The organism is Pseudomonas sp. MB-090624 (assembly GCF_003205245.1).
GTDB lineage: Bacteria > Pseudomonadota > Gammaproteobacteria > Pseudomonadales > Pseudomonadaceae > Aquipseudomonas > Aquipseudomonas juntendi.
This window is the reverse complement of sequence record NZ_QJRK01000053.1, coordinates 1-51,193: the sequence shown is the minus strand read 5'-3', so window position 1 is coordinate 51,193 and position 51,193 is coordinate 1. Positions and strand designations below refer to the sequence as shown.

Below are 51,193 nucleotides of genomic sequence, written 5' to 3'. Positions count from 1 at the left end.
GTTACTGGCCCGAAACAAACGTAGGAGCGAGCGCAGCTCGCGATTGCGCCGCGCGGGCGGCGCTCGATCTCACAGGCGCTGAAGATGCTGCGGCTACCCTTGCCAGAAACCATAGAATCTCCCACAGGTTCTGCCCATCTTGTGGCAAACACCCGTGAGCCCTGATGCGATCCCTGTGGGCGCTGGCTTGCCGGCGACAGGGTCAGCACAGGCAAACGAAAAAGGGGGCCGATGATGCGCATCGGCCCCCCCCCCCACCTCACCGCTCAGGCAACCCTCAATGCTCGGCCACCGCCGCAGGGCGTCTGACCGTTTCATTGCCATGCTCGTCCAGCTCCAGCATCGGCACCTCGTTACCCTCGGCATCGAACAACTTGCCATCCTTGAAGTAGTCGCCATCGCGCAGTGCGGAAATGTCCGAATACTGGATGGTGCGCTCGTAGGCCGCAGCGAACACCGACTGGTTTTCCGAGTTGCCGGTGGTGAAGTGGTTGAAGATCAGGTTCAGCAGGATGGCCATGATCGCCGCCGAGCTGATGCCCGAGTGGAAGATGGTCTCGAACCAGTTCGGGAAGTGGTGGTAGAAGGTCGGCGCGGCAATCGGGATCATGCCGAAGCCCAGCGAGGCCGCGACGATGATCAGGTTCACGTTGTTCTTGTAGCTGACCTTGGACAAGGTGCGGATACCACTGGCCGCCACGGTGCCGAACAGCACGATGCCTGCACCGCCCAGTACCGGGGTAGGGACGGCGGCAATGACCCGGCCCATGATCGGCAGCAGGCCGAGAACCACCAGGATCAGGCCACCGGTAGCCACCACATAACGGCTCTTCACGCCGGTAACGGCCACCAGGCCGACGTTCTGGGCGAATGCGCTTTGCGTGAACGAGCCGAAGATCGGCGCCAGAATGCTCGACGCCATGTCGGCACGCAGGCCGTTGCCCAGGCGCTTGGAGTCGACCTTGGTATCGATGATCTCGCCCACGGCAAGGATGTCGGCCGAGGTTTCCACCAGGGTCACCATGATGACGATGCACATCGACAGGATGGCCGCGATGTGAAACTCGGGCATGCCGAAATGGAACGGCGTGGGGAAGGCGAACATCGGGCCTTCGGTGACCTTGCTGAAGTCGGCCATGCCCAGCGCCCAGGCGATCAAAGTGCCGACCACCATGGCCAGCAGGATCGACAGCCGCGAGATGCTCGCGCTACCCAGTTTGCTCAGCAGCAGCACAATGGCAAAGGTCAGCGCCGCCAGGCCGATATTGGCCACGCTGCCGAACTCGGGCGAAGCGCTGTTGCCGCCCATTACCCAGCGCGCGGCGACCGGCATCAGGGTCAGGCCGATGGTGGTGATGACGATACCGGTCACCAAGGGCGGGAAGAACTTGGTAATGCGTGAGAACACCGGGGTGATCAGAAAGCCGATCAGTGATGCCGCCATGACCGCACCGAGCACCCCCGGCAAGCCACCGCCACCTTCGCTGCTGAGAATGGCGCCCATGGTCGCCACGCCGGCGAACGACACGCCCTGCACCAGCGGTAGCTGGCAGCCGAAGAACGGCAGACCCAACGTCTGCAGCAGGGTGGCCAGGCCACCGGCAAACAGCGAGGCGGCGATCAGCATGCCGATTTCGCCACCGTTCAGGCCAGCGGCCTGCCCCAGGATCAGGGGCACCGCGACGATCCCCCCGTACATGGTCAACACGTGTTGCAGACCATAGGCCAGGTTGGCGCCCAGCCCGAGGTTTTCGTCCTCGGGGCGTTGAGCGGGAGACGTGCTAGGGGACGTAGTCATGGAGCAGGCTCTCTGTTTATTGTTGTGGCGCTACTGTAGACACTTCCCGTGATTGATTGCCACAAGAATTGTATACAATATTTTGATCGGAGCGCGCACAAGTGCGGCATCAGGGTGTGTTAAAACCCAATGCATGAGCCGTACCAACTTGTCTAAAGCTGTACTAGAGGCGTGTGTACAAAGTCCTGCTACCCAGCCCTAAAGCTGTCTGAGTAGACAGGAAACACAAAGTGGGAAGGCCCTTAGCTAGCTAAGAGATTTCATTCTTCGATCAATTCGCGCAGCTCACGCATCATTCTGGTGCCGTCACCCAGGTTCAATTCCACAAGACGGTGCAGATGGGTCATCGATTCGACATCGATGTACAGGCAGATGAAACCAAGCCGGGCCGGTTCCTCGTGGCGCAGTTCGACCTGCATGGTCACCTGCGTTTGCTCGTCCAGCGTGATGATTGCGTCGAAGTTCTGGCTCAGGTCGGCATCCCATTGCTGCGGGCGTTCCACCAGCAGCCCCTTGAGCGAAATGTCCAGCAGCTTGGGCGACCAGCATCGGGAGCCTTGGTGAAGTTCGGTAGGGGCGTCGAAGCAGATTCGCTGGAAACGCCTACGTTCGTCGTGATCGCTCATGGGTAAGGCCCTCGGGTGGCATCCTGATCAGGGTGATGAAGGGTTTGTGCATCAGGTACTGCAATCTGGCCGCAGAGGCTCTAGACCAAAGCAAGTGTGGCAATGCCGCCTGACTCGCCCTAGACTCGGTGGGCGGTCTTTCCAATCCAACAGCTGGAAGCTAACCATGAACAACAATAATAGCCTGCTACGCCACATACCGTGGCTGGCGCTGGCAGTCATAGGGGCCTGCGCGCTGGGTGTCGTTGCCCTGCGTCGCGGTGAGGCGATCAATGCCTTGTGGATCGTGGTCGCGGCAGTGGCCATCTACCTGGTCGCCTATCGCTACTACAGCCTGTTCATCGCCACCAAAGTGATGCAACTCGACCCGCGCCGTGCCACCCCGGCGGTGCTCAACAACGACGGCCTGGACTACGTTCCGACCAACAAACACATTCTGTTCGGCCACCACTTCGCCGCCATCGCCGGCGCCGGCCCACTGGTGGGCCCGGTGCTCGCCGCGCAAATGGGCTACCTGCCCGGCACGCTGTGGCTGATTGCCGGTGTGGTGCTGGCCGGTGCAGTGCAGGACTTCATGGTCCTGTTCCTGTCTACCCGCCGCAATGGCCGCTCGCTGGGCGACATGGTGCGCGAGGAAATGGGCCGCATTCCGGGCACCATCGCCCTGTTCGGCTGCTTCCTGATCATGATCATCATCCTGGCGGTGCTGGCGCTGATCGTGGTCAAGGCCCTGGCCGAAAGCCCATGGGGCATGTTCACGGTAATGGCGACCATCCCGATCGCGATGTTCATGGGCATTTACATGCGCTACATCCGCCCGGGCCACATTGGTGAAATCTCGATCATCGGCGTGGTGCTGCTGTTGGCCTCGATCTGGCTGGGGGGCCAGATTGCGGCCGATCCGGTATGGGGCCCGGCGTTCACCTTCACCGGCGTGCAGATCACCTGGATGCTGGTCGGTTACGGTTTCGTGGCTGCGGTGCTGCCGGTGTGGCTGGTGCTGGCGCCGCGCGACTACCTGTCGACCTTCCTCAAGATCGGTACCATCATCGCCCTGGCCATCGGCATCCTGGTGACCATGCCCGAGCTGAAAATGCCGGCGCTGACACAGTTCACCGATGGCACGGGCCCTGTATGGAAGGGCACCCTGTTCCCGTTCCTGTTCATCACCATTGCCTGTGGTGCGGTGTCTGGCTTCCACGCGCTGATCTCCTCGGGCACTACGCCCAAGCTGCTGGATAACGAAACCAACGCCCGCTACATCGGCTATGGCGGCATGCTGATGGAGTCGTTCGTGGCCATCATGGCCATGGTGGCTGCGTCGGTGATCGAACCAGGTGTGTACTTCGCCATGAACAGCCCGGCAGCCGTGGTCGGCGCCGATGTGGCGTCGGTCGCGCAGACCGTGAGCAGCTGGGGCTTCCTGATTACGCCCGAACAACTGGAGGCGGTGGCCCGCGACATTGGCGAGCACACCATCCTGGCCCGTGCCGGGGGTGCACCCACGCTGGCGGTAGGTATCGCGCAAATCCTGCACCAGGTGCTGCCGGGTGAAAACACCATGGCGTTCTGGTACCACTTCGCGATCCTGTTCGAGGCGCTGTTCATCCTCACCGCGGTCGACGCCGGTACCCGTGCCGGGCGCTTCATGCTGCAAGACCTGCTGGGCAGCTTCGTACCAGCCCTGAAACGCACCGAGTCGTGGGGTGCCAACCTGCTGGCCACCGGCGGTTGTGTAGCGTTGTGGGGTTACCTGCTGTACCAGGGCGTGATCGACCCGCTGGGCGGCATCAACACCCTGTGGCCGCTGTTCGGTATCTCCAACCAGATGCTGGCGGGTATTGCCCTGATGCTGGGCACCGTGGTCCTGATCAAGATGAAGCGCGAGCGCTACATCTGGGTCACCCTGCTGCCGGCGGCCTGGCTGCTGATCTGCACCACGGCGGCGGGCCTGATCAAGCTGTTCGACCCGAACCCGGCTGTAGGTTTCCTGGCCCTGGCCAAGAAATACAGCACCGCCCTGGACGCCGGCCAGGTTCTGGCCCCGGCCAAGGACATCGGGCAGATGCAACACGTGATCTTCAACGCCTATACCAACGCCGGCCTGACCATTCTGTTCCTGCTGGTGGTGTTCAGTGTGCTGTTCTTTGCCATCAAGGTCGGCTACGCCGCCCTCGGCCGCAAAGAACGCAGCGACAAGGAAACCCCGTTCCAGGCACTGCCTGACGCTTGAGAGGACCGCTGTCATGTTCAACGACCTGGGTCGACTGGGTAAGTACCTGGGGCAGGCCGCCCGCCTGATGGTCGGCATGCCCGACTACGACAACTATGTCGAGCACATGCACAAGACACACCCGGACAAGCCGGTCATGACGTATGAGCAGTTCTTCCGCGAACGTCAGGAAGCACGTTATGGCGGCAAGTCCGGGCCCAAGTGCTGTTGAGCCTCAAGCGTTAACCTGTACCGGCCTCATCGCTGGCAAGCCAGCTCCCACAGGCACTCACAGACCTCCAGGTTTGTGCGGTGCCTTTGGGGCGCTCTTTCAGGTACTGCCCAGGCGTCAAGGTTTGCGCGGTACCTGTGGGAGCTGGCTTGCCGGCGATCGGGCCAGTGTTTTTTCCGCACAGGAGATGTTCTGCGTGCAGACGCCCATTCCCGTAACCATCCTCACCGGCTTCCTCGGTGCCGGTAAGACCACCTTGCTCAAACACATGCTCAAGGCCGAGCATGGTCTGAAGCTGGCGGTGATCGAAAACGAATTCAGTGACGCCGGCATCGACAGCCAGTTGCTGGGCGACCAGCCGGTGCAGGTGATGACCCTGGCCAACGGCTGTGTGTGCTGCAGCATTCACGGTGACCTGACCCGCGCCTTGTACCTGCTGCTCGAGCGCCTGGATGCCGGCGAAATCGCCTTCGACCGCCTGGTGATCGAATGCACCGGCCTGGCCGACCCGGCGCCGGTGGCGCAAACCTTCTTCATCGACGAGGAACTGCGCGAGCGCTACATCCTCGACGGCATCATCACCCTGGTCGATGCCAAGCATGCCGAGTTGCATTTGACCCAGACCATCGCCCAGGCCCAGGTTGGCTTTGCCGATCGCCTGTTGCTGAGCAAGACCGACCTCGTCGAGCCGGCTGCGGTCCAGGCCCTGCGCGAACGCCTGGCCCGTATCAACGGGCGGGCGGCGATCCGAGTGGTCGAGCACGGTTGCATCGACCTGGCAGAGTTGCTGGACGTGCGCGGCTTCAACCTCAACCCCGACCTGGGCGCAAACCTGAAACCCTCGCTGCGCCCGGTGCTCAAGCCAGCCACCCCCGACCGTATCGGCACCTTGGTGCTGCGTACCGAAGCCGAGCTGGATATCGACCGCCTCAGCGGCTTCATGAACGACCTGCTGGAAACCCATGGCAAGCAGCTGCTGCGTTACAAGGGCGTGCTGAACATTGCCGGCGAGGACCGCAAGCTGGTGTTTCAGGGTGTACTCAAGCTGTATGGCTTCGACTGGGACGCCGAGTGGGCCGAAGGCGAAACCCGCGAAAGCGTGATGGTCTTCATTGCCGATGACCTGCCCGAGGCTACGATTCGGGCTGGGTTCGAGGCGCTGGCTGAGGGCTGACCCGGCGTGGTGTGGGTGGCGCGAACCACTGCGGCCACGAGCTGAGGTGGCGCGTTTGCTCCTCGATGCAGGGGATCAGCCGCTCCCTCAGCACGGCGGTTTGCCCCACGGCCTTGGCCGTGCGGTACTTGATGCTGTGGATGCACTCGCGGTCGCCGAACTCGCAGCGGTTGAGCGCGGTGCCCCCACAGGGGCCATTGGCCAGGCCCTTGGGGCAGGTTTCCGGGCAGGTGTACAAGGTGTCTTCCAGGCGGCAGCGGCCGCAGGTATCACAGCCAACCAACGGGCGCTTAACACTGCGCTCCAGGGTGTGCAGCACCTGTGCGCCAAGGCGGGTGGTCCACAGTGGCTGGCGCACCGCCCAGCCAAACGCCTTGCTCAGGCTGTTGCGGCGGCTGAACAGCAGCCCATGCATGCCATGCATCAGGTGGTAGCGGGCTTTTTCCTTGAACGAGGCATCGACCCTTGATTCGCCCTGGCGCCAGTTGGCCTGGGGGGGATGGAAGGTGACTGCCGGCAGCCCCGGCATTTGCCAACTGGCTTGCCAGGCGGGCGCCCATTGCTCCAGGGTGTGGACGTGCGTTTGCCAGTACGCCAGTCGCGCTTCAAGGGCAAGCAGCTGCTTCAGGTCATGAATGCCCGACAGGTGCACGCCCGCGTAACCCATCAGCTTCGTTCCGATGATCTGCAAGGCAAGGCGGTCAACGCTGCGCGACTGGGCAAAAGCCTTGGACTGCGCCGTTTCCGCCTCGAGCATCTCGCGCATGGAGGGGGTAACGGTCACGCCGGCGACGTGGTCGAGCATCGCTGCACGGCCATGGGTGAGGCTCATCAGGCAGGCCAGCATGGGTTTGGGCGCGGCCTGGCGGCGCATCCAGTGCATGGCTTCCTGGTGTTTGGCTGCGTCGAAGCCCAGTTGCAAGGTGAGGAAGTCGGCCCCCGCAGCCAGTTTTTTCTCGGCCTTGAAGTACTGCGCGCCGCCTTCTTCCTCGTGGTACTTGAATGGGTTCAGCGCCGCGCCCAGCAACCAGTGCGGGCAGGCCTGGCGGGCAATCTGCAGCGCGGCCACCGACTCCAGGTAGCGCACCGGGCGCTGGCCGGGTTCATGCCCAGGCAAACGGTCACCGGTCAGCAGCAGCAACTGGTCGAGGCCGGCCGCCTCCATGCGCTGCAATTGTGCGAGCAAGTGGTGGCGTTCGCGGTCCTTGCCGGAGAAATGCGGCAGGGCCGGCACCGGGCGGTCGAACGAGGCCAGGGCGTCCAGCGGCGACATGTCCAGCGGGCTGCCGACGCGGTCGCCGATGGCCACGGTCATTGGCCAGCCGCACAGCTGCGCACGGTCCATGATCGCTTGCATCGCAGCGAAGCGTTCTGCAGAGGCTTTGGGCACAAACTCCATGACACAGACGAAATGGTGTTCACGCAGCGCGGTTTTCAGCAGGCTCATGAGGCCGGGCACCTGGTGTGGTCAGGGTGGCATTGTGCGGCAGAAGGCGCAGGAGGTCATGTCCGGATGCGCACGCTGGTGCTCTGAACAAGACATGGGGCGACTTCTGCGCATTCGGGATCATGAGAATTTCTTGGGTTCATCTCAAATTTTATGAGTTTGTCTCAACACCACGATCCACTGGAAAATCCCCTCATCAATTTGAGCATGCTGAGGGGCGACACATGGCACTGGCACACAACCTGGGCTTTCCACACATTGGCGGCGACCGCGAACTGCGGGCCCGCCACTGGCAAGTGCAGATAGACGCCGGTATCGAACTGCTGCCCGTCGGCGAAACCGGCCAATGTGGCCAGCTGCCGGGTACCGATGACCAGCCGTTTGCCCTCAACTGGGAACCCTTGTTCAAAGAGGTGGAGCATGCCAACGCGCTGGGCCATGCCATCAAGCCTGTCGTGATTGGCCCGTTGACCTACCTGTGGCAGGGCCAGGCCCGCAACGCCGACTTCGACAAGCTGGAACTGCTCGATCGCCTGCTGCCCTTGTATGATCAGGCCCTCAACCGCTTGGCTGCGCTGGGCGCCGAATGGGTCCAGATCGACGAACCGATCCTCGCCCACGACCTGCCACAGGACTGGAAAAACGCCTTCGAACGCGTCTACAACATCCTGCAGCGTGCACCATTGAAGAAGTTGATTGCCACGTACGCCGGTGGCCTGGATGGCAACCTTGGCCTGGCCGCCAACCTGCCAGTCGATGGCCTGCACATCGATCTGGTGCAGGCGCCCGCACAGTACCAGGCCATCCTTGACCGCCTGCCGGCCTATAAAGTGCTGTCGCTGGGCCTGGTTGATGGCCGCGATGGCGCGCCTTGCGAGTCGGACAATGCCCTGGGGCTGTTGCAAGACGCCCATGAGCGCCTGGGGGCGCGGCTGTGGCTGGCGCCGGCCTGTTCGTTGGCGCATGGCACCGTAGAGGTGGCTGTGAGGAAGTGCCGCGAAGTGGCTGCGCTGGCCGCCTCGCTGGAGCAGTACCGAGTCGCGGCTTGATCATCTGCTGCTTGTGCCGGCCTGTTCAACTCAAACGCCGCTCAACGTTCGATAGCCAGTGCAACACCTTGGCCACCGCCAATGCACAAGGTCGCCAGGCCTTTGTGGGCATCGCGCTTGATCATCTCGTGCAACAAGGTCACCAACACCCGGCAGCCGGACGCACCAATCGGGTGGCCCAGGGCAATCGCCCCACCGTTCACATTGACCCGTGCCGCATCCCACTCCAGCGCCTTGCCCACGGCCAGTGCCTGTGCAGCAAAGGCTTCGTTGGCTTCGATCAGGTCCAGTTCGCTCAGCTGCCAGCCGGCCTTGTCCAGGCAGCGCCGCGTCGCCGCAACCGGGCCGATGCCCATGATCGCCGGGTCTACCCCGGCACTGGCATAAGCGGCGATCTTCGCCAGCACCGGCAGGCCCAGGGCCTCGGCTTTGGTGGCGCTCATCAGCAGTACGGCGGCAGCGCCGTCGTTCAGGCTGGAGGCATTGCCAGCGGTGACGCTACCGTCTTTCTTGAACGCTGCGCGCAGCTTGCCCAGCGACTCGGCAGTGGTGTCCGGGCGCGGCTGCTCATCACGGGCGAACACTTTCGGCTCGCCCTTCTTCTGCGGCAGCACCACAGGGGTGATCTCCGCATCGAAGCGGCCGGCCTCGATGGCAGCGAGTGCCTTGCGTTGCGACTCGGCGGCAAAGGCATCCTGCTGTTCACGGCTGAGGCCGTACTCGTCCACCAGATTTTCGGCAGTGATGCCCATGTGGTAGTCGTTGAAGGCATCCCACAGGCCATCGGTGATCATGCTGTCGATCAGCTGGCCATGGCCCATGCGCTGGCCGGTGCGGGCCGAGGGCATCACATAGGGGGCCAGGCTCATGTTCTCCTGGCCACCGGCAATCACCACCTCGGCGTCACCGCAGCGGATGGCCTGGGCCGCCAGGTGCAGGGCTTTAAGGCCCGAGCCGCAGACCTTGTTCAGGGTCAGCGCCGGTACGCTGAAGGGCAGGCCGGCCTTGATCGCGGCCTGGCGCGCCGGGTTCTGCCCGGCGCCGGCGGTCAGCACCTGGCCGAGGATGACTTCGTCGACCTGCGCCGGGTCCAGCCCGGTCTGCTCCAGCAGGCGCTTGATCACGGCGGCGCCGAGGTCAACCGCAGGCACGCTGGCCAGGGCACCCTGGAAGCTGCCAATGGCGGTACGGGTTGCGGCGACGATGACCACGTCGTTCATATTGTTGTTCTCCGTGCGGTGGGCGTAAGGCTTCAAGCATCGGTGCCCTGGGCTCATTTGTTAAGTTTGTTTTTCTTTGAGATTGATGTGAAAAGCAAATGAATGGCCGCGCAGCGGTCCACCCCGGTTTTGCATCGCCCGGATCACCCCGTAATATGTGTCGGATAACCTGCGGGGGTAGTCTCACCCTCTGATCAACAGGAAACGCCCATGTGGCGCTTCCCCAGCATAAACCTGACGAGGTACAGACATTGGCCATCATTCATCCTAAGGTTCGCGGTTTCATCTGCACCACGACTCACCCGAAGGGCTGCGAGCTCAACGTCCGTGACCAGATCGAAGCCACCCGCAAGCTGGGCGTGCGCGAGGATGGTCCGAAGAAGGTCCTGGTCATCGGTGCTTCCAGTGGCTATGGCCTGGCAGCACGCATTACTGCAGCGTTCGGCTTCAAGGCTGACACCCTGGGCGTATTCTTCGAAAAGCCAGGCACCGAAACCAAGGCCGGCACCGCTGGCTGGTATAACGCTGCGGCTTTCGACAAGTTCGCCAAGGCCGAGGGCCTGTACAGCAAGTCGATCAACGGTGACGCCTTCTCCGACGAAGCCCGCGCCAAGGTCATCGAGCTGATCAAGAACGAAATGGGTGGCAAGGTCGACCTGGTCATTTACTCGCTGGCCTCGCCGGTGCGCAAGCTGCCGCAGACCGGTGAAGTGATCCGCTCGGCACTCAAGCCGATCGGCCAGCCGTACAAGTCGACTGCCATCGACACCAACAAGGACACCATCATCGAGGCCAGCATCGAGCCGGCCACCGAGCAGGAAATCGCCGACACCGTTACCGTCATGGGTGGCCAGGACTGGCAACTGTGGATCGACGCCCTGGCGGGCGCCGACGTACTGGCCGAGGGTGCGCGTACCGTGGCCTTCAGCTACATCGGCACCGAGATCACCTGGCCAATCTACTGGCACGGCGCCCTGGGCCAGGCCAAGCAGGACCTGGATGAAACCGCGCTGCGCCTGGACAAGAAGCTGGCCGCTGAAGTGAAAGGCGGCGCCAACGTGGCGGTGTTGAAGTCGGTGGTGACCCAGGCCAGCTCGGCCATTCCGGTGATGCCGCTGTACCTGTCGATGGTCTTCAAGATCATGCAGGAAAAGGGTGTGCACGAGGGTACCCAGGACCAACTGGACCGCATGTTCCGCGACCGCATGTACCGTGCCGATGGCGCCCCGGCCGAAGTGGACGAGAAGGCCCGCCTGCGCCTGGACGACTGGGAACTGCGCGACGATGTGCAGGATGCCTGCAAGGCCATGTGGCCACAGGTGACCACCGAGAACCTGTTCCAGCTGACCGACTACGCCGGTTACAAGAAGCAGTTCCTCAACCTGTTCGGCTTTGAGCGCGCTGACGTCAACTACGACGAAGACGTAGCCACCGATGTGAAGTTCGACTGCGTCGAGCTGTAATTTCACACCGTACTGGCCTCATCGCTGGCACGCCAGCTCCCATTTCGACAGCGGTGCCTTCAAGGCCTGTGTCGGGGCTGGCTTGCCGGCGATGGGCTGCAAAGCAGCCCCGGCAATCTCAAGCCTTGCGCGACAGTGGCGGCGCAGCGAACGTCACACCGGCCAGGCCGTGCTTGATCAGCGCCCGGATATTGCCATGGTCACTGCCCTCAGGCGTGGCCAGCACATCCCGGTAGTGCTCGCCGAAAGCCAGCAACGCTTCCTGATCGCTCAGCCCTTCAAGCACTGCCAGGCCCAAGGTTTTGCACGAACCTTCGTTCTGCCCGGCGGCATTCTCGACACCACCATTGTTGAACGCCTGCGGCTGATAGCTGTAGTGCTCGGCAATGAACGCCAGGGTGTCGGCAAAGGCATGTTGGCCGCTGGCCAGGCTGGCGCGCAGGGTATCTAGATCAGTCACGAGGTTTTCCTTTTTCGAACGCCGCTTGCTGCTCGGCGCTGGCTTCTTTCTGGTATTGGGCTTTCCACTGGGCATAAGGCATGCCGTACACCGCTTCGCGGGCGTCATCCAGGCTCAGGTCGAGCTCACGCTCGTCAGCCGCAGCCTTGTACCACTTGGACAGGCAGTTGCGGCAGAAGCCGGACAGGTTCATCAGGTCGATGTTCTGCACGTCGGTGCGTTTCTGCAAATGGTCGACCAGGCGCCGGAACGCGGCGGCTTCGAGTTCAAGCTGTTGCTGTGGGGTCATGTGGGCTCTCACGTCATGCGGTTCTTCAGGTGGCGGCCACCATTGATGACCACCTGGCTGCCGGTGCTGTACTGGCTGGCGAGCAGGTACTTGACCGTCTCGATCAGTGGCCCGGCGCCGGGTTCGAACTCCAGCAGGGCCTTTTTCAAGGTGTGCTGGCGGTAGGCTTCGTCACCCCCTTCCTTGAGGATCAGCAGCCCGGGAAGGATACCGTTCACATGCACCTTGGGCGCATATTTTTCAGCGAACGACAGCACCATGTTCTGCAGCGCGGCCTTGGTGGCGGCATAGCCAATGTGGCTCTTGCTGCCGCGCGAGGAGGTTTCGTCGCAGATGTGAATGATGTCGGCCTTGTCCTGCTTGGCCAGCATTTCGCCCAAGGCCAGGTTGAGGTGGTAGGGCGCCTCTACATGCAGGCGGAACATGGTCTCGAGGTTGTCCAGGCCATCGTCCAGCCACAACGACGCGTTATGGATGATGGCGCGCAGGCCGTCGTAATGCTCGACCAGGTAGTCGATCAGCGCCTGGCGGTCGTCTGCCCGGCACAGGTCTGCCTGGAACTGCACGATGTTCGGGTGGGCCGCCTGTGGCTGTACGGTACGGCTGGCACTGACCACCGTATGGCCGGCCTGTGCCAGTTCAAGGGCCAGGGCCAGCCCGACGCGCTGGCTGGCTCCGGTAACGAGAATTGGGCTGTTCATGTTCGGGGCGGTCAACTTGTCTGTCCTGTGGTTGCCGCCCAGCATACCCGAACTGTTTGCCCATTGTACGGCCTGGCCTCAGCGGCTGCGCAGGGCGCCCGCGGTGGCCGAAGAGGGCTGTAGCCAACCGGCCAGCAGACGGGTGGACAACGGGATGAACAGGTACACCATCAGTGGCGTGAGGGCCAGGGTGCTGAGCAGTACCCGTGGTACCAGGTCGAGTGCGGCCAGCCAATGGCCGAACGCCGTGTTGAACGCCAACGACACCGGGAAGAACGCCAGCCAGATGGCCACGGCCTGTTTCCAGCGCGGCGGTTTCTGCACCGCACTGGCGCCAAACCAGTCATCAATGCCACTGACGCGCGCCTCTTTGGGGCGCTCGAACAGGCCATTGCCGCGCTGCAACCAGGCCCGCCGCGAGGCGGAATGCTCCCAGGCATGCAGGGTGGGCTCATCGCTGAAGCGGAAAATGATCTGGAATTCGTCGCCATCGTGGGGTGGGGCGAGAATGCCCGAGCCCAGGTAGCCGGGGAAGTCAGTGGCCAGCTGTTCGCCCTCATGCAGCCAGGCCAACAGGTCCTGGTAGCGGCCATGTGCGGCGCGGCGCGACACCATCAGGGTAACGGGTGGGGTAGACATTGTGTATCTCCTGGCAACGGGGCTGGCGGGTAGCCGGCCCCTTGGCTGCGTGGCCCGGGGTGGTGGGCGACGCAGGCGAACATGCAAGAATCGGGCGCGGATTATCGCGCAGTTGTGCTGTGTGGCAACTGTCTGCCGGCAAATGGTCGCAACCTGTGCCCGGCGCTGTCGTAGTAGACTAGGCCCTCTATTCCAGCACACAGGATGCCGTGCAGATGAGCGAACTGGGACGCAAGCCGGGGGGGCGATGCGAGCTTCGAGCAGCAAGTGCTGTTTCCCATCCGTGAAGTCTCCCGCCTGACTGGCGTCAATGCGGTAACCCTGCGTGCCTGGGAGCGCCGTTACGGTCTGATCCAGCCCATCCGCACCGACAGCGGCCACCGCCTGTATTCCCAGGGGGACGTCGACGATATCCGCAATATCCTCGGCTGGCTGGAGCGCGGCGTGGCGGTCAGCAAGGTGGGCAGCATCCTTGCCCGCAGCCAGGCGCTTCCCGGGCAGGCCACGCGCGCAGTGGACAGCTCGCTAGGCTGGCAGCAGCAGGTGCGCGTGGCAGTGCAACGCTTTGACCTGCCAGGGCTGGGCCGCCTTTATGAGGAGGTGTTTGCCGCCAGCACGCTCGATCAGGTTTTCGCTGAGGTTTTCATGCCGGTGTGGCACGACTTGGCCGTGCGCCATGGCGGCTACGGCCAGACCAGCGAGTGGCTGTTTTTTGACCAGTTTTTGCGCGGGCGGGTGTTCATGCGTTTGCAGCTGGCGGCCGCGCCGCGTCGCCACAACGTGCTGCTGGTGCCCTTGCCGGGGCAATGCCATGAGCTTGAACTGCTGGTCACCAGCCTGCTGCTGGGCAGTGACGAGGTTGGCGTGACGCCGTTGGTGTGTGGGCAGCCCCTGCAAGAGCTGGCGCTGGTCTGCGAACGCATGAAACCAGACGCCCTCGTGCTGTTTTCCCACCAGCCGCTCACTGCAGAGGTCAGCCGCTATCTGAAGCGGCTGGCGTCGGTGCTGGGCTGCGCGTTATTGCTGGCGGGAGAGGCAACGGACCAGGCCAGCGGCGGCCTGGCGGGCAGCCCCCTGGTTTGCCTGGGGGCACAGGGCGGGGTGATGCGTCAGCGTCTGCGCCAGTGCCTGGCAGGTCAGCTGGACACCTGAGTGTGCAGTTCGGGGTGGGCGCGGCAATGGGCCTGCAGGATGTAGTCGCGCAGGCGTTCGATTTCTTCCGCTGGGCTTTGGCCAAGGTCGTACGCTGCCAGGTCCGGGCCAATACGCCGGCCCAGCACACCCTGCAGTTCGATCGGCTGGATGTTGCCGGGGGCGAAGCGCAGGTCGAAACGTGCCGGCGCGCTTGGCAGGCCACGCAACTCCACCAGCACGCCTTTGAAGGAAATTTCCCGTACCCACAGCCCGCCAGGCGCGCCATGGCCATCGAGCAGGGCGCTGGGCTGCTCCAGCGACAGGCGCCATGGCCGCAGCATGGGGCCGTCCTCGTAGATTTCCGGGGAGCCGACTTGCAGGTGCAAAGCGTGGAATTCGTCTTCCACCAGTTGCAGCGGGAAGCTGATTTGCTGGTTGTTGAATTGCGCCTGCAAGGTCACTTGTTCATTGGCCACCAGGCGGGTGAGCAAGCTCTGGATACGGCGGTCGCCATTGACCTGCAGGCTCGACATCGAGTCGGCCAGGTTCAGGTTGGGCGAATGCTGCATGCTCTGAATGAAATCCAGCTCGTCCTGGGTAAGAAGGGCGTCTGCTTGCATGATCGAACTCGGTGGTGGCGATTTCTTCAACGTAGTTGACCGTAACCGGGGGGCTTGGTTCAGGTGCGTTCGTCGGCTTTCAGACGAGCGCGCAGTTCGGCCAGCTCCCGCTCCATTTCCACCTGGCGGGTGACGTCCTTCTGAATGCCGATGAAGTAGGTACGTCGCTCGGCGTCGTTCCTTACCGCCGTGATCGACAGCTCGTTCCAGAAGGCACTGCCATCCTTGCGGTAGTTGCGCATCACTTCCCGGCACGGGCGGCGTTCGGCCAAGGCTTTGCGAATGCGCGCACGCGCGAGCTGGTCACGGTCGTCAGCCTGCAGGAAGCGGCAATCCTGGTAGAGTATTTCGTCCCGGCTGTAGCCGGTCAGGCGTTCGAACGCAGCGTTGACGTAAATGAGGATGGTGTCGTCGCCTTCCTGTTCGGCAACCACGATCCCGTCATGGGATGCGTCGACCATCGATTGCAGCAGTTTTGCGTTGATCATGTTCAGGCCATGCGGCAGGCAGTAAAAACGGACGCGCTGTAGCAGGCGGCTTTGGCAGAGGCGGCCTTTTGCCAGCGCTGAATGCTAGTATCCTACGTTTTCACTCAGTTTCGGAATCCTCTACCCGATGAAAGTCGCCATTATTTCCGGATCGGTCTATGGCACCGCCGAAGAAGTCGCCCGTCATGCAGAAACGAGGCTCAACGCCGCCGGCTACCAAGCCTGGCACGCCGCACGTGCCACTTTGCAGGACCTTGAAGGTTTTGCCCCGCAGGCCCTGCTGGCCGTGACATCGACTACCGGTATGGGTGAGCTGCCGGACAACCTGATGCCCTTGTACTGCAGCCTGCGTGACAGCCTGCCAGCGGCCTTCCGTGGCCTGCCGGGTGCAGTGATTGCGCTGGGCGATTCCAGCTATGGCGATACCTACTGCGGGGGTGGCGAACAGCTGCGCGAGCTGTTTGCCGAGCTGGGCGTGCGCGAGGTGCAGCCGATGCTGCAACTGGATGCCAGCGAGACGGTGACCCCGGAAACGGATGCCGAGCCGTGGCTGGCCAAGTTGGCTGATGCCTTGAAAGGCTGACGGTCAGGGTTAGCAATTATGGGCCTGCCGCAGGGAGTGCCCGGGCAGACCTGCCAGCCAGACCCCGATTCATGCCTCGCTGCCGGGTACCGGCCATTCGCGCAGCAGCGCCAACCACGCTTGCGCGGCCCGCGACAAATACGCGCCACGCCGCCAGATGAAGGCAATGTCCCAGCGCAGGTCCCCCGGTGAGCGCAGGGGCATACGCACCACACCAGGGCGTTCCAGGGCTTTTGCCACCACCCGGGGCAGCAGCACCACGCCCTGGCCTGCCGCGACCAACGCTGCCAGGAAATCTGCCTGGCCACTGCGCCCGCCTTCCGTCGGGGTGAAGCCCTGCTGCTGGCAGGCTTTCACCAAACGGTCATTGAGCACGAAACTGCGCTGGTAGAGCAGGAACGGCGTTGCGGCCAATTGCTTCAGGTGCACCCCGCCCAGGCCTGCCAACGCATGCCCCGCCGGTAGCAGGGCATCCAGCGGCTCATTGCAGAACGGCTGGTATTCGAACCCGTCGTCGCTGGGCGTAAGGCTGCCACCGAGCTCCAGCTCGCCACTTCTGACGGCCTGCTCGATGCTACGGCTGCCACCCTCAACCAACTGGATGGCGATGTTCGGGTGGCGCCGCCGGTATTCGGCGAACAAACCGGCGAACAGCGCATCGCTGCCCAGCATCGGCAAGCCCAGGCGCAGTTCGCCACGCTCCATCTGGCTCAGATCGTCCAATTCGTTGAGCAGCGCCTGGCGTTGGCGCAGCAGGGCCTCGCCGCGCTCAAGCACGATGCGCCCGGCGGCGGTCAGGTGCAGGTGTGATGCCTGGCGTTCCAGCAGCGGCTGGCCCACATCTTGCTCAAGCTGCGCCACTTGCTTGCTGACGGCCGACTGACTGATGTGCAGGGTCTGTGCAGCCTGGGTAAAGCCGCCCCGGTGCACCACTTCGATAAAGCTGCGCAGCTGTTTGAATTCCATGTGCCAATTCCATTATGGAATGGTAGCCAGTCTAACAATTCGCTTCTGGCCTAGGCAGCCAAAACTTAAAATGAGGGCCTGTCGAGGAACACCGCCATGAAACCCGCGTTACTGAAAAAACTGCTGCGCCTGCTTGCCGAGCTGGCGACCCTGTATGCCCTGTTTGCACTCGGTGGCCAGCTGGCCACTTGGCTGGGCTGGCCTATTCCCGGCGGGGTCATGGGCCTGGCGTTGTTGTTGCTGTTGTTCGCCGTGGGGGCACTGAAGCCAGCCATGCTGCAACTGGGCGCCGGTTGGTTGATGGCCGAAATGCTGCTGTTCTTCATTCCTGCACTGATGAGCCTGCTGGACTACGGCGCGCTGATCCGGGACGAGGGCTGGCGCATCCTGCTGGTGATCGCCGTGAGCACGCTGATGGTGATGGTGGTGACGGCCCTGACCGTCGAACTTGTGTGCCGCTGGAGCATGCGCCATGAGCCTTGAACCCATGCCGTTGTTCTGGCTGGCGCTGACGTTGCTGGCTTACCTGGGCAGCCGCTGGCTGTACCGGCGCAGCAAGCGCTACCTGCTGTCGCCGCTGATTCTGGTGCCGGTGTTGCTGCTGGCGGTGGCTGTGCCGCTGCACACCGCCTATGCCGAGTACGCGCGCAATACCCACTGGCTGATGGGCGTGCTCGGCCCGGTGACCGTGGCCTTTGCCGTGCCGATCTGGCAGCAGCGGGCCATGCTTGCCCGGCATTGGCCGGCCTTGCTGGTCGGCATGCTGGCGGGCAGCAGTGCCTCCATCGCCAGTTCCTGGGGGTTGGCGCACCTGCTGGCGCTGGACAGTGCGACCAGCCTGTCGCTGGTGCCGCGTTCCATCACCACGCCCTTCGCCATGCCCTTGGCCCATGACCTGGGCGGTGTGCCCGAGCTGACGGCAGTGTTCGTGATGTTCACCGGGGTGCTCGGTGCCATGTTCGGTGGCGTGCTGCTGCGTTGGTTGCCGCTGCGCACGCCGTTGGCCCGGGGGGCATTGTTCGGCGTGGGCGCGCACGGTGCCGGGGTCAGCCGGGCCCAGGAAGTGGGCCGCGAGGAAGGCTCGGTGGCCGGCCTGGTCATGGTCCTGACCGGGCTGCTGAACCTGTTCGCTGCACCGCTGCTGGCCATGTTGCTCTGACCGTTCGTGCCACTGACTCGCTCAGTCATCAAGCTGGCTGGCAACGCAAGTTCCACCCCTGGTAGGGCTGGCTAGACTCACCCTCGACATAGAGAGCACATGAAAGTGCCGAGGTGACATGCAATGACCGCAGCCTTGCCCTATCCAGTCCACACCACTTAACCGGGTTACTTCTGATGCCTTTGGCCGAAATTCCATTGTGCGTCTGGCGTGGGACAGAGCTTCACATTCCGGGGCCAGAGCATCCGCTACTGGACCGCAGGGCAAGGAGAGCCCCTGCTTCTTTTACACGGCTTCCCCACCGCCAGTTGGGACTGGCATTACCTGTGGGGGCCTTTGACGCAGCGCTTTCGGGTGATTGCCTGCGACATGCTCGGTTTCGGCGATTCGGCTAAACCGGTCGACCACGCCTACAGCCTGATCGAGCAAGCCGACCTGCAGCAGGCCCTGCTCGCCCACCTGCAGGTGGACCAACCGGTGCATCTGCTTGCTCACGACTATGGCGGCAGCGTCGCTCAGGAACTGCTGGCGCGGCACCATGAGCAGCGCGCCGAGGTAGCCAGCTGCGTCTTTCTCAACAGTGGCCTGTTCGCCGAAAGCTGTCACCTGCTGCTGATCCAGAAGTTGCTGCTGAGCCGCTTCGGCTGGCTGGTGGGTCGCTCCTTCGGGCGTGACGACCTGGTGCGCAACATGACCCAGGTCCATGGCCCCTGCACCCACCCGAGCGAGAGTGCCCTGGACGATTTCTGGAGCCTGATCGCCGCCAACCGCGGTACGCGCGTGCTGCATAAACTGGTGGGCTATCTGCTGGAGCGCCGCCTGCACCGTGAGCGCTGGGTTGCGGCCATGCAGCGCCCAGGTGTGCCCCTGCGGCTGATCAACGGCATGGTCGACCCATTGTCAGGCGCGCACATGCTTGAGCGTTACCGGCAACTGGTGCCACAGCCAGACACCGTGCAACTGCAGGGTATAGGCCACTACCCGCACACCGAGGCGCCGGTGCAGGTGCTGCGGCATTACCTGGCCTTTCGTGAGCAACCACTGAGCTTTTGCCAGGCGAAAGTGGCGTGGTCCTGAGCGGGCCTCATGGCCCGGCGTTATTACCAGGCATTCAGCCTGCGTGAGCTTGATTGTCTGCTTGCCGCCGGCGGCAGACACTCGGCTGACCTGAACCTGCCTGGAGCCCTTGGCATGAGCGAGCCTGTACTTCTGCAAGATCGTGTGGTGATCGTTACCGGCGCCGGTGGCGGCCTGGGCCGTGCCCACGCGCTGCTGTTCGCCGCCCGCGGGGCCAAGGTGGTAGTCAACGACCTCGGCGGTTCCACCCACGGGGAGGGCGCCAGCGCCAGCGCTGCCGACCGGGTGGTGCAGGAGATTCGCGCCGCCGGGGGCAGTGCGGTTGCCAACCATGACTCGGTCAGCCAGGGTGCCCGCATTGTCGAGCAGGCCCTGGACAGCTATGGCCGCGTCGATGTCGTGGTGAACAACGCCGGCATCCTGCGTGACAAGACTTTCCACAAGATGGACGACAGCGACTGGGAGCAGGTTTACCAAGTGCATGTCGAAGGCGCCTACAAAGTTACCCGCGCGGCCTGGCCACACCTGCGTGAGCAGAACTGGGGGCGGGTGATATTCACGGCGTCCACCTCTGGCATCTACGGTAATTTTGGCCAGGCCAATTACGGCATGGCCAAACTGGGCTTGTACGGGCTTACCCGTACCTTGGCCATCGAAGGGCGCAAGCACGGCATCCTGGTCAACGCCATTGCCCCAACCGGCGGTACGCGCATGACGGAAGGGCTGATTCCCCCGCAGGTGTTCGAACGGCTCAAGCCGGAGTTGGTCAGCCCCTTGGTGGTGTACCTGGGCAGCGAGCAGTGCCAGGGCAGTGGCGAGCTGTTCGAGGTGGGTGGGGGCTGGATCGGCAAGGTGCGCTGGGAGCGTAGCCTGGGGGTGGGTTTCGACCCGCGCGAAGGCTTCACGCCCGAGCAGGTCGCGCAGCAGTGGGAGCACATTGGTGATTTCGAAGGGGCAGTGCGCCCGCAGGACAGCTTGCAGGCGCTGCAGCAGATGATGGCCAACCTGCAGAAATACCCGCTGTAAGGCCGCTTGTGTCTTGGGAGAGGATTAGCATCTGGAGTGAGAGCGGTGAATGACAAGCTGAATGCCGCAGGTGCCTAGAGCACGAGTATGAGCAGAAGCTGTCATTCACCGTTCCACTTTGGCGAGAGCCCGAACAGTTGGATGCGGCTCTGATCTCGAATCACAAGCGTGGGCCAAGCCAAAGTCCTCTCACCGCTTCTTGGATATCGATGTTCCAGTCTTTCACTCGATGCGCTGGTGCGGCCACAGGGCATTAAAATTCATCCTCAGGGTGCCACTCAATGCGATGCTCAGGACTGGCGAGCCTTGGCTGGATCTGGTGTTGCCTCAGCCGAAGAGGGTGTAGATCAACAGCCAAAATGCAGGACTCGAAGATCACACGGTTCCTGTGGGAGCGGGCGTGCCCGCGAACACCGGCGCAGCCGGTGCCAGACACCGCGTCGCCTGCTTCGCGGGCAAGCCCGCTCCCACAATGAATCGCGCAGGCTTTTCAAATTTTGGGAAAGACAGTTGCTCCTGCAGGTGTCGCGTGGCCCTGAGGCTTTGCCGGTGTCCGCGGGCGTCATTATTCAGCGCAAAAAAAAGCCGCTGCAAGCCGCAGCGGCCAATCGAGACGTTAGATCAAGGAGCTTCAAAATCTACGTCAGTGCACCTCGCAGGCCTGAAAGGCGGGGGGAGAGCCCTTCATGCCGGCCAGTGAGTAAAGAATAAGCGCTTGATCCCGTAGGAAAAATAGCCGCTTATGACATTCACCTTTACGTTTCGGGCAACAGTTGCGCAGCTGTTCAGGCCGCGGGCGAGTAGCCCATTCGCCAGCTGGTTTCCCGCGTTGCCGCCAGCAACCGCTGTGCCGCCGGGCCATGCTCGTCGGCATGGAAGATCGATGTAGGCCCGACCACGGTCATCACCGCCGCAACCTGCCCCAGGGCATTGAATACCGGGGCCGACAATGCATCCACGCCCGGCATCAACAAGCCGTGTACATGGTGCAGGCCACGTTCGCGTATGCCGGCCAGTAGCGCTTGATAATCGTCGGCAGAGTGCTGCAGGGCGGCCAGTTCACGGTCACGCAGGTCTACCGTTTCCCGCTCGGGCAGGTAGGCAGCGAACACCAACCCGGTCGATGAGCTGAGCAGCGGCAGCACCGAGCCGATCTGCGTCACCACGGTCACCGCCCGCACCGCGGGCTCGATGCTGACCACGGTCGCGCCCTGGTTACCCCATACGGCGATGAAGCAGCTTTCGTTCAGTTCGTCGCGCAGTTGCGACAGGGGCAGTGCAGCAATTTTCAGCACATCGATGCTGCCTAGCGCCGCCAGCCCCACCCGCAATGCCTCACGCCCCAGGCCGTAATGGTTGGTGGCAGCATCCTGTTCGGCAAACCCGCTGGCGATCAATGCCTGCAGGTAGCGGTGCACCTTGCTCGCCGGCATCTGCACATGCTCGGCCAGGCGTGACAACGAGGTGGAAGGGGCCAATTCAGCCAAGGCCTTGAGGATGTCGGTGCCGACCTCCGCAGAGCGGACTTTCTGCTTGCCGTTGTCGGCGGTGGTACTGGCTTTGGCCATGGACAGCTGCTTCCGGATTCTTCAGTCGGGCCTTTATAGCTTGACGCCATGCGTGGAGCAAATTACGTTATTCGTAATCTGATTACGATAAAAACAATGCAGACCCGCTGCCGCCCACCCAAGGGCCTGCAGCCAACTGCCCGCAACGGCTCGACCAGAGCCCGGAGGCACCGATGAATCGCGATCTATCACCCGACCTTCACTACCTCAGCGGCTTTGGCAACGAGTTTGCCAGCGAAGCGCTGCCCGGTGCCTTGCCGGTCGGGCAGAACTCGCCGCAGCAGGCGCCCTATGGGCTGTACGCCGAACTGCTGTCCGGCACGGCGTTCACCATGGCCCGTAGCGAGCTGCGGCGGACCTGGTTGTACCGTATCCGCCCGTCTGCCTTGCACCCACGTTTCGAGCGCCTGGCGCGCCAACCGCTACAGGGCCCGCTGGGGGGCATCAACCCCAATCGCCTGCGCTGGAGCCCCCAGCCGATTCCCGCCGAACCCACCGACTTCATCGAAGGTTGGCTGCCGATGGTGGCCAACGCCACGGCAGACAAACCGAGCGGCGTGAGCATCTACATCTACTGCGCCAACCGCTCCATGGAGCGGGTGTGCTTCAACGCCGATGGCGAACTGTTGCTGGTGCCGGAACAGGGCCGCCTGCGCATTGCCACCGAGCTGGGCGTGCTGCAGGTCGAGCCGCTGGAGATTGCGGTGATCCCGCGTGGCATGAAGTTCCGTGTCGAGTTGCTCGACGGCCAGGCCCGCGGCTACATCGCCGAAAACCACGGCGCCCCCTTGCGCCTCCCGGACCTGGGCCCGATCGGCAGCAATGGCCTGGCCAACCCGCGGGATTTCCTCACCCCGGTGGCGCACTACGAAGAAACCACCGGCCCGCAGCAGCTGGTCCAGAAGTTTCTGGGTGAGCACTGGGCCTGCGAACTGCAGCATTCGCCGCTGGACGTGGTTGCCTGGCATGGCAGCAACGTGCCGTACAAGTACGACCTGCGCCGCTTCAACACGTTGGGTACGGTCAGTTTCGACCACCCGGACCCGTCGATCTTCACCGTGCTGACGTCGCCGACAAGCGTGCATGGCCTGGCCAACATGGACTTCGTGATCTTCCCGCCGCGCTGGATGGTGGCCGAGAACACCTTCCGCCCACCGTGGTTCCACCGCAACCTGATGAACGAGTTCATGGGCCTGATCCAGGGTGCCTACGATGCCAAGGCCGAGGGCTTCCTGCCGGGTGGGGCGTCGTTGCACGGGGTGATGAGCGCCCATGGACCCGATGCCGAAACCTGCGAAAAAGCCATTGCCGCCGAGTTGGCCCCGCACAAGGTCGACAACACCATGGCGTTCATGTTCGAGACCAGCCAGGTGCTGCGCCCGAGCGTGCAAGCGCTGCAATGCCCGCAATTGCAGGCCGACTACGATAGTTGCTGGGCCACCTTGCCGAGCACCTTCAACCCGAACCGGAGATAACCCATGAACCACACTGCCATTGCCCGTAGCTGGGTCGAGCACGCCAACGGGCACAGCGACTTCCCGCTGCAGAACCTGCCAATGGGCATCTTCAGCCGGCCAGGTGAAGCCAGGCGCTGTGGCGTGGCCATTGGCGACGCAATCCTCGACCTGGAGGCGGTGCTGGCCGCCGGCCTGTTCGACGGCGCAGCCAAGGCTGCCGTCGAGGCGACCCGGGGTGGGGCACTGAACGCATTCTTCGCATTGGGGCGCAGCGCGCGGGTGGCCCTGCGCGAACGCTTGCAGGCATTGCTGGGTGAACACAGCGAACACCAGGCGGCGCTGAAGCCGGCCCTGCTCAACGCCGGCGACTGCCAGTTGCACGTACCGGCGCAGATCGGTGACTACACCGACTTCTACGTGGGTATCGAACACGCCAAGAACGTCGGCAAGCTGTTCCGCCCCGACAACCCGTTGCTGCCCAACTACAAGTACGTGCCGATCGGTTATCACGGCCGTGCCTCGACCATCCGCCCCTCGGGTACCGAGGTGCGCCGGCCAAAGGGCCAGACCTTGCCGGCCGGGCACACCGAGCCCAGCTTTGGCCCCTGTGCGCGCCTGGACTACGAGCTGGAACTGGGTATCTGGGTCGGCCAGGGCAACGCCATGGGTGAAGCGATTGCGGTAGGTGATGCTGCCGAACACGTGGCCGGCCTGTGCCTGCTCAACGACTGGTCGGCGCGCGACATCCAGGCCTGGGAATACCAGCCGCTGGGGCCGTTCTTGTCGAAAAGCTTCATTACCAGTATTTCGCCGTGGGTGGTCACCGCCGAGGCGCTGGCGCCGTTCCGCTGCGCCCAGCCGGCCCGGCCGCAAGGCGACCCGCAGCCACTGCCGTACCTGCTGGACGAGCGCGACCAGGCTGCGGGCGCGTTCGATATCGAGCTGGAAGTACTGTTGCTGACCGCGCGCATGCGTGAGCAGGGCCTTGCCCCGCACCGCCTGACCTTGAGCAACACCCGCAGCATGTACTGGACCGTGGCCCAACTGGTTGCCCACCACAGCGTCAACGGCTGCCAGTTGCAGCCGGGCGACCTGTTCGGCTCGGGCACCCTCTCCGGTGCCACCCCTGGCTCGTACGGCAGCCTGCTGGAAATCACCGAAGGCGGCAAACTGCCGGTGGAGCTGGCCAGTGGCGAGGTGCGCAAGTTCCTCGAAGACGGTGACGAGATCATCCTGCGCGCCCGCTGCCAGCGTGACGGCGTGGCCAGCATCGGCTTCGGCGAATGCCGTGGCACGGTCGTCGCGGCCAACTGAGGGGGCAGGGCATGGAGCTGTACACCTATTACCGTTCCACCTCGTCGTACCGGGTGCGCATCGCGCTGGCACTCAAGGGCCTGGCCTACCAGGCCTTGCCGGTGAACCTGCTGCAAGGTGAACAGCGTGGCGCCGGCTACAGGGCCGTCAACCCGCAGGGCCGCGTGCCAGCCTTGCGCAATGACGGCGGTGAAGTGCTGGTGCAGTCGCCGGCGATCATCGAGTACCTGGAAGAGGTGTACCCACAGCCCGCCCTGCTGCCGGCCAATGCCGAGCGGCGGGCCAAGGTGCGCGGTGTGGCGGCGATCATCGGTTGCGACATTCACCCGCTGCACAATGTCAGCGTGCTGAACCGGCTGCGCCAGGCCGGTCAGGACGAGGGCCAGGTGAACGCCTGGATCACACACTGGATCAGCCAGGGTCTGGCGGCCGTGGAACAGTTGATTGGCGATGAAGGTTTCTGTTTTGGCGATACCCCGGGCCTGGCCGATGTGTACCTGATTCCGCAGTTGTACGCGGCTGAGCGTTTCGCTGTCGACCTTGGCGGTTACCCGCGCATTCAACGGGTTGCCGCACTGGCAGCCGCGCACCCGGCATTCGCCCAGGCCCACCCGGCCCGGCAGCCGGACACCCCGGCTCAGTGAAGTGAGCGGTTCGCCGCCGGAAGCTTGCCGATGCGCTCGCACAGCTTCAGGCGCTGGACCGGGTCTTCCGTCAGCAGCAGGGCATGCTCCAGGTCGTAGCGTTCGGCTTGGGGGCAGTCCAGGTGTTGGTAAAGCGAGGCGCGGGTCATGTAGTCCGCGACCTGCACCGGCCCTAATTGCATGACCCGTTCGGCGTCGATCAACGCCGCCAGGTGGTTGTCATGGCTGATATGCAGTTGGCGCAGGTTGCGCGACAGGCGCTGCAGCATCTGCTGCGCGCTGGCGGTGCGCAGGTGCTCTGCCGTCAGCGGCAGGTCGGGGCCAAACTGGCGTGCCAGCAGCTCGCGACAGTCGCTGGGGTACAGGCGCCTGCCGCCACAGGGGTCAAGCAGGTGGTCGGCACCCGGCACGCGCAACAGGAAGTGCCCGGGAAAACCCACGCCCTCCAGCGGTATGCACAAACGCCTGGCCAGCTCGAGGGCGAGGATGGCCAGGGCCAGCGGTTGGCCTCGGCGGCGTTGCAGCACCTTGTCCAGCATGGCGGCATGTGGCCGCAACGGCAGGTATTCGTCTTGCACAAACCCCAGTGCATTGAGTTGGCGCAGCAGAGGCTGTGCTAGTTCACTCAACGGTAGCATGGGCAGGTGGGCACTGATTTCGCGCTGCAGGTCGTGCACGGTGGCAAGGCTGGCGGCAGGCGCGACGTTAGGGTCGTGCTCGGCGGCAACCCACAATGCGGCTTCCAGCAGGGCGACGGGCTCGCGTTCCAGGCAGGCCAGGCAGGCTTGACGTGGGTTCATGGGGCTTCTCCACACTCGCTTGAGTATTAGCTGCCGTGCGGGGTTTCGTCCAGTGGTCTGCCGGCGGCTGCAAACATGAGGGCGGGCTTATACTGGGTGCTGCACCTGTTGGGGAGCCTGTCGATGTTCGCGCTGATGCAAAGCACCCGTACCCAGTCACTGCACTTGTTCACCGACCCGACCACGGGCCTGAAAGCGGTGGTGGCGATCCACAGCCAGCAGTTGGGGCCGGCGCTGGGTGGCTGCCGCTACCTGCCGTACGCCGATGACGAAAGCGCCATGGCCGACGCGATTCGCCTGGCCCAGGGCATGAGCTACAAAGCGGCACTGGCGGGCTTGCCCGTGGGGGGCGGCAAGGCGGTGATCTTGCGCAACCCGCATGTGGAAAACCGCGCAGCTTTGTTCGAGGCCTTCGGCCGCTTCGTCGATACCTTGCAAGGGCGTTTCATCATTGCCGTGGACAGTGGCACCTCGACCCTGGACATGGACTGCATCGCCCAGAGCACGCCGCATGTGACCAGTACCACGGCCTCGGGTGATCCCTCACCGCATGCGGCAATGGGGGTATTCGCCGGCATCCGCGCCACGTCCTATGCCCGCTTGGGCAGCTACAACCTCGAAGGCCTGCGGGTAGCGGTGCAAGGGCTGGGTAATGTTGGCTACGCCCTGGCCGAACAACTGCATGCGGCGGGGGCGGAACTGTTGGTGAGCGACCTGGACACAGGGCGGGTACGGCTGGCTGTTGAGCAGCTCGATGCACACCCGGTGACCCATGATGCGTTGATCAGCACCCCCTGCGACATCTTTGCCCCGTGCGGTGTGGGGCCGGTGCTGAACGGGCAGAGCGTGATGCAAACTGCGCTGCGCGGCGGTGGCGGGGGCGGCGAACAACCAGCTGACCACCTTGCAGGTGGCTGACCAGCTGGAGACCCGCGGGATACTGTATGCGCCCGATTACGTGATCAATGCCGGTGGCTTGATTTACGTGGCGCTCACCCACCGTGGCGAAGACCTGGGCACCATCACCTCGCACCTGGCACGCATACCTTCGCGGCTGACCGAAGTGTTCGGCCATGCCCAAGCAGAGAAACGCTCGCCGGCGCGGGTGGCGCAGATGTTGGCGGAGCGGTTGTTGTATGGCTGACGGGGTTTGTGTTGCATGCACCGGCCTCATCGCTGGCAAGCCAGCCCACAGGAATCGCCTTATGGCTGACAGGTGTTTGCCACAAGGTATGGCAACGCCTGTTAGAGCGAGCGCCGCCCGCGCGGCGCAATCGCGAGCTGCGCTCGATCCTACGTTTGTTTCGGGCCAATTATTCCTGTGGGATTCGCGCGCGAACGCCTTGGTGCATGCCTCAATATCGCGCCGTACAAACAAGGCGGCCGCGCGCGCCTGTCACAGGCGTTACTGGCCCGAAACAAACGTAGGAGCGAGCGCAGCTCGCGATTGCGCCGCGCGGGCGGCGCTCGATCTCACAGGCGCTGAAGATGCTCCGGCTACCCTTGCCAGGAACCATAGAATCTCCCACAGGTACCCCACAACCTTCAAGACTTGTGCGTACCTGTGGAAATCCCCACAGATTTCTCACAATTCTCAAGATTTGCGGTACCTGTGGGAGCTGGCTTGCCAGCGATGAGGCCGGTGCAGGTAATCACTCGGCTGATTGCCCGTCGAGCAACTCGGCCAACGCATCCGGCTGGCTCTTGAACGCCCGGGCGAACACATCGCGGTTCTTGGCCATGTAGATACCGGCTTCTTCAACCTGCTGCTCGGTCAGCGATGGCACTGCCTTATGCAGCACTTCAGCCAGGCGCTCGGCCAGTTCGAGCATTTTGTCGTGACGGTCGGCTTCTGCCTTATCCATGAACAAGCGCTCCGGGTCGCGGCTGCTGCGGTACACCACTTCGACGGCCATTCATCACCTCTATGCCTTTTTGCTGGTTTGCAATTTACTGTATCTATATACAGTAATGGCAATGTTGGTTGGTTCGCAAGCAGAAATTGTAGTGGGGTGTTTTGCGGGGGCGTCCGGCACAACATCTTTATCGCCTGTGAGATCGAGCGCCGCCCGCGCGGCGCATCGCGACGCAAGGCCGCTCCTACATCTGTTTCGGGCCAGTTATGCCTGTGGGATTTGCGCGCGAACGCCCTGGCGCCCACCACGATATTGCGTCGTACAGACAAGGCGGTCGCGCGCGTCCGGCACAGGCAATACTGGCCCGAAACAAACGTAGGAGCGGGTTTACCCGCGAAGCGCCGCGCGGGCGGCGCTCGATCTCCCAGGCGCTGAAAATGCTACGACAACCCCCTGCCAGCCCTCCTGCAACCTAGTGCCAAACCCTCACTGCTTCATCCCCAGCTCGGCATCATCCATCAACCCGGTGATGGTCAATTCGCGCACATACCCCATCAACTCCGAAGACTGTTCGCGGGCATCCCTGCACGGGATCCCGGGCTCGATGCGGAATAGCGGGTGGGTGCCGTTTTCGCCCTGGTAGAAAGTGGTCTTGCCGACGGTGAACTGGGTGTCTTCTGTGGTCATTGGTCAGTCCCCTGATGTGCCTTTGGAATCAGGGTGTATTCGAGGGAATGGATGTAGCGGGGTGGATCGGGGATAACTCTCAGCATGATGTAGGCCTGTTCAAAATTGGGGCCACCACCTTCTGCTGTCAAACATCAAGGCGGCAGCTGTACATGGGTTGACAGACCGGTGAACAGAACCAAAAGCCGGCGCACACGAGGTGCCCCATGACAGCTGCCATAACGGCTAAGCCATGTGGTTAGTTCAGGGCGGCCTGTCAAAGCCGGTCGTTGATTGGCAACGACCGCCCGAGACTAGTGCGCACCACCGAACACCACAATGGCAGGGAGTATCTTTGGGAAATGCCCTACAAGAAAGGGCTTAAATCTGATTTTCCGCTGGCGCAATGCCATCTCATTTTCTGCAGCTTGCCATGCCACAAAGTGCCTTGCGGCAATCGGCCGCCTTCCCATGGCAGGGGCCTGGCCCTTTAACTGCATGGCAGAAACGTCACACCCGTGGCGCATCATCCTTGAAAGTCGTAGTGGGGAATGAAACATCGTGAACATCAAATGGGCAGAAAAACTGCGCAAGGGCCTGCACGGCTCGGCCGACTCGCTGGGCAACCTGTGCGTCGAAGCCTTCCATTACCTTGCCCTGTTCGGCATCGGCGCCATCACCGCCTATGCGGCGGTAGTCACCTTCCTGGACATGCTCGGCAAAGGCGGGATCAGCGTCGATGACATCCTGCTGCTGTTCATCTACCTGGAGCTGGGGGCCATGGTCGGGATCTACTTCAAGACCAACCACATGCCCATCCGCTTCCTCTTGTACGTGGCAATCACCGCGCTCACCCGCCTGCTGATCGGCGATGTTTCGCACCACAAGGCGCCGGATGAAGGGCTGCTGTACCTGTGCGGGGGCATTCTGCTGCTGGCGTTCTCGATCCTGGTGGTGCGCTACGCCTCGTACCGCTACCCCTCGACCAAGGTGCTGGATGCCAACGGCAAGCAGGTGGAAGAGGGCAAGTAGCCCTCAATTGGCCAGGAACGCACGGGGCTCGTGACGGGCGTCGCGGGTCAGCGCAGCCAGCACCTGCAAGGGGTTCTGGCCCAGCTCGATCGCCAGGCCCAGGCGTATGCTGTCGATCACCCGCTGCAGGCGCACCGGGTCGTTGCGCTGGGCTCGGGTGATCAGGCGCTTGGCAACCACGCCTGCGTCATCGGAAAGGGTCAGCATGATGCTGCCGTCAAGGTTGGCAATGCTCAGGTTGACCCGGTATTCGGGGGCGAAAGCGGCGCTGATCTGCTCGAATGGATTGTTCATGCCAGAAGCCTGCAAAGGTGGACTGCAGAAATTGACCGGCCCGCACCCGGTTCGTTCAAGTAGGGCAATTGGCCATTAGCGCATCTACACTCCTTGCATCGCAGCCGCGACGCATGGCCAATGGCCGGCAAAGGAGTGCCCGTGCTTCCCTCATTCGCTGCCCGCCAGCGTGGCGCAATCGGCATCATGGCCGTGGTTACCCTGGGCCTGGCGCTGTTGTTCATGCTGCTGGTGATCGACAGCGGCCGGTTGTACCTGGAGCAGCGCAAGCTGCAACGCATTGCCGACATGGCCGCGCTGGAGGCGGCCGGCCAGTATGCCGTTTGCACCGGCAGCGGGCCGCAGGCCACGGTGGTTGCCCGGGCGGCGGCCACCCGCAACGGCCATGCGCCCGGCAACCCGCTGGCGGCCAGCTGCGGCTACTTGCAGACCGGCGCCAACAGCCTGCGCACCTTCACCACGGACAACAACCGCACCGAGGCGATCCGGGTGGATGTGAGCAACACGGTCCCCACCAGCGTCGCGGCGGGGGTGTATAGCCTGGCACAGGGCACAGGGGTGCCGCTGACCACCAGCTTGCACGCCCATGCGGTGGCATCGTCGCCTGTTCCACCGCAGGCCATGCTGAGTATCCGAACCACCCTGGCCACCGTCGATTCGCGACAGTCGGTGTTGCTCAATGCCCTGCTTGGTGCCTTGGGCGGTAACGTGCAGCTTGATGTGGCCGGTTGGCAAGGCATTGCCAGCACCCAGCTCAACGTGCTGCGCTACCTGGACCAACTGGCCATCGACCTCAACCTCAAGGCCGGTGACTACCGGCAACTGCTCAGCGCCGATGCTACCGCTACGCAACTGCTGCAGGCGGCGGTGAAAGTACTGCAGCAGAGCGGCGCGGCCGCCAACGTGGTGACCAACCTGGGCAAGCTGGCACTGGGTGCCAGCAACAGCACCTTGCTGCAGCTGGGCGATTTGCTCGACATCCAGAACGGCACCACGCAGGCCGGGCTGGATGCCAGTATCCAGTTGCTGCAACTGGTGCAGGGCGTTATCCAGCTGGCGGTCAGTGAAAGTGCGGCAACGGTGGACTTGCCGGTCAGCGTGCTGGGGCTGGTCAATGGCCGGGTCCGCCTGAAAGTGATCGAGCCGCAGCAGATTTCTGCGGTGGGTGACCCGCGCACCGATGAATTGCGGGTACATACCGCGCAGGTGCGGGCGATGATTTCGCTCGACCTGCCGCTGCTCGACTCGGTGTTCGGCTTGCTCAACGCGGTACTCGACCTGGTCGGGCCGATCACCAATGTGCTCAACAACCTGCTGAGCCTGAACCTCGCCAGTACCTTGCAATCGGTATTGTGCCTGGTCGGCGTGCCGTGCACTGTCACCGATATCATCCTGGTCCCGGACAAGCTGTCGCTGGATATCGGCCTTGAGGTGGCGGAAGCGACCACGCGCCTCGACCCGCAAGCGCCAGGCACCTTCAGTTGTTCACCCAAGCGCCTTGTCACGCAGGCGCAAAGCTCGGCGGCCAAGGTTGCGGTGGGGCGTTTCGAGTCCAGCAATGCGTTCTTCATGAGCGGCACCACGGTGGTCAAAGCATTGCCGTTGGTGGACATCGGCACCAAGCGGTGTACCCAGTTGCTGGGCATTGGCACGTGCCAGGCGCGTGTTCCTTTCGCCGCTGGCGGGCTGGGCGTGCGGGTCAGCAGCAAGGTCTTGGGCAGCGGGGCCGTCGAGCGCTCACTGGTGTTCCAGGCGCCCGACAGCGTGCCGCCCAACATCGGCCTCAGCCCTGCCTACCAGAGCATGCAAACCGCCAACAGCACGGTCGTCGGCAGCCTGGCCGAGACCTTGCAGGGCATACAGCTGGAAGCCTACAAACCCACCGTGAACAGCGGCCTCGGCGATGTGCTGGTGCTGGTTGGCAACGTGCTCGGCACGGTCAAAGGTATCGTCGAGCCCTTGATCAGGAACCTGCTCAGCCCGCTGCTCGACCCCTTGCTCAACGTGCTGCTCAAGGCCCTGGGCATCGACCTGGTCAACGCCGAGGTCGGCGCCAACCTCACCTGTGCCAACCGCGCTCAGTTGGCCTTGTAGATCGGCAACCACACTTCGAAGCAGGCGCCTTCGTTGCGGTTGTGCACCGCCAGCCTGCCGCCCATGGCATCGACGATGCCGTGGCTCACCGACAAACCGAGCCCAGTGCCGACCCCTGCTGGCTTGGTGGTGAAGAACGGCTCGAAAATGCGCTCGAGCAGGCGCGGGTCGATACCGCCGGCGTTATCTTCCACCAGCAGGCACAACTGCCCGTGCTCGATGCGCTGGCCTACGCGGATGTGTGGGTGGGCAACGCGCCGTTCCAGCAAAGCGTCCCGCGCATTGACTACCAGGTTGATCAGCACCTGCTCAAGCTGGTCCTGATGGCCAAGCACGTGCGGGCACCGCTCGGGTGCCTCGATGGCCAGCGTTACGCCTTTGCCGCACAAACCCTCGGCCAGCAGCGCCTGCGCACCGAGCACCGCCACCCAGGCGGCGAACACCTGCTGTTCCACCTCGGACCGCCGCCCATGGGTGCGCAGATGCTCGACCAGGCGAATGGCGCGCTCCAGCTGGTTGTCGATGCGCTGCAGCTTGCCTGTGAGGTACGGAACATCGGCGGCACCGCTTTCCAGGCGTTTCAGCCCGTTGACCACCGCCAGGCGCATGGTGGTCAACGGCTGGTTGATTTCATGCACCAGCCCCGTTGCCAGTTCGCCCAAGGTGGCCATCTTGGCTGCCTGCAGCAGTTGCTGCTGGCTATGGCGCACTGCCGTGTTGTCGCGGGCAACTGCCTGGATCTCCACCAGTTGCCCGTGCTCATCGAACAGGCCACGCTCGGCCCACACCCACCAGGCGTTGCGGCGCCCCGGTAATTGCAGGCAGACCTCGGCACTGCTCAACGGCTGCTGCGGGCTCAGCGTGGCGAGGCGCTGCACGAACGCCGTGCGTTGGCTATCGCTCATCCACTGGCCCAGGTTCATTTCGCCGAGTTGCTGTGGCGGGCACTCCAGCAGCTCGGCCAGCGGCCGATTGCCGAACAGCAATTGCAGCGCAGGCGTGTACCGGCAGATCAGCGCGGGCGAGTCTTCCACCAGCGCCCGGTAGCGCTCTTCGCTCTGGCGCACGCGTTCGGCAGCCTCGGTGGCCTCGCTGACATCCAGCCACAGGCCCACGACCTCGACCGGTTGCCCCAGGTCGTCACGTAGCAGGCGGGCCTCGTCCAGTATCCAGTGATAGCCGCCGCGCTCATCACGCAAGCGGTAGCGGCTGCGAACCTGGCCGTCGCGCAGTAGCGTGCGCGTACGTTCCAGCCATAGCGTGCGGTCGTCCGGGTGCACCGCCTGGCCGGGCTGCTGGGCCAATTCGCCGTCTTTGGGCCAGCCCAGTAGCGGGGTCAGGCTGGCGCTGAAAAAGTCACTGTGCAGCGCCCCGTCGGCGTAGCGCTGGATGTAGATCACCGCTGGCGAGCTGGCGATCAGGTTTTCCAGCCGTGCGCGGGCCGCCCCGGCCTGTAGCTCCTGGGCTTTCAAGGCGCTGATATCGAGCACGAAGCCCTGAACCTGGCGCCCGCGCAACTGGCCGACCCACTGCAGCCAGCGTGGGCCCGCCAGGTCGTCGGCGGGCAACAGGCGCAGGTTCAGGTTCAACGCGATGCCGTCGCGCAGTTGCGCCAGCGCCATGCGTGCAGCTTCGCGGTCGGCCGGGTGCAAACGGCCGAACCATTGTTCGCAGCTGGCATCGCGCGGCAGGCCCAGGCGTGATGCCAGGGCCGGGTCGAATGCCAGTGGCCCCTGCAAGGGCCATGACCACCAGCCAGCGCCCAGTTGCTGCTGCAGTTCATCCAGGTGGCAGGCGCGCTGCTGCAGCTGCTGCTGGCGCAGGCGGCTGAGCAGCGGTTCGACCAGCGCGGGCAGCAGGGTAGCCTGCGCTTGGGTTGTGGGTGGCCTTGGTGCCCCGGCACACAGTAACCAGGCCTGAACACAGTGGCCGTGCTGGTAGGGCAGGGCGACCAGCGGCAGGCCGGCAGCCGACGAGTGCAGCAGCGGGTGCTCGGCCGTCAGCTGCCGAGCGGCGGGTGGCAACGTATGCAGCCAGGCACGCAGGCGCTCGTCGTCTGCCCAGGGCCAAACGGCATCGCTGCTGGCGTAGCTGTACCAGCCGCTGTCACCTGGCAGCAGCAGGCGCAGGGCCCCCGCCTGCCAGTGCTCGGCCAAGTGTTGCAGTTGAGCGGTTGTGGTCGGCAGCAGCTGCTGTTCGTCGCAGTCACGCATGGCGCGGCCAAGCGCCAAGGCCAGGTGGTGCTGCGCCAGGTCATGGGCGTGTTTTTCGCGCTCACCCAGCAGGTCGCCGATATCGAACACCTGCAGCAGCCACCCGTCAGCCTGGCGCAGGAGCCAGCCGCGCGTGTGCAGGGCAGTGCCGTGCACGGTCACGAAGTCCAGGTCCAGCGGCTGCCCCTGCCAGTCCGCCGGGGCGCCTTCGAGTACCAGCCAGCTATGCCGTTGCAGGTAGTCATGCACCCGCGCGGCGTGGTGCGGGCTTGCCGGCAGCAGCGTGCGCAGGGGGCCGGCCAGGCGCAGCACGTGGCCTTGATCATCCAGCCACAATTGCAACCCGGTGGCTGGAGTGTGCTGTTCAACCGGCAGCGGGGCCTGGCCGCCGAGCCAGCGCTCGAACAGGCCGTTCACAGTTGCAGGCTCGCTTCGGCACGCAGCCGGTCGGGTAGGCGCGGTACCTCGCCAATCAACGGCAGCACCAGCATGGGCAGCACATGGGTGAGTTTTGCCTTGGGATAATCGATGGCTACCGTCAGCAGCTTGTTGGAGCCCAAGGTGACCTGTGCGTCGCTGGCCGGCTGGAAGTCGAAGGCAGCAGGCAGCCACTGCAACTGCTGGCTGATGACCTGGCGGGCCAGGTTCTGCACATCGTTGGTGTAGCTGGGGCTGTCCGGGTCCAGCGCCACGCAGCGGCGCACCGCCTCGGCGCTGGCCTGGTTGAACGATTGCAGCATGAGCATGGGCAGGGAATAGCTGACAAGGCCGTAGAACACGGCGAAGAAGATCATGAACACCGCGGCGAACTCGATGGCTGCCGCACCGTGCTGCCGTTTTGCCGGGCCTGCTTTCATGATTGCGTCTACCCTGACCATGTGTCCTGAACAACAGCATAGAACCGATCGACGAACAGGGATGGCCAATTGCCCATGCACAGCTTTGCATTGCTGGTCTGGCTAGCGTTGTGCGCCGGGCAGGATGCCCGCGAACGGCAGATAGCCAATGTACTGACGCTGGGTGCCGCAACCCTTGCGCTGGCCTGGTTGCTGGCCACAGGGCGCAGTTGGCTCGGTGCCCAGGGCAGTGATGCGGCGCTGGCGTTGTTCATCGTGCTGCTGCTCACGCTGCCGGGCTACGCGCTGGGGCAGTTCGGGGCCGGTGACGTCAAGCTGCTCGGTGCGTTGGCGCTGGCCAGCAGCGTTGCTCACGTGCTGGTCACTTTCATTGCTGCGGGGGTGGTGCTGGTGGCCTGGCAACTGGTTCGCCGAGGTGCGCGACAGCCGCGGCAAAAAAGGCCGTTCGCGCCCTGTCTGCTGGCAGGCTTTGCCGTCTCACTGGCCTGCCTGGGCTGAGCGTTGACGACACGGCAAGCCCCCGCTAATTGTTGCGCTCGGTCATCTTGGTCCAGCGGTAGAAGTCGGGGATCTCGTACTTGTAGGTATCCAGCCAGCGCTGCATGGACTGGTCGCGTTCCCGCGCCGTTTGTACCTGCAGGTGGCGCGAGGCCTGTGCGCCGCTGGACTGCACACGCAGCAGCCGCTCGGTGGCCGTTTCATCCTGAGGGCTCGGGCGCGGGTATTGCTCGGCGTGCAGCGCCGTGCCCCCCATGCAGCAGGCCAGCACCATCACGTACCTAATCATGTTCACCTCCCAGTTTCAATTGACCATCGGCTGCGATGCCTGGGCCGAGGCGACCGGGCCTCGGCCACCGGCCTTGATCTGCCCGGCCCGCACCTTGGCCGCGGCAAACTGCCGGGGCTCAAGCTGCAAGCGGCCGACCAGGTCGGTCGCCTGTTGCCAGTTGTCCTGGAGTAGCGCCAAGGTCACCAGGTTGATCGCAGGCAGGGGGTTGTCGTCTTTCAGCTCGATGGCCGTCAGCAACTCGAAGCGAGCCTGCTCATAGCGCCCCAGGTTCATCAGGACCACGCCCAGGTCATTGCGTACGCGTTCATCGGTAGGCGCCAGGCGTACAGCACGCTGCAGGTTCTGCAAGGCCTGGATGTCGTCGCCACGTGCCGCGGCCAGTTGGCCCAGGCCATGCTCGCCTTCGGCAGCCAGGCAGCCGCCCAGCAGGCTGCGGTACAAGGGTTCGGCCTCGCCAAGGCCAAGCAGCCGGGACACTTTGGCCTTGCGCAGGCGCACCTGGTCGAGGGTGTCCGGCAGTTGCTGCAGGTGCGCAAGGCTGGCATGCGGGCGGCCGTCATTGAGCATCTCGTCCGCCAGGTTCAGGGCCAGTTGCTGGTCGGCGTCCGGCTTGCTGCAACCGGCGGCAGTGAACAACGAGCGCAGGCCTTGCGGCTGTTGCCCGGCGCAGCCACTCAGCAATACCAGGCATGCGCACAACACGACTGTCTTCATCCCGCTTTCCTCAGGGGCTCAACGCCCGCGCCAATGCAGAGAAGCCTGGCCCGGCAAGCACGATCAGCAGGGCCGGGAACAGGAATACCATCATTACCGCCGACATTTTTGCCGACATCATCGACACCCGCTCTTGCAGGCGGGTCAGGCGGCGGTCATCGAGCAAGGCTTTCAGGGCCAGCAACGACTTCATTGCGCCGCTGCCCTGGGCCAGCAACTGGCGCAGGATCACGCAGGTGTCGGTGAATTCGTCCACCGCCAGTACCTGGGCGGCCTTGTCCAGCTCCGGGCCCAGCCCCAGACCCGAATCCACCCGCTGCAGTACCTGGCGCAGTTCTTCGCTGATGTTCGGGATCAGCGTTCGCCCTTCCTGGCTCAGCAGGCGCAGTGCCTGCTCGACCGCCAGCCCGGTTTCGAACAGGATTCGCAGCATGGGGATCATCAGGCCAACCTCTGCGGCAATGCGCTGCTGGCGCCGGGCGGCAGCCAGGGCCAGCAGGCGCTTGGGCAGCAGGTAAGCGGCGCCCAAGGCACACAATGGCCAGACCACCCAATGGGCGGCGGCAGCGCCTTTGAAGCCTTGCTGCAATAGCAGGGTCAGTACCACCGCCAGCAGTGGCAGGCCCAGTTGCACGGCGGCGAATAGCGCGCGCTGGCGGCTGCGACGCCAGCCGATGCGCTCGAGCAGGGCCTGGCTTTCACCGTCGAACTTCTGCAGCCGCTGCCCCCAAGGGCTACTGCCCAGCCAGTGCAGCCAGCCCTCCAGGCGCTCGGCACGGGCCAGGCGCCCCTGTAGCCTTCGCGCCACCAGCACCCGGGCCCGCCATTGGCGAATGGCCTGCTGGGCAAACAGGCCGGCGGCGATCAGCAGGCACAGGGCGCAGATCAGCATGGCCATGTTCACAAGCTCCTCATCATGCGCCACAACACCAGGCAGCCGAGTACCTGCAAGGCGAAGGCCAGCAACAGCATCAGTTGGCCGCTGCTGTCACGCCACATGGCCAGCAGGTAGTGGGGGTTGGCCAGCAGGAAGTAACCGACCATCGCCAGTGGCAACGCCCCGAGAATGATGGCCGTGATGCGCGTTTCGCCGGTCATGGCCTTGAGCTGGCGGGCCCCTTGCTCGCGCTCGCGGATCAGCTTGATGAGGTTCTCCATCAGTTCGCTGGCGTTGCCGCCATGGCGCTGGTTGATGCGCAAGCCCAGGGCGAACAGCCGCAATTCGTCTTGCTGGTGCAACTCGGCCAGTTCGGTCATGGCGTCCTCCAGCGGCACGCCCAGTTGCACATTGCGCCGGACCCTCGCCAGCGTAGTGCGCAATGGCTCGCGGCTGCTGTCGATAGCGCCCAGTACCGCATCATTGAGCGTGCGCCCGGCCTTGAGGCTGCGCACGCTGTAGTCCAGCAGGCCGGGCAGTTGCTCGACGACGTGCCGCATGTGCCGGCGGCTCTGCCAGCTGATGAGCAGGTAGGCAATGGCCGGCAGACCGGTCAGCAGCATCAGCGCAGCGACCCAGCCAAGCGCGACCAGCGCCAACAGCGCCAGCCCCAGCCAGGCCAGCAGCCAGCGCTGGGGGTGCAGCTCGACAGTCGACAAGCCGGCACGTTGCAGCAGCGGGTCGAGCCAACTGCGCCGTGCCGCACCGTTGCGCACAATGCTGAACGCGCGCCCGAGGCGTTGCAGGATGCGCTCTTCGTGCCGCTTGTACAGGCCGCGGCGCAACAGCAGCAGGGCCAGGCCCAGCAACAGCGGGCACAGCGCCAGCAGCAGCGGGCCGGTCACAGCAGGCCCTCTGCCTTGAGCTTGCTGCCGGCCGGGTGGAGCGCCTCGCGCAGGAAGCTGTCACCGCCCCGGCGGTCCAGACGGAACAAGGTGTTGGTGACGTACACCTCATCACGCACGCCAACCACCTCCAGCACTTCGCTGACGCAGCGTCGGCCATCGGGCAGGCGGGTCAGCTGGATCACCACATCCAGCGCTGCACAGACCATTTGCCGCAAGGTCTTTTCGGCAACTTGCCGGCCACTCAGGCCGACCAGTGTCTCCAGGCGCAAGAGTGCGTCCGGTGCGCTGTTGGCGTGCACGGTACTCATCGAGCCATCATGGCCCGTGTTCATCGCGGTCAGCACATCGAGCACTTCGCTGCCGCGGATTTCGCCGAGGATAATGCGGTCCGGGCGCATGCGCAGGGCGTTGCGGATCAGCTCGCTGGCCTTGATCTCACCGTGCCCTTCGGCATTGGGCGGGCGGGTTTCCAGGCGCACCACGTGGGGGTGGTGCAGTTGCAGTTCGGCAACGTCTTCGATGGTGACCAGGCGCTCGCGAGGGGCGATCATCTGGCTGAGGATGTTCAGCAGGGTGGTCTTGCCGGTGCCGGTGCCGCCGCTGACCAGAATGTTGCAGCGCTTGCCCACGGCGCGTTCGAAAAAGTCGAAGATCGGCTGGTCGATAGCGCGGGTGGCCAGCAGGTCGGCACTCTTGAGCATGTCCTGGCGGAATTTGCGGATCGACAGGCACGGGCCGTCCAGCGCCACGGGCGGAATGATCGCATTGACCCGGCTGCCGTCGGGCATGCGGGCGTCGACCATGGGCGAGGACTCGTCCAGGCGTCGCCCGAGCGGGGCGAGGATGCGTTGCATCACCCGCTCTACATGGTGGGCGTCGATGAACCGCAGGTCGGTCTGCTGCAACAGGCCGGCCCGCTCGACGAACACCCGATGGGGGCCATTGACCAGAATTTCGGTGACGCTGGGGTCACGCAGCAATACTTCCAGCGGGCCGAAGCCGGTCAACTCGTCCACCAGCTCTTCGGCCAGCCGCTCCATTTCATACCGCGACAGCGCCAGGCGCAGGCGCGCAACGTAGTCACCAACCTGCTCCAGCACGAACTGGGTCAGCGCCGGCCGTGCGCCCTCCAGCAGGTTGCGGCCGCTGTCCTCGATGGCATCTATGGCAAAGCGGTGCAGTGCGCGCTTGAGCGCGTAGGGGTCGCCCGCGGCCGGTTGCGGGCCACCAAACGGTTGATCGTTGTTCATTTGCTGCCCCAAAGCCGGCGCAGCCAGGTGACGGCCGGCGGTGCGAGGTTTTCCGAGCGCCGGGCCAGGCGTTCGCCCAGGCTGCGCAAGGCTTGCGTAAGCTGCTCACGGGGGGCCAGTTCGAACAGGCTCAGGCCTTGGTTTTTCACGTTCAGGCGTACTTCAGGGCTGTAGGGCAGGGCCCTGAGCAAAGGCAGCGCGTAGCGTTTGGCCAAGGTGTCGGCGTCGGGGGCCACGTTGCTCAGGTAGCGGTCCACCAACAGGCTGGCGTGTTCCAGCTTGATGCCATGATCACGCCACAGGTCGAGCACCTCCAGGTTGCGCCGGCACTCGAGAATGTTCTGGTCGGTGTAGATGATCAGTTTGTCGCAGTGGCTGACCAACGTGCGCAGGGCTTCGCTGTCGGCATGCCCGGCGAGGTTGACGATGATGTGCTGGAAGTGCTGGCGCAGGGCGCTGAGCAGCATGTACAACTCGGCAGCGCTGGTGTGTTGCAGTGGCTCATCGGTTTCGGCATAGGTCAGCAGGCGCAGGCCTGTGTTGTCGCGGGTGAATGCGCTGTCGATCAGTGTGGTGTCGAGGCGGCGCAGGTGGCGCAGGGCGTCACCGAAGTAGAACGATGCCTCCAGGCCCAGCAGCGCCAGGCTGTCGCCACGCGGCAGGCCCAGGTCCAGCAGCAGGGTTTGCTGGCCGCTCTGCTGCACCACACGGGCAAGGTGGGTAGTGAGCAATGCGCCGTCGGCACCGCTTTGCACCCCGAACAGCACCGTCAGCCCGCCCAGGCTGGGGTTGCTGGCGACCGCCGGCATGCGTTTGCCCAGGCGCCGCACCAGCCCGGCCACTTCGCTGGCGCGCGAGCCATAGGCGACGAAGTCGCGGGCGCCAGCGCGCATGGCATGCAGCACCAACTGGTTATCCAGGCCATCGCCGAGGGCGACGATCGCCAGCATTGGCTTGGCCTCCAGCACGCCCTCGATCAAGGCGCACTGGTTGATCAGTTGCTCGCGGTCCAGGCCGATGAACATCAGGTTGCTGAAGGTGGCATTGACCAGGGCCAGCAGCTCGTCGAGGCTGCCACCGTTGGCGCCGATCACCTGGCCTTGCGGTGCCAAGGCGCCCTGCAGCCAGTGCAGGTCCTCTTCGGTGCGGGTGAGGGCGAGGAAGGTCGGGTTCAGGCTCTCGTTCATTGCGACAGCCCGCCCTTGCCATCGAAGTTGCCGTTCTCCAGGAAGAACAGGCGGCCCCAGCTGGGGTCGAAGTTGCGCAGGTGCTCGCCCGGCAAGGGCGGCAGCTTTGCATTGACCGCCAAGGGTTGCACCAGGTGCGGGGTGACGATCATCAGCAGTTCGGTTTCGTCGCGGCGCATGGTCGAATTGCGGAAGAACGCCCCCAGTATCGGCAGGCTGCCCAGGCCGGGCAGCCGGTCTACCGCTGAACGGGTGTTGTTGCTGACCAGGCCGCTGATGATGAAGCTTTCGCCATCGGCCAGGGCGATGCTGGTGTCGGTGCGCCGTACAGTCAGCCCCGGGACCTGAGTACCGGCGATGGTCACCACGTTGCTGTAGTCCAGCTCGCTGACTTCGGGGGCAACCTTGAGGGTGATCCGGCCTTGGCTGATGACCGTCGGGGTCAGTGCCAGGCGCACGCCGAACTCCTTGTACTCGATCGAGACGTTGTCACTGCCGGCACTGGGCACCGGGATCGGAATTTCGCCACCGGCCAGGAAGCTGGCTGTCTGGCCACTGAGCACAGTCAGGCTCGGGCGCGCCAGGGTGTAGGCGAAACCGCTGTTCTCCAAGGCATTGATCATGGCCAGGAAGCGGCTGCTGCCACCGCCCCAGACGATGTTGAAGACGCTATTGTCGAGTGGAATACCGGGGCGCACATCCGCATATGCGATAGGGTTCTCACCTGTCTGAGCGCCAGGCACATAATCAGGGCGCACTACGGTATTTGGCACCGTACCTGGCGAGCCAATCAGGCTATTGTTCGACCCCTTGAAAAACAGCCGTGCCCCTGCCTCCTTGTATTTGCTGCGGCGCACTTCGACAAACCGGATATCGGCTTGCACCTGGCTGGGCAGTTGCGTGTCCTGCGACGGCAGGAAGCTGTCCTGGGCCATATCGGCGCTGGCCCGCCCGCGGACGAACACCATCGCCTTGTGCGGTGACGGCGTGCAGGCTGTCCACATCATCAGGCTGGTATTGCCCTGGCCCACCGCGGTAATCACCACACCGCGCTCACCGCTGGCCTGGACATCGGCCACCTTCGGCTCGCCGACCGCAACCCGCTCGATCGCCACCGGCAAGCGCAGCTCCTGCTGCAGGCCCTGGTCGATCTCGATGATCGCAGGCAGTTGGCCGAACGCTTCGCAGCCTTTGGGTGCCGCCTGCGCCTGGGGCAACAGCGCGGCCAGCAGCCCGGTCCAACATGCTTGTCTGAAGAAGGAACTTCGCATCACTGCATCCTTGCCGGTTCAGGGGTTGTTGGCGCTTGCTTCAGCCGTGGCACCACGGATGATGTGCATGGCGGGCGCGGCGTGGCTGGGCGCCGGGCTCGACACACTGGCCACCGGCGCCTGGGCCAGCTGGCTGAAGCGGTAGAGCGCGCGGTTGGCGGCCTCCACCTGCGGTATCGCATCGGCCTCGCTCCAGTAGCGCGCCAGGCGCTGTTCATCGGCGCTGCGCACTGCCAGGCGCAAGGTGCCGGCCTGGGCGGCCAGCATCAAGCGGCTGGCCATGGCTTCGGGCACGGCCACTGCCACCGTGCGGGTGCCTGCGCCGTTGCCCAGGCCGCTCTGGTCGCGGTGGGCCTTTTGCTCTTCGGGGCTCTGCGCCGGGCGGCCATCGTTGGCCAACCCCGTTTGCTCGCCGACGCTCAGCACACGCAGGGCCGGCAGTACCACCTGGGCCGAGGCTTGCGGGTTGTTGGGCTCTTCGCGCAGGAACAGCAGCACGTCAACGTAGTCACCCGGGCGCAGTTGGCCAGCGGCACCGACCACTTCATCCACGCCCAGTGCCACCGCCCGCTCGTGCGCGCGGATCATCCGTGCCAGCGGCCCGCCGGCCTGAAAGCTGGCTTCTTCCAGCCAGGTGCCTGCCGCCAGGGGCCGGGCGCTGCTGCGCCCGATCACCTGGGCGACCTGTTGATAAGCACCGGCGGGGGCGACCTGCAGGCGCTCGACCAGCACATCGTCTTCAGTGAGTGGGGTATTGGCTGGCACGGCCTTGCGCAGCACGACCACCGCCGTGCGCGGCGCTTCCACTGGCGCGCTGGGCGCTGGCGCTGTGGCTACGCTCGGCGGTGCAACGGTAGGCGCGGCGGCGACAGGGGCGGCCGGCGGGCGGCTGAGCACCACGCCCCAGTAGCCTGCCAACAGCGCCGCCAGCAAGAAAAACGCGGCCAGGAATAGGGTCAAGCGGCTGCTCATCTCGGCCTCCCTGCACGCGTTGGATGATGGCGAAAAGTCACTATTTCGCTATAGCAAGTTAGCGCAGCCATCGCCATTTGCCATGAGCCCTGGCAGTTTTTTTCAGGGTGCCGAGCAGGTCGCGTGAAAACAAAGAGTTAGCGAGTGGCGGGTGGTTAACCAAGGCGGGCTAATACTTTCTGATTAACGCTTTAATACATTTGCAGTTCGCACCGGCTTGGCAATTCTTTGATGGCAGATCGGTGTCATTTTGATACCACCGCCGCCGGCATCCATGCCGCAAGGAGCTGAAGCATGAAACTGTTCATTCTGCACTGCATGAATTTCCTGCATCGCAAGGACGGTGCATCCGGTATTGAGTACGCCGTCATCGCAACCATGGTTGCAGTGGTGCTGGCGGCCTTCGTCGGGGATATTTCCTCGGCCGTGAACGCAACGTTCACGACTATCAAAAATGCGCTTTGAGACCTGAAAGGGAGCCAGCGGCATGCAGAACGCTTGCGCGCGTCAGCAGATCCTCCTGGTGGATGACGAGCAGGACGTTCTGCTGGAATTGGCGGAGCTGCTCGAAAACGAGGGCTTCGCCTGCCTGACCGCCACCTCGGTGAAGGCGGCCTTGCACCAGCTGACCTGTCACCCGGACGTAGCCTTGGTGATCACTGATGTGCGCATGCCGGGCGAAAGTGGCATCGGCTTGATCAAGCGCCTGCGCGAGCATACCGCCCGCCTGCATTTGCCGGTGATCGTCATGTCGGCACAAGCCGACCTGGATGACGTCAGCGAACTGGTGCAATTGCAGGTACTGGACTTCTTCCGCAAGCCGATCTACCAGGCCCGTTTGCTGGAAACCCTGGACAACCTGTTCCCCGTATCGCGCTTGCGCGTCGTCAATTGAATTGACCCGGGCGGGAACGAAAACGCCCGGCACTTGGCCGGGCGTTTCGGTTGTTGCGATCAGGCGTCGGGGTCACTCAGTTCCAGGGCGCCGCGCTTGCTGCGCAGCTTGCCGTAGAAGTGCTCCAGCGCGTGGTTCAGCTTGGTGGCGGCACCATCCACTGCCTGGTCCAGCGAAGCGGCCGTGTGGGTTACGGAAATCGGTTGGTGGCCTTTGGGGCGAGCCTCCATCTGGCAGCGTTTGTCATGCAGTCCGGGCTTGGCGCCATTTTCGTCGCGCAGGTGCACCTCGATGCGGGTGAGGTCGTCCTCGTAACGTTCAAGTGAGCTTTCCAGTGTACTGCGGACCCACTGGTCGAGCCGGGCGTTGCCTTCGAAATGGTTGCTGCTGTTGACCTGGATTTGCATGATTCAATCCTTATTCAGCTTGCTCGCATGGAGGCGCGGCCAGGTCCTTGAGACCGTTGGAAATTCTGCGCCTCTTGACTCTAAGGTCAGGCAACCGCGGGATGAATTCAAGCCCTTTCGGAAAATAAATTTCTTGTTGCATATCTGCGCGCACCGGCAGCTTGTCGTTGAAGCTTTGCTTGTGAGAATTGAAATCATTAGTATTGCAGCCCCGAACACGCCCGGACCTTCGCCATGACGCGCAAAACCGCCGGCCTTCCGCTCAGCTACCGCCTGGCCGTGGCCTCACGCAGCCTGGCTGCGCTGCTGGGCGGCTACCTGCTGGCGTCTGCGGCCAGCGTCTGCATCGCCGTGGTGGCACCGTTGCCCAAGGTCGACGCCACGCTGGTCGGCCTGATGCTCTCGTTCGTTTTCTACCTGCTGGCGTTCATCTGGTGCTTCGCCTGCCGCAGTGCCTGGCGCGCGTGGCTGGGCGTGCTGGCGCCAAGCCTGCTGCTGGGCGTGATCAGTGGCATTGCCTACTGGATGAAAACCTCATGAAAGACGGCTTCCGCCAGGCCATGGCCTGGTTGCATACCTGGACCGGCCTGATCTTCGGCTGGCTGTTGTTCGCCATTTTCCTTACCGGCACGCTGTCGTATTTCAAGGAAGAGATCAGCCACTGGTCGCAGCCTGAGGTGCGCAGCCATGCACTGGACCCGGCCCATAGCCTGGCCCTGGCACAGCGTTACCTGCAGGACAATGCCGGGCATTCGGGCACCTGGTTCATCCGCTTGCCCAACGCCCGCGAAGCGGGCTTGAGCGTGGGCTATCGCGACCCCAACGGCGGGCCGCGCGGCTTTGTCAGCAAGACCCTCGATACCCAGACCGGGCAACCGGTAGAGGCACGCGACAGCCGCGGTGGCGAGTTCTTCTACCGCTTCCACTTCCAGCTGCAGATGCCGTACCCCTATGGCCGCTGGCTGTCGACCTTCTGCGCCTTCATCATGCTGCTGGGGCTGGTCACCGGCATCATTACCCACAAGAAGCTCTTCAAGGAGTTCTTCACCTTCCGCCCCGGCAAGGGCCAGCGCTCGTGGCTGGATGGGCACAACGCGATCGGCGTGCTGGTGCTGCCGTTCCACCTGATGATCAGCTACAGCAGCCTGGTGCTGTTCATGTACATGGTGATGCCGGCGGGGATCATGGCCAGCTATGGCAACGACACCGGCAAGTACTTCAATGACCTGTTCGGGCGCAACGATGCACCCAAGGCGGCCCAGGTGGCCACGCCGCTGGTCGCGCTGCCCAGCCTGTATGCCAAGGTGCAGGCGCTGCAACCCGAGGCACGCATTGGCAACATCCAGGTGCAGAACCCGGGCGACCGCAATGCCCGTGTCACCTTCACCCAATCGGCGGCCGACCATGTGGCCTACCGGCGCAGCGCCAACTGGACGTTCGATGGCGCCAGCGGCACGCTGCTGAGCCAGGGCAAGCCGGAGAGCGGGGCCATGATGACGTCCTTCAGCTTTGCCGGCCTGCACATGGGCAACTTTGCCGGGCCCTGGCTGCGCTGGTTGTATTTCTGCTTTGGCATTGCCGGTACTGCGGTGATTGGCACAGGCTTGGTGATGTGGCTGGGCAAGCGCCAGCTCAAACATGCCCAGCGCGCGCACATGCCCGGCGAGCTGCGCCTGGTCGAGGTGCTCAATATCGCCAGCATGAGCGGCCTGCTGCTGGCAGTGGCGGGCTTCTTCTGGGCCAACCGGCTGATCCCGGCCGCTGCCGCCGGCCGTGCCGATTGGGAGGTGAATGTCTTCTTCATCGTCTGGGGCCTGTCCCTGGCCCACGCCGTACTGCGCAGTGGGCGCCGGGCCTGGGGCGAGCAGCTGGCGCTGGGCGCATTGGCCTTCGCCTTGCTGCCGCTGCTCAATGGGCTGACCACCGACCGTGGGCTGAACCATTCGCTGGGGGCAGGTGACTGGGCCATGGCAGGCCTGGACCTGACCGCGCTGGGTACCGGGCTGTTCCTGGCCTGGCTGGCCGGCAAGATGCTGCGCAGCCCCGCGCCGCTGGCCAAGCGCGCGGCGCGGGCGGCAGACAAGCCGCGCGCCGAAGCGGCGCAGGCACGCTGATGCTGGGGAACGCATTGCTCGCCTACGCAGGCTTCGTTGCCTTGTGCCTGGCCATGGACAAACATTTTACCGGCCTGCTCGGGCGCAAGCCGCACCCCGGCCAACTGCGTCTGTTGCGCGTGGCGGGCTGGTCGTTGCTGGTGCTCTCGCTGGTGTTCAGTGTGCACCTGCGTGGCTGGGCCCATGGCCTGGTGGAGTGGGTGGCGGTGATGATGGCGGCGGTCACCGTGTGGGTCTTCGCCCTGCCGTACCAGCCGCGGCTGTTGCTGGGCCTGGCTGCCGGCAGTGTGCTGCTGGGCCCGGTGCTGGCCGTTTGGGCGGCGTGACAGCATGAGCGAGCAGGGCGATACCCTCGGGCCGAATGCCGACAGCGCAGGCGGGCGTGCGCGTTTTGTCCAGGTGTTCCAGGCCCAGCGTGCACGCATGGAGGCACTGGTCAGCCGGCGCGTGGGCTGCCGCGCCACGGCGTCGGACCTGGTCCAGGAGTTGTTCCTGCGCTTCTGGCGTCGCCCCGAGGTGAAAGTCGAGGCGCTGGATACTTACCTGCTGCGCTGTGCCGGCAACTTGGCCATCGACCACCTGCGCAGTGAGGGCAGCCGCGAACGCATTGCCGAAGCCGCGCTGGCGGTGGACGAGGCGAGCATGACGCATGCGCCGGAGCAGGCCGTGGAAGTGGACCACGACCTGCAGCGTATCGAGGCTGCCTTGCGCGCCTTGCCCGAGCGCACCCGGCAGATCTTCCTGCTCAACCGCATTCACGGCTGCAAGTACGGCGAGATCGCCAAGGCCATGCAGCTGTCCCAGAGCGCGGTGGAAAAGCATATGATGCGCGCCCTGGAAGCGTGCAAGGCAAGTGTTGCCGAGCCCGCGTCCACCCCGCGCCGGCCTGGGAGAGCCTGCCGATGAGTCCTATACCGCCGATCACCGAGGCGCAGGCGCAGGCCGCTTTGCGCTGGCTCAGCCGCATCAGCGAGCAACCTGCAGTGGCCCAGGGGGCCTCGTTCAAACGCTGGCTGCTGGCCGAGCCCGGGCACCGCGCCGCGTACGAACAGGCCCAGGCGCTGTGGCGCAACAGTGGTGTGGCGGCGTCGCGGCTGGCTGCCGAAGAGCATGCCAGCCTGCAGCCCTACCTGGCCGCCATGGCTCGCCCGGCTGCCAGGCGCCCCGGCCGCGCGCGCCTGGCGGCAATCGGGCTGGCGGCCTGCCTGGTGCTGGCCATTGGGGTCGCCGGGGGCTGGCACCCAGGCTACTGGCTGCAGGACCTGCAGGCCGACTACAGCAGTGCCGGGCAGATTCGCCAGGTTACCCTGCAGGACAACTCGCAGGTGACCCTGGATGCGGGCAGTGCAATTGCGGTCGATTTTGCCCATGGCAAGCGTCGCGTGCGCTTGCTGCATGGCGCGGCGTTCTTCCAGGTCACGCATACCGGCGAGCCCTTCCTGGTCGAGGCCAACGGCGGTGAAGTGCGGGTACTCGGTACCCAGTTCGAGGTGCGTGAGCAGGGGGAGGGCACGCAGGTCACGGTGCGCAGCGGGCGGGTGGCGGTAAGCCCGGCCGCGGGGGCTGCGGCCAGGGAGCTGACGGCCAACCAGCAGGTGAGCTACGGCGCCGGCCGGGCCGGCGCAACCCTGGCGGTGGACAGCGACAACCGCCTGGCCTGGCGCCAGGGCTGGCTGAATTACTACCAGGTGCCGCTGGCGCAGGTGGTCGAGGACCTGGGGCGCTACTACCCGGGGCGGATCCTGTTGCTGGATGAGGAACTCGGGCAGCGTAAGGTCAGTGGCAGTTTCCCCTTGGCCGAGCCGCTGCTGGCACTGGATTCGCTGGGCAAGGTGATGGGCTTTTCACGGCAGACCGTGCTGGGCCGTTTGACGCTGATCCGCTAGCCCCTCTGCCGGCCGCCGTTGGCGCCTGCCGTGGAAGCGGCTTTGCCCGCGAACCGGCAGCACCGGGAAAATATTTTCAAAAGCGCATGAGGTAACCGACCGTGGCATCCGTGTAATGAGTGGAAGTGCGATTCATTCGTACTCATATTCCTCTCACAGGTCAGCGTCCATGAAGTTCTCCCCGCGTTGCGTCCCCCTCTGGTTCGGCCTTGCCATGCTCCCGACCGTTGCCGTGGCTCCCCAGGCCAGCGCTGCCGAGCAACAGCAGGCCTACGCCTTCGCCCAGCCAGCGCAACCGCTGGCCCAGGCCCTCAGCGCCTTCAGCCGGACCACGGGCCAAAGCGTGGTCTACACCGTAGCGTTGCCCGGGGTGCAGGCGCCGGCGCTGACCGGCACCTACAGTGCCGAACAGGCGCTGCAACAGCTGCTGGCAAGCAGCGGGCTGACCTGGCGGCGCCTGGACTCGCGGACCCTGACCCTGGACGCGCTGGATACTACCGGGGCCCTCAACCTGCAGGCCACCACGGTGACCTCGCTCCGGGACGACTACAGCTACCAACCCCCAGCCACGGCGTCGATCATGCGTGGCCAGGGCGCCAACCAGGACATTCCCCAGGCGATCAACGTGGTCCCGGCGCAGGTCATCCGTGACCAGGCGCCGCGCAACCTTGACGATGCCCTGGCCAACGTCAGCGGCATTACCCAGGGCAACAACTTCGGCGGCACCTCCGACACGGTGATGAAGCGCGGCTTCGGCGACAACCGCGACGGCTCGATCATGCGCGATGGCATGCCCATCGTGCAGGGCCGCAGCCTCAATGCCAGTACCGAACGGGTCGAAGTGCTGAAGGGGCCGGCCTCGCTGCTGTACGGTATCCAGGACCCGGGCGGGGTCATCAACGTGGTCAGCAAGCGCCCCCAACTCGAGCAGTACAACGCCCTGAACCTGCGGGGTTCCACCTACGGCAGCGGCAAGAACGGCAGCGGCGGGGGCTTCGACAGCACCGGCGCGCTGGGCGACAGCAACTTTGCCTACCGCATGATCGTCGACCACGAAGACGAAGATTACTGGCGCAACTTCGGGGTGCATCGTGAATCGCTGGTCGCGCCGTCGCTGGCCTGGCTGGGCGAAGACACCCAGGTCGTGCTGGCCTACGAGCACCGCGAGTTTCTCTCGCCGTTCGATCGGGGCACGGCTTTTGGCAGCAATGGCCACCCGCTGGACATTCCCGCCACCCGGCGCCTGGACGAGCCCTTCAACGACATGGAAGGGCGCTCGGACCTGTACCGTCTGGAGGTCGACCACCAGTTGGCCGATGACTGGAAGCTGCACGTTGGCTACAGCTTCAACCGTGAGACCTACGACGCCAGCCAGGTTCGCGTCACGGGGGTGAACGAAGCCAATGGCACCCTGACCCGCAGTATCGATGGCACCCACGGCGCCATGAGCCGTGACCAGTTCGCAACCTTGAGCCTGACCGGCACCGTGCAATTTGCCGGCATGCAGCATGACTTGCTGCTGGGCGCCGACCATGAGGACCGCAAGGTCTACCGCGCTGACCTGATCCGGCAAGCCGCGCGGTCCAGTTTCAGCTACGTGAACCCGGTGTATGGGCAGGAAGTGGAAGGCACCACCGTGCGTGCCAGCGACAGTGACCAGACCGACAAGCTGCGCACCGATGCGCTGTTCCTGCAGGACGCGCTGCACCTGGACGATCACTGGATCCTGGTGGCCGGTGCACGCTTCCAGCAGTACGACCAGTACGCCGGCCGCGGTCGCCCGTTCACGGCCAACACCGATACCAACGGCCAGACCTGGGTGCCACATGCCGGTATCGTCTACAAGGTCGATGAGCAACTGTCGTTCTATGGCAGCTACAGCGAATCGTTCAAGCCCAACTCCAGCATCGCGCCGCTCACCGGGGGGGTGGTACTGGACTCGTCGGTGGCGCCGGAAGAGGGCAAGTCGTGGGAGCTGGGCGCCAAGCTCGACATGCCAGGCAGCCTGACCGGTACCTTGGCGCTGTTCGACATCACCAAGCGCAACGTGCTGGTGGCCAATTTCGACACGCGCACCGGCGATACGCTTTACAGCAATGCGGGTGAAGTCAATTCACGCGGGGTCGAGCTGGACCTGACCGGCCACCTCAGCGAGCGCTGGAGCCTGATCGGCAGCTATGCCTTCACCGATGCCAAGGTCACCAAGGACCCCGACCTCAAGGGCAACCGCCTGCAGAACGTGGCCAAGCACAGCGGCTCGCTGTCGGCGGTGTACGACTACGGCAGCCTGTTCGGCGGCGACCGCCTGCGCTTTGGTGCCGGGGCACGGTATGTGGGTGAGCGCAGCGGCAACGCGACCAACACCTTCGACTTGCCGTCCTATACCGTGGCTGACGCATTTGCGACCTACGAGACCAAGCTCGATGAGCACAAGGTGTTGTTGCAACTGAACGTGAAGAACCTGTTCGACAAGGTGTACTACAGCTCGGCGGTGAACCAGTACTTTGTGGCGATTGGGGATGCGCGGCAGGTGAGCCTGTCCAGTACCTTTGAGTTTTAGGGAGCAGGGGCCGCTTCGCGGCCCATCGCAGGCAAGCCAGCTCCTACAGGTACTGCATGGAGCCCGGGCCTGATGCAATCCCTGTGGGAGATTCTATGGTTCCTGGCAAGGGTAGCCGGAGCATCTTCAGCGCCTGTGAGATCGAGCGCCGCCCGCGCGGCGCAATCGCGAGCTGCGCTCGCTCCTACGTTTGTTTCGGGCCAG

The 51,193-nt window shown here is 64.2% G+C and carries 50 protein-coding genes and 3 pseudogenes; 26 read left to right on the top strand and 27 right to left on the bottom strand.

The window, feature by feature from the left end:
• Window positions 1-277 precede the first annotated feature (277 nt).
• Window positions 278-1,798, bottom strand: a complete 1,521-nt coding sequence (locus DMX12_RS24535) for a nucleobase:cation symporter-2 family protein (RefSeq protein WP_054906235.1) — start codon at window positions 1,796-1,798, stop codon at window positions 278-280.
• Between the two features lie 260 nt (window positions 1,799-2,058).
• Entirely contained in the window at window positions 2,059-2,424 is a 366-nt protein-coding gene (locus DMX12_RS24530) for a PilZ domain-containing protein (RefSeq protein ID WP_110679690.1), read from the bottom strand.
• 166 nt (window positions 2,425-2,590) lie between these two features.
• Here DMX12_RS24530 and DMX12_RS24525 point away from each other — a divergent pair, with 166 nt between their 5' ends.
• The 3 genes from DMX12_RS24525 (at window position 2,591) to yjiA (ending at window position 6,042) form a co-directional block, all read left to right on the top strand.
• Window positions 2,591-4,657, top strand: a complete 2,067-nt coding sequence (locus DMX12_RS24525; RefSeq protein WP_009682653.1) for a carbon starvation CstA family protein — start codon at window positions 2,591-2,593, stop codon at window positions 4,655-4,657.
• Between the two features lie 13 nt (window positions 4,658-4,670).
• Window positions 4,671-4,868, top strand: a complete 198-nt coding sequence (locus DMX12_RS24520; protein WP_009682654.1) for a YbdD/YjiX family protein — start codon at window positions 4,671-4,673, stop codon at window positions 4,866-4,868.
• Window positions 4,869-5,064: 196 nt separating this feature from the next.
• Window positions 5,065-6,042 carry a GTPase gene (gene yjiA / locus DMX12_RS24515; protein ID WP_110679689.1) on the top strand — a complete coding sequence of 326 codons (978 nt, stop codon included), beginning with the start codon at window positions 5,065-5,067 and terminating at the stop codon, window positions 6,040-6,042.
• Here the strand turns inward: yjiA and DMX12_RS24510 are convergent.
• Complete coding sequence (locus tag DMX12_RS24510; protein ID WP_110679688.1) at window positions 6,002-7,489, bottom strand: methylenetetrahydrofolate reductase C-terminal domain-containing protein; 1,488 nt, start codon at window positions 7,487-7,489, stop codon at window positions 6,002-6,004. The genes yjiA and DMX12_RS24510 overlap by 41 nt on opposite strands.
• 224 nt (window positions 7,490-7,713) lie before the next feature.
• Here DMX12_RS24510 and DMX12_RS24505 point away from each other — a divergent pair, with 224 nt between their 5' ends.
• Window positions 7,714-8,538, top strand: a complete 825-nt coding sequence (locus tag DMX12_RS24505; protein ID WP_110679687.1) for a 5-methyltetrahydropteroyltriglutamate--homocysteine methyltransferase — start codon at window positions 7,714-7,716, stop codon at window positions 8,536-8,538.
• A gap of 41 nt (window positions 8,539-8,579) precedes the next feature.
• On the opposite strand, the gene DMX12_RS24500 is transcribed toward DMX12_RS24505, so the two are convergent.
• Window positions 8,580-9,758, bottom strand: coding sequence for an acetyl-CoA C-acetyltransferase (locus DMX12_RS24500; RefSeq protein WP_009682659.1), 1,179 nt, complete (start codon window positions 9,756-9,758; stop codon window positions 8,580-8,582).
• Between the two features lie 251 nt (window positions 9,759-10,009).
• On the opposite strand from DMX12_RS24500, the gene fabV reads away from it, so the two are divergent.
• Entirely contained in the window at window positions 10,010-11,221 is a 1,212-nt protein-coding gene (fabV, locus tag DMX12_RS24495) for an enoyl-ACP reductase FabV (protein ID WP_029886896.1), read from the top strand.
• Between the two features lie 118 nt (window positions 11,222-11,339).
• Here fabV and DMX12_RS24490 read toward each other — a convergent pair whose 3' ends face one another.
• The 4 genes from DMX12_RS24490 to DMX12_RS24475 are packed head-to-tail and all read right to left on the bottom strand — an operon-like array spanning window position 11,340 to window position 13,310.
• Window positions 11,340-11,681 carry a HopJ type III effector protein gene (locus DMX12_RS24490; protein ID WP_009682661.1) on the bottom strand — a complete coding sequence of 114 codons (342 nt, stop codon included), beginning with the start codon at window positions 11,679-11,681 and terminating at the stop codon, window positions 11,340-11,342.
• Complete coding sequence (locus DMX12_RS24485) at window positions 11,674-11,970, bottom strand: DUF1244 domain-containing protein (RefSeq protein ID WP_009682662.1); 297 nt, start codon at window positions 11,968-11,970, stop codon at window positions 11,674-11,676. The genes DMX12_RS24490 and DMX12_RS24485 overlap by 8 nt, the downstream gene beginning before the upstream one ends.
• A gap of 8 nt (window positions 11,971-11,978) precedes the next feature.
• The gene (gene folM / locus DMX12_RS24480; RefSeq protein ID WP_009682663.1) at window positions 11,979-12,716 is read right to left on the bottom strand and encodes a dihydromonapterin reductase; all 738 of its coding nucleotides are present in this window, start codon (window positions 12,714-12,716) and stop codon (window positions 11,979-11,981) included.
• 33 nt (window positions 12,717-12,749) lie between these two features.
• Window positions 12,750-13,310 (bottom strand): antibiotic biosynthesis monooxygenase, encoded by a 561-nt coding sequence (locus DMX12_RS24475; protein ID WP_009682664.1) that lies wholly within the window; start codon window positions 13,308-13,310, stop codon window positions 12,750-12,752.
• Window positions 13,311-13,577: 267 nt separating this feature from the next.
• Between DMX12_RS24475 and DMX12_RS24470 the strand changes: the two genes are divergently transcribed.
• Entirely contained in the window at window positions 13,578-14,462 is an 885-nt protein-coding gene (locus DMX12_RS24470; protein WP_110679686.1) for a MerR family transcriptional regulator, read from the top strand.
• Here the strand turns inward: DMX12_RS24470 and DMX12_RS24465 are convergent.
• Complete coding sequence (locus DMX12_RS24465) at window positions 14,447-15,064, bottom strand: hypothetical protein (protein WP_009682667.1); 618 nt, start codon at window positions 15,062-15,064, stop codon at window positions 14,447-14,449. The two genes, DMX12_RS24470 and DMX12_RS24465, sit on opposite strands and share 16 nt — an antisense overlap.
• A 59-nt stretch (window positions 15,065-15,123) precedes the next feature.
• Entirely contained in the window at window positions 15,124-15,552 is a 429-nt protein-coding gene (locus DMX12_RS24460) for a PAS domain S-box protein (protein WP_110679685.1), read from the bottom strand.
• A gap of 127 nt (window positions 15,553-15,679) precedes the next feature.
• On the opposite strand from DMX12_RS24460, the gene DMX12_RS24455 reads away from it, so the two are divergent.
• Window positions 15,680-16,135 carry a flavodoxin gene (locus DMX12_RS24455; protein ID WP_110679684.1) on the top strand — a complete coding sequence of 152 codons (456 nt, stop codon included), beginning with the start codon at window positions 15,680-15,682 and terminating at the stop codon, window positions 16,133-16,135.
• A gap of 69 nt (window positions 16,136-16,204) precedes the next feature.
• Here DMX12_RS24455 and DMX12_RS24450 read toward each other — a convergent pair whose 3' ends face one another.
• Window positions 16,205-17,101, bottom strand: coding sequence for a LysR family transcriptional regulator (locus DMX12_RS24450; protein ID WP_029886899.1), 897 nt, complete (start codon window positions 17,099-17,101; stop codon window positions 16,205-16,207).
• A gap of 96 nt (window positions 17,102-17,197) precedes the next feature.
• Between DMX12_RS24450 and DMX12_RS24445 the strand changes: the two genes are divergently transcribed.
• The 4 genes and pseudogenes from DMX12_RS24445 to DMX12_RS24430 all read left to right on the top strand — a co-directional run bounded on the left by DMX12_RS24445 (window position 17,198) and on the right by DMX12_RS24430 (window position 20,363).
• Window positions 17,198-17,584, top strand: coding sequence for a CidA/LrgA family protein (locus DMX12_RS24445; protein ID WP_009682672.1), 387 nt, complete (start codon window positions 17,198-17,200; stop codon window positions 17,582-17,584).
• A complete protein-coding gene (locus DMX12_RS24440) occupies window positions 17,574-18,260 on the top strand; it encodes an LrgB family protein (protein WP_054906051.1) in 687 nt (228 codons plus the stop codon). Before DMX12_RS24445 ends, DMX12_RS24440 begins: the two co-directional genes overlap by 11 nt.
• Before the next feature lie 176 nt (window positions 18,261-18,436).
• Window positions 18,437-19,337: pseudogene (locus DMX12_RS24435) on the top strand (alpha/beta fold hydrolase).
• A gap of 114 nt (window positions 19,338-19,451) precedes the next feature.
• Window positions 19,452-20,363: an SDR family oxidoreductase gene (locus DMX12_RS24430; protein ID WP_110679693.1), complete on the top strand. Its 912-nt coding sequence runs from the start codon at window positions 19,452-19,454 to the stop codon at window positions 20,361-20,363.
• A gap of 785 nt (window positions 20,364-21,148) precedes the next feature.
• Here the strand turns inward: DMX12_RS24430 and DMX12_RS24420 are convergent.
• Window positions 21,149-21,931, bottom strand: coding sequence for an IclR family transcriptional regulator (locus tag DMX12_RS24420; RefSeq protein WP_009682676.1), 783 nt, complete (start codon window positions 21,929-21,931; stop codon window positions 21,149-21,151).
• A gap of 173 nt (window positions 21,932-22,104) precedes the next feature.
• Between DMX12_RS24420 and hmgA the strand changes: the two genes are divergently transcribed.
• From hmgA to maiA, 3 genes are read left to right on the top strand one after another with little or no spacing between them, the layout of a single operon-like run.
• Window positions 22,105-23,406, top strand: a complete 1,302-nt coding sequence (gene hmgA, locus DMX12_RS24415) for a homogentisate 1,2-dioxygenase (protein WP_110679683.1) — start codon at window positions 22,105-22,107, stop codon at window positions 23,404-23,406.
• Window positions 23,407-23,409: 3 nt separating this feature from the next.
• Window positions 23,410-24,702 carry a fumarylacetoacetase gene (fahA, locus tag DMX12_RS24410; RefSeq protein ID WP_054906054.1) on the top strand — a complete coding sequence of 431 codons (1,293 nt, stop codon included), beginning with the start codon at window positions 23,410-23,412 and terminating at the stop codon, window positions 24,700-24,702.
• 11 nt (window positions 24,703-24,713) lie between these two features.
• Window positions 24,714-25,346: a maleylacetoacetate isomerase gene (gene maiA, locus DMX12_RS24405; protein WP_110679682.1), complete on the top strand. Its 633-nt coding sequence runs from the start codon at window positions 24,714-24,716 to the stop codon at window positions 25,344-25,346.
• Here maiA and DMX12_RS24400 read toward each other — a convergent pair.
• Window positions 25,340-26,146, bottom strand: a complete 807-nt coding sequence (locus tag DMX12_RS24400) for a SirB1 family protein (RefSeq protein WP_110679681.1) — start codon at window positions 26,144-26,146, stop codon at window positions 25,340-25,342. The two genes, maiA and DMX12_RS24400, sit on opposite strands and share 7 nt — an antisense overlap.
• Before the next feature lie 123 nt (window positions 26,147-26,269).
• Here DMX12_RS24400 and DMX12_RS24395 point away from each other — a divergent pair.
• A pseudogene (locus DMX12_RS24395) lies at window positions 26,270-27,290 on the top strand (Leu/Phe/Val dehydrogenase).
• A 508-nt stretch (window positions 27,291-27,798) separates the two neighbouring features.
• Here the strand turns inward: DMX12_RS24395 and DMX12_RS24390 are convergent.
• Together DMX12_RS24390 and DMX12_RS24380 are read right to left on the bottom strand one after the other, a co-directional pair.
• Complete coding sequence (locus tag DMX12_RS24390) at window positions 27,799-28,062, bottom strand: YebG family protein (RefSeq protein ID WP_009681698.1); 264 nt, start codon at window positions 28,060-28,062, stop codon at window positions 27,799-27,801.
• A 450-nt stretch (window positions 28,063-28,512) separates the two neighbouring features.
• Window positions 28,513-28,689 (bottom strand): annotated as a pseudogene (locus DMX12_RS24380) (DUF3077 domain-containing protein); the annotation flags it as partial.
• 540 nt (window positions 28,690-29,229) lie between these two features.
• Here DMX12_RS24380 and DMX12_RS24370 point away from each other — a divergent pair.
• Entirely contained in the window at window positions 29,230-29,700 is a 471-nt protein-coding gene (locus DMX12_RS24370; protein ID WP_009681701.1) for a phosphate-starvation-inducible protein PsiE, read from the top strand.
• Between the two features lie 3 nt (window positions 29,701-29,703).
• On the opposite strand, the gene DMX12_RS24365 is transcribed toward DMX12_RS24370, so the two are convergent.
• Complete coding sequence (locus DMX12_RS24365; protein ID WP_009684480.1) at window positions 29,704-29,994, bottom strand: DUF3509 domain-containing protein; 291 nt, start codon at window positions 29,992-29,994, stop codon at window positions 29,704-29,706.
• A 141-nt stretch (window positions 29,995-30,135) separates the two neighbouring features.
• On the opposite strand from DMX12_RS24365, the gene DMX12_RS24360 reads away from it, so the two are divergent.
• On the top strand, window positions 30,136-32,088 hold the full coding sequence (locus DMX12_RS24360; protein WP_256599097.1) for a pilus assembly protein TadG-related protein: 1,953 nt from the start codon (window positions 30,136-30,138) through the stop codon (window positions 32,086-32,088).
• Here the strand turns inward: DMX12_RS24360 and DMX12_RS24355 are convergent.
• Window positions 32,073-34,718, bottom strand: coding sequence for a PAS domain-containing sensor histidine kinase (locus tag DMX12_RS24355; protein ID WP_110679679.1), 2,646 nt, complete (start codon window positions 34,716-34,718; stop codon window positions 32,073-32,075). The genes DMX12_RS24360 and DMX12_RS24355 overlap by 16 nt on opposite strands.
• Complete coding sequence (locus DMX12_RS24350) at window positions 34,715-35,158, bottom strand: TadE/TadG family type IV pilus assembly protein (RefSeq protein WP_110679678.1); 444 nt, start codon at window positions 35,156-35,158, stop codon at window positions 34,715-34,717. Before DMX12_RS24350 ends, DMX12_RS24355 begins: the two co-directional genes overlap by 4 nt.
• Before the next feature lie 75 nt (window positions 35,159-35,233).
• Here DMX12_RS24350 and DMX12_RS24345 point away from each other — a divergent pair, with 75 nt between their 5' ends.
• On the top strand, window positions 35,234-35,656 hold the full coding sequence (locus DMX12_RS24345; RefSeq protein ID WP_009685009.1) for a prepilin peptidase: 423 nt from the start codon (window positions 35,234-35,236) through the stop codon (window positions 35,654-35,656).
• Window positions 35,657-35,681: 25 nt separating this feature from the next.
• Here DMX12_RS24345 and DMX12_RS24340 read toward each other — a convergent pair whose 3' ends face one another.
• From DMX12_RS24340 to cpaB, 8 genes are read right to left on the bottom strand one after another with little or no spacing between them, the layout of a single operon-like run.
• The gene (locus DMX12_RS24340; RefSeq protein WP_110679691.1) at window positions 35,682-35,945 is read right to left on the bottom strand and encodes a DUF3613 domain-containing protein; all 264 of its coding nucleotides are present in this window, start codon (window positions 35,943-35,945) and stop codon (window positions 35,682-35,684) included.
• 15 nt (window positions 35,946-35,960) lie between these two features.
• Complete coding sequence (locus DMX12_RS24335; protein WP_110679677.1) at window positions 35,961-36,662, bottom strand: tetratricopeptide repeat protein; 702 nt, start codon at window positions 36,660-36,662, stop codon at window positions 35,961-35,963.
• 10 nt (window positions 36,663-36,672) lie between these two features.
• A complete protein-coding gene (locus DMX12_RS24330; protein ID WP_110679676.1) occupies window positions 36,673-37,560 on the bottom strand; it encodes a type II secretion system F family protein in 888 nt (295 codons plus the stop codon).
• A 2-nt stretch (window positions 37,561-37,562) separates the two neighbouring features.
• Window positions 37,563-38,444, bottom strand: a complete 882-nt coding sequence (locus DMX12_RS24325) for a type II secretion system F family protein (RefSeq protein WP_110679675.1) — start codon at window positions 38,442-38,444, stop codon at window positions 37,563-37,565.
• Window positions 38,441-39,697 (bottom strand): CpaF family protein, encoded by a 1,257-nt coding sequence (locus tag DMX12_RS24320; protein WP_054913295.1) that lies wholly within the window; start codon window positions 39,695-39,697, stop codon window positions 38,441-38,443. Before DMX12_RS24320 ends, DMX12_RS24325 begins: the two co-directional genes overlap by 4 nt.
• Window positions 39,694-40,884, bottom strand: coding sequence for a pilus assembly protein (locus DMX12_RS24315; protein ID WP_110679674.1), 1,191 nt, complete (start codon window positions 40,882-40,884; stop codon window positions 39,694-39,696). Before DMX12_RS24315 ends, DMX12_RS24320 begins: the two co-directional genes overlap by 4 nt.
• Window positions 40,881-42,155: a type II and III secretion system protein family protein gene (locus tag DMX12_RS24310; protein WP_110679673.1), complete on the bottom strand. Its 1,275-nt coding sequence runs from the start codon at window positions 42,153-42,155 to the stop codon at window positions 40,881-40,883. Before DMX12_RS24310 ends, DMX12_RS24315 begins: the two co-directional genes overlap by 4 nt.
• Before the next feature lie 18 nt (window positions 42,156-42,173).
• Window positions 42,174-43,127: a Flp pilus assembly protein CpaB gene (gene cpaB / locus DMX12_RS24305; RefSeq protein ID WP_110679672.1), complete on the bottom strand. Its 954-nt coding sequence runs from the start codon at window positions 43,125-43,127 to the stop codon at window positions 42,174-42,176.
• A gap of 294 nt (window positions 43,128-43,421) precedes the next feature.
• On the opposite strand from cpaB, the gene DMX12_RS24300 reads away from it, so the two are divergent.
• Together DMX12_RS24300 and DMX12_RS24295 are read left to right on the top strand one after the other, a co-directional pair.
• Complete coding sequence (locus tag DMX12_RS24300) at window positions 43,422-43,592, top strand: Flp family type IVb pilin (RefSeq protein ID WP_110679671.1); 171 nt, start codon at window positions 43,422-43,424, stop codon at window positions 43,590-43,592.
• Between the two features lie 22 nt (window positions 43,593-43,614).
• The gene (locus DMX12_RS24295; protein ID WP_054905432.1) at window positions 43,615-44,022 is read left to right on the top strand and encodes a response regulator; all 408 of its coding nucleotides are present in this window, start codon (window positions 43,615-43,617) and stop codon (window positions 44,020-44,022) included.
• A gap of 59 nt (window positions 44,023-44,081) precedes the next feature.
• Here the strand turns inward: DMX12_RS24295 and DMX12_RS24290 are convergent, their stop codons facing one another.
• Window positions 44,082-44,429, bottom strand: coding sequence for an HPF/RaiA family ribosome-associated protein (locus tag DMX12_RS24290; RefSeq protein ID WP_110679670.1), 348 nt, complete (start codon window positions 44,427-44,429; stop codon window positions 44,082-44,084).
• Window positions 44,430-44,663: 234 nt separating this feature from the next.
• On the opposite strand from DMX12_RS24290, the gene DMX12_RS24285 reads away from it, so the two are divergent.
• The 6 genes from DMX12_RS24285 to DMX12_RS24260 all read left to right on the top strand — a co-directional run bounded on the left by DMX12_RS24285 (window position 44,664) and on the right by DMX12_RS24260 (window position 50,989).
• The gene (locus tag DMX12_RS24285) at window positions 44,664-44,969 is read left to right on the top strand and encodes a DUF3649 domain-containing protein (RefSeq protein WP_110679669.1); all 306 of its coding nucleotides are present in this window, start codon (window positions 44,664-44,666) and stop codon (window positions 44,967-44,969) included.
• On the top strand, window positions 44,966-46,543 hold the full coding sequence (locus DMX12_RS24280) for a PepSY domain-containing protein (protein WP_110679668.1): 1,578 nt from the start codon (window positions 44,966-44,968) through the stop codon (window positions 46,541-46,543). Before DMX12_RS24285 ends, DMX12_RS24280 begins: the two co-directional genes overlap by 4 nt.
• Window positions 46,543-46,869 (top strand): DUF3325 domain-containing protein, encoded by a 327-nt coding sequence (locus tag DMX12_RS24275; protein ID WP_110679667.1) that lies wholly within the window; start codon window positions 46,543-46,545, stop codon window positions 46,867-46,869. Before DMX12_RS24280 ends, DMX12_RS24275 begins: the two co-directional genes overlap by 1 nt.
• Before the next feature lie 4 nt (window positions 46,870-46,873).
• Window positions 46,874-47,449 carry an RNA polymerase sigma factor gene (locus DMX12_RS24270; RefSeq protein WP_110679666.1) on the top strand — a complete coding sequence of 192 codons (576 nt, stop codon included), beginning with the start codon at window positions 46,874-46,876 and terminating at the stop codon, window positions 47,447-47,449.
• Window positions 47,446-48,429: a FecR family protein gene (locus DMX12_RS24265; RefSeq protein WP_110679665.1), complete on the top strand. Its 984-nt coding sequence runs from the start codon at window positions 47,446-47,448 to the stop codon at window positions 48,427-48,429. The genes DMX12_RS24270 and DMX12_RS24265 overlap by 4 nt, the downstream gene beginning before the upstream one ends.
• A gap of 169 nt (window positions 48,430-48,598) precedes the next feature.
• Window positions 48,599-50,989 (top strand): TonB-dependent receptor, encoded by a 2,391-nt coding sequence (locus DMX12_RS24260; RefSeq protein WP_110679664.1) that lies wholly within the window; start codon window positions 48,599-48,601, stop codon window positions 50,987-50,989.
• Window positions 50,990-51,193: the final 204 nt, after the last annotated feature.

Coding starts and splice junctions, on each gene's coding strand:
- DMX12_RS24535 (WP_054906235.1), bottom strand. CDS start 1,798: ATGACTACGTCCCCTAGCACGTCTCCCGCTCAACGCCCCGAGGACGAA.
- DMX12_RS24530 (WP_110679690.1), bottom strand. CDS start 2,424: ATGAGCGATCACGACGAACGTAGGCGTTTCCAGCGAATCTGCTTCGAC.
- DMX12_RS24525 (WP_009682653.1), top strand. CDS start 2,591: ATGAACAACAATAATAGCCTGCTACGCCACATACCGTGGCTGGCGCTG.
- DMX12_RS24520 (WP_009682654.1), top strand. CDS start 4,671: ATGTTCAACGACCTGGGTCGACTGGGTAAGTACCTGGGGCAGGCCGCC.
- DMX12_RS24510 (WP_110679688.1), bottom strand. CDS start 7,489: ATGAGCCTGCTGAAAACCGCGCTGCGTGAACACCATTTCGTCTGTGTC.
- DMX12_RS24505 (WP_110679687.1), top strand. CDS start 7,714: ATGGCACTGGCACACAACCTGGGCTTTCCACACATTGGCGGCGACCGC.
- DMX12_RS24500 (WP_009682659.1), bottom strand. CDS start 9,758: ATGAACGACGTGGTCATCGTCGCCGCAACCCGTACCGCCATTGGCAGC.
- DMX12_RS24485 (WP_009682662.1), bottom strand. CDS start 11,970: ATGACCCCACAGCAACAGCTTGAACTCGAAGCCGCCGCGTTCCGGCGC.
- folM (WP_009682663.1), bottom strand. CDS start 12,716: ATGCTGGGCGGCAACCACAGGACAGACAAGTTGACCGCCCCGAACATG.
- DMX12_RS24475 (WP_009682664.1), bottom strand. CDS start 13,310: ATGTCTACCCCACCCGTTACCCTGATGGTGTCGCGCCGCGCCGCACAT.
- DMX12_RS24465 (WP_009682667.1), bottom strand. CDS start 15,064: ATGCAAGCAGACGCCCTTCTTACCCAGGACGAGCTGGATTTCATTCAG.
- DMX12_RS24460 (WP_110679685.1), bottom strand. CDS start 15,552: ATGATCAACGCAAAACTGCTGCAATCGATGGTCGACGCATCCCATGAC.
- DMX12_RS24455 (WP_110679684.1), top strand. CDS start 15,680: ATGAAAGTCGCCATTATTTCCGGATCGGTCTATGGCACCGCCGAAGAA.
- DMX12_RS24450 (WP_029886899.1), bottom strand. CDS start 17,101: ATGGAATTCAAACAGCTGCGCAGCTTTATCGAAGTGGTGCACCGGGGC.
- DMX12_RS24445 (WP_009682672.1), top strand. CDS start 17,198: ATGAAACCCGCGTTACTGAAAAAACTGCTGCGCCTGCTTGCCGAGCTG.
- DMX12_RS24440 (WP_054906051.1), top strand. CDS start 17,574: ATGAGCCTTGAACCCATGCCGTTGTTCTGGCTGGCGCTGACGTTGCTG.
- DMX12_RS24430 (WP_110679693.1), top strand. CDS start 19,452: ATGAGCGAGCCTGTACTTCTGCAAGATCGTGTGGTGATCGTTACCGGC.
- DMX12_RS24420 (WP_009682676.1), bottom strand. CDS start 21,931: ATGGCCAAAGCCAGTACCACCGCCGACAACGGCAAGCAGAAAGTCCGC.
- hmgA (WP_110679683.1), top strand. CDS start 22,105: ATGAATCGCGATCTATCACCCGACCTTCACTACCTCAGCGGCTTTGGC.
- fahA (WP_054906054.1), top strand. CDS start 23,410: ATGAACCACACTGCCATTGCCCGTAGCTGGGTCGAGCACGCCAACGGG.
- maiA (WP_110679682.1), top strand. CDS start 24,714: ATGGAGCTGTACACCTATTACCGTTCCACCTCGTCGTACCGGGTGCGC.
- DMX12_RS24400 (WP_110679681.1), bottom strand. CDS start 26,146: ATGAACCCACGTCAAGCCTGCCTGGCCTGCCTGGAACGCGAGCCCGTC.
- DMX12_RS24390 (WP_009681698.1), bottom strand. CDS start 28,062: ATGGCCGTCGAAGTGGTGTACCGCAGCAGCCGCGACCCGGAGCGCTTG.
- DMX12_RS24365 (WP_009684480.1), bottom strand. CDS start 29,994: ATGAACAATCCATTCGAGCAGATCAGCGCCGCTTTCGCCCCCGAATAC.
- DMX12_RS24350 (WP_110679678.1), bottom strand. CDS start 35,158: ATGAAAGCAGGCCCGGCAAAACGGCAGCACGGTGCGGCAGCCATCGAG.
- DMX12_RS24345 (WP_009685009.1), top strand. CDS start 35,234: ATGCACAGCTTTGCATTGCTGGTCTGGCTAGCGTTGTGCGCCGGGCAG.
- DMX12_RS24340 (WP_110679691.1), bottom strand. CDS start 35,945: ATGATTAGGTACGTGATGGTGCTGGCCTGCTGCATGGGGGGCACGGCG.
- DMX12_RS24335 (WP_110679677.1), bottom strand. CDS start 36,662: ATGAAGACAGTCGTGTTGTGCGCATGCCTGGTATTGCTGAGTGGCTGC.
- DMX12_RS24330 (WP_110679676.1), bottom strand. CDS start 37,560: ATGGCCATGCTGATCTGCGCCCTGTGCCTGCTGATCGCCGCCGGCCTG.
- DMX12_RS24320 (WP_054913295.1), bottom strand. CDS start 39,697: ATGAACAACGATCAACCGTTTGGTGGCCCGCAACCGGCCGCGGGCGAC.
- DMX12_RS24315 (WP_110679674.1), bottom strand. CDS start 40,884: ATGAACGAGAGCCTGAACCCGACCTTCCTCGCCCTCACCCGCACCGAA.
- DMX12_RS24310 (WP_110679673.1), bottom strand. CDS start 42,155: ATGCGAAGTTCCTTCTTCAGACAAGCATGTTGGACCGGGCTGCTGGCC.
- cpaB (WP_110679672.1), bottom strand. CDS start 43,127: ATGAGCAGCCGCTTGACCCTATTCCTGGCCGCGTTTTTCTTGCTGGCG.
- DMX12_RS24300 (WP_110679671.1), top strand. CDS start 43,422: ATGAAACTGTTCATTCTGCACTGCATGAATTTCCTGCATCGCAAGGAC.
- DMX12_RS24295 (WP_054905432.1), top strand. CDS start 43,615: ATGCAGAACGCTTGCGCGCGTCAGCAGATCCTCCTGGTGGATGACGAG.
- DMX12_RS24290 (WP_110679670.1), bottom strand. CDS start 44,429: ATGCAAATCCAGGTCAACAGCAGCAACCATTTCGAAGGCAACGCCCGG.
- DMX12_RS24285 (WP_110679669.1), top strand. CDS start 44,664: ATGACGCGCAAAACCGCCGGCCTTCCGCTCAGCTACCGCCTGGCCGTG.
- DMX12_RS24280 (WP_110679668.1), top strand. CDS start 44,966: ATGAAAGACGGCTTCCGCCAGGCCATGGCCTGGTTGCATACCTGGACC.
- DMX12_RS24275 (WP_110679667.1), top strand. CDS start 46,543: ATGCTGGGGAACGCATTGCTCGCCTACGCAGGCTTCGTTGCCTTGTGC.
- DMX12_RS24270 (WP_110679666.1), top strand. CDS start 46,874: ATGAGCGAGCAGGGCGATACCCTCGGGCCGAATGCCGACAGCGCAGGC.
- DMX12_RS24265 (WP_110679665.1), top strand. CDS start 47,446: ATGAGTCCTATACCGCCGATCACCGAGGCGCAGGCGCAGGCCGCTTTG.
- DMX12_RS24260 (WP_110679664.1), top strand. CDS start 48,599: ATGAAGTTCTCCCCGCGTTGCGTCCCCCTCTGGTTCGGCCTTGCCATG.